This window comes from Saccharothrix sp. BKS2 (assembly GCF_047689505.1).
Lineage (GTDB): Bacteria > Actinomycetota > Actinomycetes > Mycobacteriales > Pseudonocardiaceae > Actinosynnema > Actinosynnema lopnurensis.
Window position 1 is genome coordinate 1 of record NZ_JAUQOL010000022.1, and the last position, 57671, is coordinate 57671.

At 74.1% G+C, this 57671-nt stretch carries 53 protein-coding genes (1 of these 53 running past the window's edge); 22 read left to right on the forward strand and 31 right to left on the reverse strand.

The window, feature by feature from the left end:
* Positions 1-174 precede the first annotated feature (174 nt).
* From Q5530_RS34095 to Q5530_RS34110, 4 genes are all read right to left on the reverse strand, one after another.
* Positions 175-456: a hypothetical protein gene (locus Q5530_RS34095; RefSeq protein ID WP_380640648.1), complete on the reverse strand. Its 282-nt coding sequence runs from the start codon at positions 454-456 to the stop codon at positions 175-177.
* Positions 457-638: 182 nt separating this feature from the next.
* Positions 639-2417: a hypothetical protein gene (locus tag Q5530_RS34100; RefSeq protein WP_415366927.1), complete on the reverse strand. Its 1779-nt coding sequence runs from the start codon at positions 2415-2417 to the stop codon at positions 639-641.
* Positions 2418-2690: 273 nt separating this feature from the next.
* The gene (locus Q5530_RS34105; protein WP_415366928.1) at positions 2691-3308 is read right to left on the reverse strand and encodes a helix-turn-helix transcriptional regulator; all 618 of its coding nucleotides are present in this window, start codon (positions 3306-3308) and stop codon (positions 2691-2693) included.
* Between the two features lie 210 nt (positions 3309-3518).
* The gene (locus Q5530_RS34110) at positions 3519-4724 is read right to left on the reverse strand and encodes a sensor histidine kinase (protein ID WP_415366929.1); all 1206 of its coding nucleotides are present in this window, start codon (positions 4722-4724) and stop codon (positions 3519-3521) included.
* 158 nt (positions 4725-4882) lie between these two features.
* Between Q5530_RS34110 and Q5530_RS34115 the strand changes: the two genes are divergently transcribed.
* A complete protein-coding gene (locus Q5530_RS34115; protein WP_415366930.1) occupies positions 4883-5530 on the forward strand; it encodes a response regulator in 648 nt (215 codons plus the stop codon).
* Positions 5531-5539: 9 nt separating this feature from the next.
* Here the strand turns inward: Q5530_RS34115 and Q5530_RS34120 are convergent, their stop codons facing one another.
* From Q5530_RS34120 to msrA, 6 genes are all read right to left on the reverse strand, one after another.
* The gene (locus Q5530_RS34120; protein ID WP_415366931.1) at positions 5540-6220 is read right to left on the reverse strand and encodes a LuxR C-terminal-related transcriptional regulator; all 681 of its coding nucleotides are present in this window, start codon (positions 6218-6220) and stop codon (positions 5540-5542) included.
* Positions 6217-8727 carry an ABC transporter permease gene (locus tag Q5530_RS34125; RefSeq protein ID WP_415366932.1) on the reverse strand — a complete coding sequence of 837 codons (2511 nt, stop codon included), beginning with the start codon at positions 8725-8727 and terminating at the stop codon, positions 6217-6219. Before Q5530_RS34125 ends, Q5530_RS34120 begins: the two co-directional genes overlap by 4 nt.
* A gap of 2 nt (positions 8728-8729) precedes the next feature.
* Positions 8730-9491 carry an ABC transporter ATP-binding protein gene (locus tag Q5530_RS34130; protein WP_415367035.1) on the reverse strand — a complete coding sequence of 254 codons (762 nt, stop codon included), beginning with the start codon at positions 9489-9491 and terminating at the stop codon, positions 8730-8732.
* A 110-nt stretch (positions 9492-9601) separates the two neighbouring features.
* Positions 9602-10333 (reverse strand): polyprenol monophosphomannose synthase, encoded by a 732-nt coding sequence (locus tag Q5530_RS34135; RefSeq protein ID WP_415366933.1) that lies wholly within the window; start codon positions 10331-10333, stop codon positions 9602-9604.
* Between the two features lie 158 nt (positions 10334-10491).
* On the reverse strand, positions 10492-11016 hold the full coding sequence (locus Q5530_RS34140; protein WP_415366934.1) for an MOSC domain-containing protein: 525 nt from the start codon (positions 11014-11016) through the stop codon (positions 10492-10494).
* Complete coding sequence (gene msrA / locus Q5530_RS34145) at positions 10995-11498, reverse strand: peptide-methionine (S)-S-oxide reductase MsrA (protein ID WP_415366935.1); 504 nt, start codon at positions 11496-11498, stop codon at positions 10995-10997. Before msrA ends, Q5530_RS34140 begins: the two co-directional genes overlap by 22 nt.
* A gap of 190 nt (positions 11499-11688) precedes the next feature.
* On the opposite strand from msrA, the gene Q5530_RS34150 reads away from it, so the two are divergent.
* The gene (locus tag Q5530_RS34150; protein ID WP_415366937.1) at positions 11689-13119 is read left to right on the forward strand and encodes a M1 family metallopeptidase; all 1431 of its coding nucleotides are present in this window, start codon (positions 11689-11691) and stop codon (positions 13117-13119) included.
* A 47-nt stretch (positions 13120-13166) separates the two neighbouring features.
* Here Q5530_RS34150 and Q5530_RS34155 read toward each other — a convergent pair whose 3' ends face one another.
* On the reverse strand, positions 13167-13727 hold the full coding sequence (locus tag Q5530_RS34155) for a TetR/AcrR family transcriptional regulator (protein ID WP_415366938.1): 561 nt from the start codon (positions 13725-13727) through the stop codon (positions 13167-13169).
* Positions 13728-13852: 125 nt separating this feature from the next.
* On the opposite strand from Q5530_RS34155, the gene Q5530_RS34160 reads away from it, so the two are divergent.
* Positions 13853-14587 carry an alpha/beta fold hydrolase gene (locus tag Q5530_RS34160; RefSeq protein WP_415366939.1) on the forward strand — a complete coding sequence of 245 codons (735 nt, stop codon included), beginning with the start codon at positions 13853-13855 and terminating at the stop codon, positions 14585-14587.
* Between the two features lie 72 nt (positions 14588-14659).
* On the opposite strand, the gene Q5530_RS34165 is transcribed toward Q5530_RS34160, so the two are convergent.
* The 3 genes from Q5530_RS34165 to Q5530_RS34175 form a co-directional block, all read right to left on the reverse strand.
* Positions 14660-15277 carry a chloramphenicol phosphotransferase CPT family protein gene (locus Q5530_RS34165; RefSeq protein WP_415366940.1) on the reverse strand — a complete coding sequence of 206 codons (618 nt, stop codon included), beginning with the start codon at positions 15275-15277 and terminating at the stop codon, positions 14660-14662.
* 55 nt (positions 15278-15332) lie between these two features.
* Positions 15333-16082 carry a class I SAM-dependent methyltransferase gene (locus tag Q5530_RS34170; RefSeq protein WP_415366941.1) on the reverse strand — a complete coding sequence of 250 codons (750 nt, stop codon included), beginning with the start codon at positions 16080-16082 and terminating at the stop codon, positions 15333-15335.
* 214 nt (positions 16083-16296) lie between these two features.
* Positions 16297-16704 carry a DUF6223 family protein gene (locus tag Q5530_RS34175; RefSeq protein ID WP_415366943.1) on the reverse strand — a complete coding sequence of 136 codons (408 nt, stop codon included), beginning with the start codon at positions 16702-16704 and terminating at the stop codon, positions 16297-16299.
* 214 nt (positions 16705-16918) lie between these two features.
* Between Q5530_RS34175 and Q5530_RS34180 the strand changes: the two genes are divergently transcribed.
* From Q5530_RS34180 to Q5530_RS34210, 7 genes are all read left to right on the forward strand, one after another.
* Positions 16919-18037: a sensor histidine kinase gene (locus Q5530_RS34180; protein WP_415366945.1), complete on the forward strand. Its 1119-nt coding sequence runs from the start codon at positions 16919-16921 to the stop codon at positions 18035-18037.
* Complete coding sequence (locus Q5530_RS34185) at positions 18034-18696, forward strand: response regulator (protein WP_415366946.1); 663 nt, start codon at positions 18034-18036, stop codon at positions 18694-18696. Before Q5530_RS34180 ends, Q5530_RS34185 begins: the two co-directional genes overlap by 4 nt.
* A 275-nt stretch (positions 18697-18971) precedes the next feature.
* Positions 18972-20195 carry a PP2C family protein-serine/threonine phosphatase gene (locus tag Q5530_RS34190; RefSeq protein ID WP_415366948.1) on the forward strand — a complete coding sequence of 408 codons (1224 nt, stop codon included), beginning with the start codon at positions 18972-18974 and terminating at the stop codon, positions 20193-20195.
* 107 nt (positions 20196-20302) lie between these two features.
* Positions 20303-20716 (forward strand): ATP-binding protein, encoded by a 414-nt coding sequence (locus Q5530_RS34195; protein WP_380640620.1) that lies wholly within the window; start codon positions 20303-20305, stop codon positions 20714-20716.
* Positions 20716-20907, forward strand: a complete 192-nt coding sequence (locus Q5530_RS34200; RefSeq protein WP_415366950.1) for a hypothetical protein — start codon at positions 20716-20718, stop codon at positions 20905-20907. Before Q5530_RS34195 ends, Q5530_RS34200 begins: the two co-directional genes overlap by 1 nt.
* 372 nt (positions 20908-21279) lie before the next feature.
* On the forward strand, positions 21280-21810 hold the full coding sequence (locus Q5530_RS34205) for an EF-hand domain-containing protein (protein WP_415366951.1): 531 nt from the start codon (positions 21280-21282) through the stop codon (positions 21808-21810).
* 33 nt (positions 21811-21843) lie between these two features.
* Positions 21844-22728, forward strand: coding sequence for an SAM-dependent methyltransferase (locus Q5530_RS34210; RefSeq protein ID WP_415366953.1), 885 nt, complete (start codon positions 21844-21846; stop codon positions 22726-22728).
* 19 nt (positions 22729-22747) lie between these two features.
* On the opposite strand, the gene Q5530_RS34215 is transcribed toward Q5530_RS34210, so the two are convergent.
* Complete coding sequence (locus Q5530_RS34215; RefSeq protein ID WP_380640614.1) at positions 22748-22963, reverse strand: hypothetical protein; 216 nt, start codon at positions 22961-22963, stop codon at positions 22748-22750.
* A 103-nt stretch (positions 22964-23066) separates the two neighbouring features.
* Between Q5530_RS34215 and Q5530_RS34220 the strand changes: the two genes are divergently transcribed.
* Entirely contained in the window at positions 23067-23246 is a 180-nt protein-coding gene (locus tag Q5530_RS34220; RefSeq protein WP_415366955.1) for a hypothetical protein, read from the forward strand.
* Positions 23247-23361: 115 nt separating this feature from the next.
* Here the strand turns inward: Q5530_RS34220 and Q5530_RS34225 are convergent, their stop codons facing one another.
* Positions 23362-24207: an NAD(P)H-binding protein gene (locus Q5530_RS34225; RefSeq protein WP_415366956.1), complete on the reverse strand. Its 846-nt coding sequence runs from the start codon at positions 24205-24207 to the stop codon at positions 23362-23364.
* 89 nt (positions 24208-24296) lie between these two features.
* Between Q5530_RS34225 and Q5530_RS34230 the strand changes: the two genes are divergently transcribed.
* Positions 24297-25235: an AraC family transcriptional regulator gene (locus Q5530_RS34230; protein WP_415366957.1), complete on the forward strand. Its 939-nt coding sequence runs from the start codon at positions 24297-24299 to the stop codon at positions 25233-25235.
* Positions 25236-25248: 13 nt separating this feature from the next.
* Here the strand turns inward: Q5530_RS34230 and Q5530_RS34235 are convergent, their stop codons facing one another.
* The 11 genes from Q5530_RS34235 to Q5530_RS34285 all read right to left on the reverse strand — a co-directional run bounded on the left by Q5530_RS34235 (position 25249) and on the right by Q5530_RS34285 (position 38444).
* Positions 25249-25812 (reverse strand): hypothetical protein, encoded by a 564-nt coding sequence (locus tag Q5530_RS34235; RefSeq protein WP_415366958.1) that lies wholly within the window; start codon positions 25810-25812, stop codon positions 25249-25251.
* A gap of 62 nt (positions 25813-25874) precedes the next feature.
* Positions 25875-28073: an ATP-binding protein gene (locus Q5530_RS34240; RefSeq protein WP_415366959.1), complete on the reverse strand. Its 2199-nt coding sequence runs from the start codon at positions 28071-28073 to the stop codon at positions 25875-25877.
* A gap of 58 nt (positions 28074-28131) precedes the next feature.
* Positions 28132-29616, reverse strand: a complete 1485-nt coding sequence (locus tag Q5530_RS34245) for a hypothetical protein (RefSeq protein ID WP_415366960.1) — start codon at positions 29614-29616, stop codon at positions 28132-28134.
* Between the two features lie 36 nt (positions 29617-29652).
* Positions 29653-31146 carry a PKD domain-containing protein gene (locus tag Q5530_RS34250; protein ID WP_415366962.1) on the reverse strand — a complete coding sequence of 498 codons (1494 nt, stop codon included), beginning with the start codon at positions 31144-31146 and terminating at the stop codon, positions 29653-29655.
* A gap of 247 nt (positions 31147-31393) precedes the next feature.
* Positions 31394-32386 carry an ABC transporter ATP-binding protein gene (locus Q5530_RS34255; protein ID WP_380640604.1) on the reverse strand — a complete coding sequence of 331 codons (993 nt, stop codon included), beginning with the start codon at positions 32384-32386 and terminating at the stop codon, positions 31394-31396.
* Complete coding sequence (locus tag Q5530_RS34260) at positions 32379-33353, reverse strand: ABC transporter ATP-binding protein (RefSeq protein ID WP_415366964.1); 975 nt, start codon at positions 33351-33353, stop codon at positions 32379-32381. The genes Q5530_RS34255 and Q5530_RS34260 overlap by 8 nt, the downstream gene beginning before the upstream one ends.
* 8 nt (positions 33354-33361) lie before the next feature.
* Positions 33362-34261, reverse strand: a complete 900-nt coding sequence (locus Q5530_RS34265; RefSeq protein ID WP_415366965.1) for an ABC transporter permease — start codon at positions 34259-34261, stop codon at positions 33362-33364.
* Positions 34254-35177 (reverse strand): ABC transporter permease, encoded by a 924-nt coding sequence (locus Q5530_RS34270; RefSeq protein WP_415366966.1) that lies wholly within the window; start codon positions 35175-35177, stop codon positions 34254-34256. Before Q5530_RS34270 ends, Q5530_RS34265 begins: the two co-directional genes overlap by 8 nt.
* Positions 35178-35241: 64 nt before the next feature.
* Entirely contained in the window at positions 35242-36867 is a 1626-nt protein-coding gene (locus Q5530_RS34275; RefSeq protein WP_415366968.1) for a peptide ABC transporter substrate-binding protein, read from the reverse strand.
* A 362-nt stretch (positions 36868-37229) separates the two neighbouring features.
* Positions 37230-37826 (reverse strand): NADPH-dependent F420 reductase, encoded by a 597-nt coding sequence (locus tag Q5530_RS34280; RefSeq protein ID WP_415366970.1) that lies wholly within the window; start codon positions 37824-37826, stop codon positions 37230-37232.
* A 27-nt stretch (positions 37827-37853) separates the two neighbouring features.
* A complete protein-coding gene (locus Q5530_RS34285; RefSeq protein ID WP_415366971.1) occupies positions 37854-38444 on the reverse strand; it encodes an inositol monophosphatase family protein in 591 nt (196 codons plus the stop codon).
* A gap of 361 nt (positions 38445-38805) precedes the next feature.
* On the opposite strand from Q5530_RS34285, the gene Q5530_RS34290 reads away from it, so the two are divergent.
* The 4 genes from Q5530_RS34290 (at position 38806) to Q5530_RS34305 (ending at position 42197) form a co-directional block, all read left to right on the forward strand.
* Positions 38806-39828: an LLM class flavin-dependent oxidoreductase gene (locus Q5530_RS34290; protein ID WP_415366972.1), complete on the forward strand. Its 1023-nt coding sequence runs from the start codon at positions 38806-38808 to the stop codon at positions 39826-39828.
* A gap of 91 nt (positions 39829-39919) precedes the next feature.
* Positions 39920-40312: a GntR family transcriptional regulator gene (locus Q5530_RS34295; protein ID WP_415366973.1), complete on the forward strand. Its 393-nt coding sequence runs from the start codon at positions 39920-39922 to the stop codon at positions 40310-40312.
* Positions 40313-40317: 5 nt separating this feature from the next.
* The gene (locus tag Q5530_RS34300) at positions 40318-41199 is read left to right on the forward strand and encodes an ABC transporter ATP-binding protein (RefSeq protein WP_415367036.1); all 882 of its coding nucleotides are present in this window, start codon (positions 40318-40320) and stop codon (positions 41197-41199) included.
* Positions 41196-42197 (forward strand): ABC transporter permease subunit, encoded by a 1002-nt coding sequence (locus Q5530_RS34305; RefSeq protein ID WP_415366974.1) that lies wholly within the window; start codon positions 41196-41198, stop codon positions 42195-42197. Before Q5530_RS34300 ends, Q5530_RS34305 begins: the two co-directional genes overlap by 4 nt.
* 69 nt (positions 42198-42266) lie before the next feature.
* On the opposite strand, the gene katG is transcribed toward Q5530_RS34305, so the two are convergent.
* Both katG and Q5530_RS34315 read right to left on the reverse strand, forming a co-directional pair.
* The gene (katG, locus tag Q5530_RS34310; RefSeq protein WP_415366975.1) at positions 42267-44543 is read right to left on the reverse strand and encodes a catalase/peroxidase HPI; all 2277 of its coding nucleotides are present in this window, start codon (positions 44541-44543) and stop codon (positions 42267-42269) included.
* Entirely contained in the window at positions 44544-44993 is a 450-nt protein-coding gene (locus Q5530_RS34315; protein WP_380640586.1) for a Fur family transcriptional regulator, read from the reverse strand.
* Between the two features lie 261 nt (positions 44994-45254).
* Between Q5530_RS34315 and Q5530_RS34320 the strand changes: the two genes are divergently transcribed.
* From Q5530_RS34320 to Q5530_RS34345, 6 genes are all read left to right on the forward strand, one after another.
* Positions 45255-46001 carry a response regulator transcription factor gene (locus tag Q5530_RS34320; RefSeq protein ID WP_415366976.1) on the forward strand — a complete coding sequence of 249 codons (747 nt, stop codon included), beginning with the start codon at positions 45255-45257 and terminating at the stop codon, positions 45999-46001.
* A gap of 4 nt (positions 46002-46005) precedes the next feature.
* Entirely contained in the window at positions 46006-47661 is a 1656-nt protein-coding gene (locus Q5530_RS34325) for a serine/threonine-protein kinase (RefSeq protein ID WP_415366977.1), read from the forward strand.
* 87 nt (positions 47662-47748) lie between these two features.
* On the forward strand, positions 47749-48711 hold the full coding sequence (locus Q5530_RS34330; RefSeq protein WP_415366978.1) for an aminoglycoside phosphotransferase family protein: 963 nt from the start codon (positions 47749-47751) through the stop codon (positions 48709-48711).
* A gap of 209 nt (positions 48712-48920) precedes the next feature.
* Positions 48921-49646 carry an alpha/beta hydrolase gene (locus Q5530_RS34335; protein WP_415366979.1) on the forward strand — a complete coding sequence of 242 codons (726 nt, stop codon included), beginning with the start codon at positions 48921-48923 and terminating at the stop codon, positions 49644-49646.
* 284 nt (positions 49647-49930) lie between these two features.
* A complete protein-coding gene (locus tag Q5530_RS34340) occupies positions 49931-51055 on the forward strand; it encodes a serine hydrolase domain-containing protein (protein ID WP_415366980.1) in 1125 nt (374 codons plus the stop codon).
* Positions 51056-51241: 186 nt separating this feature from the next.
* Positions 51242-52408, forward strand: a complete 1167-nt coding sequence (locus Q5530_RS34345) for a serine hydrolase domain-containing protein (protein ID WP_415366981.1) — start codon at positions 51242-51244, stop codon at positions 52406-52408.
* 266 nt (positions 52409-52674) lie between these two features.
* Here Q5530_RS34345 and Q5530_RS34350 read toward each other — a convergent pair whose 3' ends face one another.
* Together Q5530_RS34350 and Q5530_RS34355 are read right to left on the reverse strand one after the other, a co-directional pair.
* Positions 52675-56079, reverse strand: coding sequence for an AAA domain-containing protein (locus tag Q5530_RS34350; RefSeq protein WP_415366982.1), 3405 nt, complete (start codon positions 56077-56079; stop codon positions 52675-52677).
* 15 nt (positions 56080-56094) lie between these two features.
* Positions 56095-57671: the 3' portion of an AAA domain-containing protein gene (locus Q5530_RS34355; RefSeq protein WP_415366984.1), read on the reverse strand. The gene runs 106 nt beyond the window's last position; 1577 of the gene's 1683 nt are visible here — the last part of the coding sequence; its start codon lies off the right edge, out of view; its stop codon occupies positions 56095-56097.

Genomic DNA, 57671 nt, shown 5'->3' on the forward strand with positions numbered 1-57671 from the left:
CCGGGCAGGCCACCGAATTCGGGTTCCAGGGCACCGGCTCCGCCACCGACCTCACACCCACCTGCACCGCGAGCTGACCCGAATTCACCCAGTCGGATCGACGGCGACCCGGACACCGGGTCGCCGTCGTGCTGTCCGGAACCGTCCAGGCCCGTTCGCACGGGCCCGGCGGCTCTAGGCGTGGTCGCGCCGGTGGCCGCCCACGCCCTCGTCGTCCGCGCCGGACCAGAACGCCGGGTCGTACGGGGTGTCGGGCACGACCACCACCGCGTCCGGGTCCACCGCGGCGGGCCGCGCCGACCGGGCGAACTCGGCGAGGTCGATCTCCAGCCGCTCGACGCTGTTGACGACCCGGCGGGCGGCGGGGGTGCCGGCGTCGTCGGAGCGGAGCGTCCCGACCCGCGTGCGCAGGCGCACGACGAGCCGCCGCAGCTCAGCCATCTCGTTCTCGGGCATTCATCTCCCCCTCGTCGCGCGACCGGGTGGTTCAACTCGGTCAACGCTAGGAACCGGCCGGCCGCCGGACAACCCCTAAGGGCCCTATGACCAGGGGTGTTCCGAATAGGGGTGGTCGTGCGCGCGGCGCCCGACCGGGGTGGTCGGGCGCCGCTGGGGGTGGTTCTCCGGACCGGGTCCGGCTACGGGACCGGGTACTCGGCCACGTAGACCGGTGCGCCGATCCTGGTCGTGTCGGCCGGGTCGCCGATGCCGTTGACCACGTGGTCGACGGTGCCCGCGCCCAGGTTGACGGTCATGATGTGGTGCAGCTTGACGCCGGGGGTCCGGGGCACCTCGAAGCCGTTCTCGGTGTGGATCTCCGGGTTGTTCTGGTTGAACACGTACACACCGCCGCCGTGCAGGGTGTGCCGGCGCACGCGGTCGCCCACCTTGTAGCCCGCCCAGCCCTCGACGGAGCCCTTCATCCAGTCCGCCTGCGTCGGCGGGTCGTAGGGCAGCTCGTTCTGGTAGAGCACGGTGGTGCCGTCCTCGCCGTTCCAAACGGTGTTGTGCCGCTGGAAGTGCTCGACGAACAGGCCCGTCGCGGTCACCCGGTCGCCGTTGATCACAACGCCCGTGCGGCCGGTGTTGGTGCGCCAGCGCTCGGTGTCGGTGAAGCCCTCGACGCCGTGGTCGGCCCGCCACACCCAGGTGTGGTCGATGAGCACGTTGTCGCTGTTGACCTCCAGCGCGGTGTCGGTCTTGCCGACGTGCGGCCCGCCGACGCGGAAGTACACGTCCGACAGGGTCAGCGGGTTGTTCGGCGAGGACCAGTTGACGCCGTGCTCCTTGCCGACCCGCAGCAGGACCGGCGAGAGCTTCGTGCCGGCGTCGATGGTGACACCCGCGATGACGACGCCCGGCACGCCCGCGACGTCCAGCGGGACCGCGCCGTTCACGGCGGTGAGCGTGGCGTGCCCGATGCCGAGGACGACGGTGTCGGGGCGCCGGACCTCGATGCTGCGGGCGATGTCGTACACGCCCGGGGTCAGCAGCAGGTGCTTGCCGAGCAGCAGCGCGGTGTTGATCTCGCGCACCGAGTCGCCCGGCTCGGCCACGTAGAAGTCGCGCAGCGGGATGGTGCGGCCGGGCGTCGTGCCGTTCGCCCAGGACACGCCGCTGGTGTTCCGGCGGGCGGCCGGGACGCGGACGTTGTAGGCGCCCTTGGCGTCGACGAACAGGTACGGCTTCTCCCGGCTCAGCGGGGTGGTGTCGAGCGTGGTGTACGGCGGGTTCGGGAAGTCGGCGTCGTCGGGCGCGCCCACGACACCGGAGAAGACCTGGTTCCACACGCCGTTGGACCAGCCGGCGACCTCGCTGTTGCGGGTCAGCCACTGCTGCTGGGAGCCGTTGGTGACCACCGGGAGCCGGGAGTCGGCGATGAAGCCGCCGCTGGCGTACTGCGGGCCGGCGGTGCAGTAGTCCATCAGCGACAGCGGGCCGCCGGTGACGTTGAGCCGGCGCATCGACACCGCCTGGGACACCGCCCAGAAGTTCGTCGCGGACCGGCAGCCGTCCTGACCGGCCCCGTTGACGTTGATGGTCAGGTTGCCCAGGGTGCGCCAGAAGTTGACCAGGGCGAGGCAGTTGGCCGTGCCGCCCTCGGTCAGGCAGCGGTTGTAGACCTCGACCTTGCCGTTGATGACGACGTCGGTGGGCGACGCGCCCAGGCCGGCGACCTCGGTGTAGTAGCCGACCTTGATCTGGAGCGGCTGCTCGGCGGTGCCGTAGTGGCCCGGCTTGAACAGGTAGGCGTACCGCTCGGTGCCCATCTCGTTGTCGACCTGGGCGGCGTGCGCCCGGTCCAGCTCGGCCTGGATCTCGGCGACGGGCATGGCGGGGTCGAAGACCTTGACGTTCACGCCGAGGTCGGCGGCACCGCGCCGCGGCTGGTCCGCGCTCGCGGCCGGGGCGGTCACCGCGGTGGTGGCGGCCGTAGCCAGGACGAGTCCCAGTACGAATGACCTGCCAAAACGCGTGTGAGCGCTCTCACGTCTTGGGTGGCGCTGGATCGACATTGACCTGCCTCTGAGAAGTAGGGACGTTCGGGGGCAGCCCGCTGCGAGAGCGCTCTCTCAGTGGTTCTTCGAGGTCAGGCGGCGGGCGGCGTGGTTGGCTATTCTTACTCCGTCGAACGCTTCGACGCCATGCCCCGTCGTCCCGGTTTTTCGGGGATCCGGGCGGTTCCCGGTTCAGATGGCACCCGTGCGGATCGCGTGGGCCACCGCGTGCGGCCGGTTGCGCAGGCCCATCCTGGCGGTCACCTCGTACAGGGTGTTCTTGATCGTGCGCTCCGCGTAACCCAGCTCCGCCGCGATCTGCGCGGTGCTGCGCCCCTCGGCCAGCAGCCGCAGGACGCCGACCTCCCGGGGCAGCAGGCGGCCGGGGACCGGTTCGGCCGGCGGGTCGGCCTCGTAGCGCGCGCGGTGGAACCCGTCGAGCAGCTCCCGGGCGGTGACCGCCGGCCCGGTCGCCGCGCGCAGGACGGCGTGCGGCAGCCGACCGCCGGTGGCCGCCGACCGGGGCAGCGCCCCCACCACGCCGGCGCGGACCAGGCGGAGCGCGTCGGGCCGGGACAGGCGGTTCGCCACCAGCACCGCCGGCGGGCCGGTCGGGCGCCCCGCCCCGACGTCCGCCACCGCGCCCGTCGGGGCCAGGAGCAGCACGTCGGCCGCCGCCCGTCCGGACGCGGGCACCGCGGTGATCCCGGGCGCGGCGTCGAGGCAGGCGGTCAGCGCGGCCAGCGAGAGCGGGTCGCCCGCCCGGACGACCACGCGCACACCCGGGACGATCGGAGGTCCACCGCTCATGGGTTCACCCTAGGAACCGGCGGGGCGGGGGTCACTGCCGCGCGCTGGAGCCCGGTGGTGCAGCCTGCGGGATGGTCAGGCGCCGGTCCGGGACGGCGGGCCGCAACACGGTCGGTCACACACCCGTCGGCCCGCAACGCGGTCCGACCACCGGCACGGCGCAGGGGTCACCGCCGCACGCCGAACCCCGTGGCCCAGCCCGCAGGACGGTCAGGCACCGGCCGGGATCGCGGCCCGCAACGCGGTCGGACCACCGGCGGGGCTGTCCACCTCGGTGACGCCGTCGAACGCGGCGACGCGGTGCCGGATGCCCAGCAGGCCGGTGCCCAGCGCCTCGTCGGCGCCGCCGCGGCCGTCGTCCACGACCTCGACCCGGAGCAGGCCGCCGTCGAGGCCCAGCCGCACGGTGATCCGGGTCGCCCCGCTGTGCTTGACCGCGTTGGTCAGCGCTTCGGCCACCACGAAGTAGGCGGCCGCCTCCACCGCGGCGGGCAGGCGCGGCACGGGCCGCTCGTCGTAGGAGCACGGGATCGCGCAGTGCGCGACCAGGGACGCGACCGCGCCGGTCAGGCCGCGGTCGGCCAGCACCGGCGGGTGGATGCCGCGCACCACGTCGCGCAGTTCCGCGAGCGCGTCGGAGGCCGCGTTCTGCGCGGTGAGCAGCATCGGCAGGACCGCCCCGGGGTCGCGGCGCAGCGCGCGTTCCGCCATGCCCAGGTGCATCACCACCGCGACCAGGCGGTTCTGCGTGCCGTCGTGCAGGCTGCGCTCGATGCGGCGCAGCTCGTTGCCGTGCGCTTCGAGCGCGTCCGCCCGGGTGGCCGTCACCTCGGCCAGGCGCTCCACGAGGGTCGGCTCGGGCGGCGCCAGCCTCGCCACCCCCACCCGGGCGCACCAGCCCGCCAGCGGCGGCACGAGGAGCCAGCCCACCGCCCCGTACCCGAGGGCGGTGGCCAGCGCGACGACCGCGCCGCCCCACGAGGTCACCGGCGCGTCCAGGGTGGTCGTGACGCCGGGCACGAACGGCCCGACCGCGGCGATCACCGCGTTCTGCGCGGCGCCGGCGGGCGCGCCGACCGCGACCGCGCCCGCCAGCAGGCCCCCGGTGGCCTGGAACAGCAGCCAGGCCAGGTCCCGGCGCACGGCCGGGTCGGTCAGCACGGTGGCGAGGTCCCAGGTGGGCGACTCCGGCGGCGCGGGGACCGGTGTGCCGAGGAAGCGGCCGACGCGGCGGCGCTCGAACGCGGCCAGCTCCCGGGCCACCCGGGCGACGTGGGGCAGCAGCGGGAGCGTGACGACCAGCGCCACGCACAGGAGCAGTCCGATGAGGACGAACCACGACGCCGCGCCGAGGGCCAGGCCGACGGTGAGGAACCGCAGCCCCGGCAACCGGGAGCGCCACGCGAGACCAGTCATCCCTGCTGCTTTCCGGGAGGTGGCGGAGCGCCGTCGATGATGGCACAGGTGGAGGAGGCCGGGCCCCGGGCCGGGGAGAGCGGGCCGGCTGCCCCGGTGGACGGGTACGCGCGGGCACACCGGGCGAGGTGACGCCCGACGCGTGGTGGGATGTGCCCATGCGAATCGTGATCGCGGAGGACGACGCCCTCCTGCGGGCGGGCCTCGAACTGCTGCTGCGCGCCGAGTCGCTCGACGTGGTGGCGGCCACCCCCGACGCGGAGGCGTTCCTCGCGGCGGTCGACGAGCACCGGCCCGACGTGGCCATCGTGGACGTGCGGATGCCGCCGTCGCACACCGACGAGGGAATCCGGGCGGCGGTCGAGGCCCGGCGCAGGCAGCCCGGCCTGGCCGTGCTGGTGCTGTCTGCCTACGTCGAGCAGGCTTTCGCCACCGAGCTGCTCGCCCACGGCGCGGCCCGCCTCGGCTACCTGCTCAAGGAGCGGGTGGGCCGGGTCGAGGAGTTCCTGGACGCGCTGCACCGGGTCGCGGCCGGCGGCACCGCCGTGGACCCGGACGTCGTCGCCCAGCTCTTCGCCCGCAGCCGGCCCGACACCCGGCTGGAGCGGCTCACCCCGCGCGAGCGCGACGTGCTGGCCCTGATGGCCGAGGGGCTGGGCAACGCCGCCGTCGCCACCCGGCTCGTGGTCACCGAGGGCGCGGTGCACAAGCACATCCGCAGCATCTTCGCCAAGCTCGACCTGACACCGGCCGACGAGGTCGACCGGCGCGTGGCCGCGGTGCTGCACTACCTGGAGAAGTCCTGACCACGCGCATCAGAGGAGCCCGGCGCGCAGGGCGAAGGCGACCGCGTGGGAGCGGGTGGTCAGCCGGTGGCGGGCCAGGAACGCCTGGAGCGCGTACTTGACCGTCCGCTCCGAGCACCCCAGCACCCCGGCGACCTCCCCGGTGTCGAGCCCCTCCGCGACCAGCAGGAGGACCCGGCGCTCGCGGGCGGTCACCGCCGGCGGCCCGCCCGGTCCCGGGACCTGCCGGCGCAGGTGCCGCACCCGCGCCAGCAGCAGGCCCTGCAACCTGGGCGGCAGGTCGGCCGCGCCGTCGCCGGCGGCCAGCACGGCGGCCGCGATCCGGTCGCCGGTGGCCTCGCGCAGCGGGAGGACCGCCACCACGCCCAGCGCCACCGCCTCCTCCAGCCCGCTCTCGCGGAACTCGTCGGCGACCACCACGCAGCGGGGTTCGACGCCGCGCGCCGAGCCGGTGCCCGCGCCGCGCAGCAGCCGGACCGCCCGCTCGTCGAAGACCTCCTCGACCAGCAGCAGGACGTCGGCGTCCTCGACCCGGGGCGAGACCGCGAGACCGCGCCGCCCGCCCAGCAGCCCGACCGCGCCCGCGCGCAGCACGGGGTCGGCGGCCCGCACCGCCACGGTGACCGCCGGCCCGCCACCCGCGCGCCCGGTCCGGGCCGGCGGGCGGCGGCAGGTCGTCGCGGCCGTCACGCGCGGACCCCGATCACGTCCACGGGCCGCGCCCGCAGGGCCACCCGGGTGGGTACGGCGACGGCGGCGAGCCCCAGCACCGCCGTGACGCCGACGATCGCCAGGTACACCAGCGGCGGCACCGAGGGCAGCGGCGAGCCGGTGAGGCCGACGCTCACCCCGACCAGGGTGGGCACCGCGGCCGCCGTGCCGACCACCACCGCGATGCCGACCACGAGCAGCGCCTCGACGCGCGTCATCCGCGCCACCTGCCTCCGGCCGGTGCCGACCAGCCGCAGCAGCGCGAACTCCCGCGACCGCTCGGCCGTCGCCATGACCAGGGTGTTGACCACCGAGATGGCCAGGTAGCCCAGGACCACCAGCAGCGCGATCAGGCTGGTCCACGACTGCGCGTCGCGCCCGGCCTGCCCGGCGGCCTCCAGCGCGGCGCGGTCCTGGACCGCGAGGCCGGGGAAGCGCTCGGCCAGCGCCGCCAGGCCGGGTCCGGCCGAGCCGTCGGTCCGCACCAGCACCGAGTGGTCGAGCCGGGTGGTGGTGTGCGCGGCCAGGACGTCGCGGGGCAGGGTCACGTCGCCGAACCCCAGGCCCCGGTCGTACAGGGCCACGACGGTCGGCCGCACGGCCGCGCCGTCGCCCAGCCGCAGGTCGACCCGGTCGCCGACGCCGACGCCGATCGACGCGGCGGCCGGCGCGCTCAGCGCGACGGCCTCGCCGCGCAGGGCGGCCAGGTCGCCCTCGCGCGGCCGCAGGTCCAGCGTGTCGCCGAACCCGCCGGCGGGGAGCCCCTGCGCCGCGTAGGCCGTCACCTGCGGGTCACCGAGCACGGTCTGGTCGACGAAGACCTGGCTGCGCACCACCGGGGTCGCCTGCCGCACCCCGGCCACGGCCCGGACCGCGTCGGTGACCTGCGGCGCGAGCCCGACGGGGCCGGCCAGCACGAAGTCGGCCACCACCCCGTCGTCGGCCTGCGCGGCGGCCGCGGCGCTCACCGTGGTCTGGGTGAAGATCTGCACCGACGCGGTGGCCACGGCGAGCACCATCGGGGTGACCACGGCGGCCAGCCGCCGCGCGTTGGCCGCGACGCCCTCGACCGCCAGGTGCCCGCCGACCGGGGACAGCGCCCGCAGCGGGCGGGCCGGCAGCCGGGCCGCCCGGCCGACCAGCAGCGGGCCGAGCAGGGCCGCGCCGAGCACCAGCAGCAGCGCCGACGAGGCCGCGACCGCCGCGCCGAACTCCCCCGGCACGAACAGCGGTGTCGTCGCCGCGCCCAGCCCCAGCGCCACCGACGCCAGGCCGGCGACGACGCGGGCGCGGCCCAGCCCCTCCGGTTCCACCGACGCCTCGCGCAGCGCGTCCACGGGCGGGGCCGAGGCGGCGCGGCGGGCCGCGAACCACCCGGCGACCCGCGCCGTGCCGACCACGAGCAGGACCGCGGCCAGCGGCGGCAGCGGGCTCAGGGCCAGGGCGAAGTCCCCGGGCAGCAGGCCCGCGCCGGCGAACGCGTCGCGCATCAGGTGCGCCGCGGCGAAGCCGGGCCCCGCGCCGAGCACCGCGGCCGCGCCCGCCGCGATCAGGATCTCCGCGCCGACGAGGCGGTGGACCTGCCGGGGAGTCGCGGCCACCGCCCGCAGCAGCGCCAGCTCCCGCGCGCGCTGCCGGATCGACAGGCCGAGCGTGCCCGCCACCACGAGCACCGCGACCAGCAGCGTGGTGCCCGCGAACGCCAGCGTCAGCACCACCAGTTCCGAGCGCACCCGGCCCACGTCGGTGAACTCCAGGTCACCGCGGGCGGCGCCGGTGCGGACGTCGGCGGCCAAGCCGGTCAGCGCGGTCCGGACCCGGTCGGCCAGGTCGTCCGGGTCGACGCCGGGCGCGGCCAGCACGCCGACGACGTCCACCTGGTCGGGGCGCCCGGAGCGGGCGCGGGCCTGCTCGTCGGTGAGGAACAGGGCGGGCCGCCGCGCGGTGTCCACGCCGGTCGCGGCGGCGATGCCGGCCACCACGTGCGGCTCCGGCCCGCCGCCGAAGGCCAGCGGCAGCCGGTCCCCGACGCGCGCCCCGACCCGGTCGGCGAGCGCCGCGTCCAGCACGATCTCCCCCGGTCCGCGCGGCTCGGCGCCGTCCCGCAGCGCCAGCGGGGTCAGCGCCGCCGAGCTCCAGCCCAGCGCCACCGCGCCCGCTCCGCCCGGCACGACCACCGGGGCGGAGCTCTCCCCCACCGCGCGGGCCACCCCGGGGACCGCCGCGACCCGGGCCACCGCGTCGGCGGGCAGCGGGGCGCGCTCGCTCAGCGGCACGTCGAGGTCACCCGCCACGGGCAGCGCCTGCGGCCCCGCGACCACGACCGCCGCGCCCGCGTACCGCTGCGGGGCGACCCCGGCGCGCAGCCCGGACTCGAACAGCACGCCCAGCGCCGTGAGCAGCGCCGAGGCGCACAGGACCGCGATGAACACGCCCGCGAAGCCGCCGATCCGGTGGCGGATCGAGGCCAGTGCCAGCTGCCGCACCGTCACCACTCCCCCAACTGCGTCATGCGCTCGGCGATGGCCTCGGGGGACGGGTCGGCCAGGGAGCCCGCGAGCCCGCCGTCCCGGAGGAACACGACCTGGTCGGCGTACGAGGCGGCCAGCGGGTCGTGGGTCACCATCAGCACGGTCTGCCCGGTGCCGTCGACGATGTCGCGCAACAGCTCCAGCACCTGCCTGCCGGTGCGGCTGTCCAGCGCGCCGGTCGGCTCGTCGGCGAGGACCACGTCCGGCCGGGTGATGAGCGCGCGGGCGATGGCGACGCGCTGCTGCTGGCCGCCGGACAGCTGGGCGGGCCGGTGGCCGAGCCGGTCGGCCAGCCCGACGCGCTCCACCACGTGCCGCGGCCAGGCCGGGTCGGGCGCGCCCGCGCCGAGCAGCAGCGGCAGGCGGATGTTCTGCTCCACGGTCAGCGACGGGACCAGGTTGTACGCCTGGAACACGAAGCCGATCCGGTCGCGGCGCACCGCGGTCAGCCGCTTCTCGTCCAGTGTGGACAGTTCGGTGCCGCCCAGCAGGACCGAACCCGACGTCGGCCGGTCCAGGCCGGCGGCGCAGTGCAGGAAGGTGCTCTTGCCGGACCCGGAGGGGCCCATCACGGCGGTGAAGCCGCCGCGCGGCAGGTCGATCGTCACGCCGTCCAGCGCGGTCACCGCGCGGTCGCCCGACCCGTACACCTTCGTCACCGACGACATCCTGACGGCCGGTACCGCGGCGGTGGCGCGCTCCGGCGCCTTCGTCTCCATCACGGGTACGACGCTAGGCAGCGCGGCCGCCCGGGACGATCCACCGCACTGCCCGGTCCGCGGTACAGCCTGCTGTACCCCCGGGTGCGGCTAGCGGGCCGGGGCGGCGCTCAGGAGAGCTCCTTGCCGAACAGCAGCTTCCAGGGCATCAACGCGGATTCCAACTGGACCGCGAAGCTCATCTTGGAGCTGCCCACCACGCGCTCCTCGAACCTGATCGGGACCTCGACGATGCGCATCCCGTGCTTCACCGTGCGGTGGTTCATCTCGACCTGGAACGCGTACCCGTTGCTGCGCACCGAGGCGAAGTCGATCTTCCGCAGGGTGGCCGCGTGCCACGCCTTGAACCCGGCGGTGGCGTCCTTGACGCCCAGCCGCAGGATGGTGTTGACGTAGAGGTTCGCCCACGCGGACAACAGCTTGCGGTGCCACGGCCACTCGCCGGCGACCGAGCCGCCCGGGACGTAGCGGGAGCCGATCACGACTGCCGCGTCCGAGTCGGCCAGCGCCCGCACCACGGCGGGGAGCGCGCCGGCGGGGTGGGAGAGGTCGGCGTCCATCTGGACCACCACGTCGGCGCCGCCGTCCAGGGCCCTGCCGATGCCCGCGACGTAGGCCCGGCCCAGGCCGTCCTTCTCCGTGCGGTGCAGCACCTCGACCGGGATCGGCCCGTCGGCCGCGAGCCCGTCGGCGACCTCGCCCGTGCCGTCCGGGGAGTTGTCGTCGACGACCAGGACGCGCAGGTCGGGCAGCCCGAGGCCGGCGAGCGAGTCGACCAGCCTCGGCAGGTTCTCCCGCTCGTTGTAGGTCGGGACCACGACCGTGATCCTGGGCGAGCTCACTTCCACCGTAATTCCCCAACCGTGTCCACGTGTTCGGCGACCATGCGACCTGGCCCTTCGTCAGCGTTCGATCGTATCGGCAGCGCGGGAGCACGCGGCCGCCCACCTGCCGGCGCGCGGGGGCGGACGACCGCGGGCCCGGGAGCGGAAAGCGCCGCTCAGGTGGTCAGGACCGCAGGTCCCAGCCGGAGCAGCCCGTCGTCGAGGGGGACGCAGCGCAGCCCGCCGCGACCGCGCAGCGCCTTGAGCGCCCCCGGCGCGACCACGGCGTTCATCCACCCGCACGGGTGCGCCGGCCGGTGCGCCTCGAACCGCACCGGGCCGTCGCCGGAGTCCAGGCCGAACACCCCGCCCCGGGCGAGCCCGTCGACGTCGAACCCGCGCAGCACGACGTTGCGCCGCACGACCAGCGGGCTCGGCACGGCGGTCAGGCCGAGGTCGCGCGCCGCGCGTTCGAGCGATTCGACGGCGAACACCGTGACGGCGGCCGTGCGGTGGGCGGGCCGGTTGAAGTAGCGGTCGCCCACCAGGCCGAGGCCCGCCCGGACCTCGACGCGGTCGCGGGAGGCGGGCTCCGGGTCGGGGCGCGGCCCGTCGGCGGGCCGCCCCTCGTAGGCGTGCACGGGCGACACGTGCAGCGCCACCACCTCGACGTGCGCCCTCAGCGCTCGCCGAGCTGCCACTCGGGCCTCACGTAGTGGCAGGTGTAGCCGTTCGGGTAGCGCTCCAGGTAGTCCTGGTGCTCCGGCTCGGCCTCCCAGAAGTCCCCCGCCTGGGTGACCTCGGTGACGACCCGGCCCGGCCACCGGCCGGACGCGTCCACGTCGGCGATGGTGGCCTCCGCGACCCGCTTCTGGGCGTCGCTCTCGTAGAAGATCGCGGAGCGGTAGCTGGTGCCGATGTCGTTGCCCTGCCGGTCGCGCGTCGTCGGGTCGTGGACCTGGAAGAAGAACTCCAGGACCTGGCGGTAGCTCAACCGCTCCGGGTCGAAGACGATCTCGATGGCCTCGGCGTGGCCGCCGTGGTCGCGGTAGGTGGCGTTGGGCACGTCACCGCCGGTGTAGCCCACGCGGGTGGAGACGACACCCGGGTGGCGGCGGAACAGGTCTTGCATGCCCCAGAAGCACCCGCCCGCCAGGACGGCCTTCTCGGTCACAGTGGCCATGTGTCGCTCCGCTCCTGAAAAAATCCGATGGATCTCCACCACTCCGAACGCCCACGAGCCCCCCGGTCATCCCGGTCCGGCTGTGATCCGCGTCCGACCTGCCATCTTCCCCACCGGGGCAACAGAACGCACCCCTGCGGCGTAATCACCAAGAGGGGCACCGCGCCGCTCAGGTGAGGAGGACCACGAAGTGAGAGCAACGCTGACCGGAGCGGTCGTCGCGGCGCTGGTGCTCGCGGCGGTGACCCCGGCGCACGCGGCCGGGCCGGGTCCGGCCGGGTTCGGGGACCCGTACTACCCGCTGGCGGGCGGTGGGGGCTACGACGTGGGGCACTACGACCTGCGCCTGGCCTACGAGCCCGCGACGGACGTGCTGACCGGGACCACCACCATCCGGCTGACCACCACGACCGAGCTGTCGTCGGTCAACTTCGACTTCGCCCTGCCGGTGCGGTCGGCCAGGGTGGGCGGGCGGGACGTCGGGTTCGCGCAGCACGACCACGAACTGCTGGTCGGCGCGGGCGGCGACGTGCCGGCCGGGACGGAGCTGACGTTCGTGATCGGCTATTCGGCCTCGCCGTCGAACACCCACGCCGAGGTGCCGGTCACCCGGTGGAAGCGGACGCCGGACGGGGCGCTGGCGATCGCCGCGCCGACCATGTCGCCGTGGTGGTACCCGAGCAACGACCACCCCGGCGACAAGGCCACCTACGACGTGTCGATCACGGTGCCCGACGGCGTGGAGGCGATCTCCAACGGCGAGCTGCTGGGCACGTACCCGCAGGGCGACGGCCGGACCACGTGGGGCTGGTTCAGCGGCGAGCCGCAGACCACCTACGCGACGTTCCTCGCGATCGGGCAGTTCGACGTGCGGCGGTCCACCACCGGGGACGGCAGGCGGGTCCTGACCGCGTACTCGACCGCCCTGAGCGGGACGGCGGCGCGGGAGAGCGTGGAGCGGACGCCGGAGCTGGTGCGGTTCCTGGAGGGCCGGTTCGGCCCGTACCCGTTCGCCGACCTGGGCGGACTGGTCACGCCGCACACCTCGTCGCCCCTGGAGACGCGGACCCGGCCGGCGTACCCGGCGCGGGCGTTCCGGGACGGGCCGAACACCTACGTGGTCGTGCACGAACTGGCGCACCAGTGGTTCGGCAACTCGGTGTCGATGAGCCGGTGGAGCGACATCTGGCTGGGCGAGGGGTTCGCCACCTACGCGGAGTGGCTGTGGTCGGAGGCCAACGGCCAGGGCACCGCGCGCGAGCTCGCGGACTGGACCCACCGCCACTACCCGGCCGACCACGAGGTGTGGGACGTGGCGGTGGCGGACCCGACGCCGCGCTACCAGTACGGGGCCGCGGTGCACGAGCGCGGGGCGCTGGCGCTCCAGGCGCTGCGCACCGAGGTCGGCGACGAGGTGTTCTTCCGGACGCTGCGGACGTGGGCCGGGCGCGGGGCGGGCGGCCACGGCACGTCGGCCGGGTTCGCCGCGCTGGCCGAGGAGGTGGCGGGCCGCGACCTGGACGGCCTGTTCGACACCTGGGTGTTCGGCGCGGGCAAGCCGGTGCTCGCCACCGCGGTGGCGGCCGAGCCCGTGTCGTTCCGGCAGGTCCACCGCCGCTGACGGGTGGTAGGGCCGCCGGAGCGGTTCCGGCGGCCCTACCGGGGTGATCACGCGGGCAGGAAGTCCTCGACGGCCCGGCGCAGGGTCTCGCGGACCACGGTCGGGTCGTCGAGGTCCCCGCCCCCGAGGGCACCGTCCCGCAGCAGCACGAGCACGCGCGCGGCGTGGTCCGGGTCGGGGTGCCCGAGGTCGGCGGCCAGGTCGCGCAGGACCCCGAGGAACCAGGCGCGGTGGTCGTCGATCACCGCGCGCACCGGGTGGTCCGGGTCCGGGTACTCCGCGGCGGCGTTGAGGAACTGGCAGCCCCGGAAGTCCTCGGCGCGGGTCGCGTCGCCGACCACGCCCATGGTGGCGTGCAGGGCCTCGCGCGGCGGCTTGCCCTCCCGCGCCCCGGCGACGGCCTCGCGGATGGCCGCGCCGGTCGCCCCGAGGTAGGCGGCGACGAGGTCGTCCTTGCCGGGGAAGTGCCGGTAGAACGTCGCCCTGGTCACCGCGGCCTCGTTGACCAGGCGGTCCACCCCCACGGCGTGGATGCCCTCGGCGTAGAACAGGCGCGACGCCGTGCGCAGCAGCCGTTCCCTCGGGTGCGGCTCTCGGGTGGTTCCCACGCCCGCATCTTAGAGAAAGACCAGTCGTTCTGCTTCGTGGCGCCCATCACCTTGCCCTCAGAGGGAGAACGAATATTCTCTCTACCAGAAAGACCGATCGTTCTCTCCCGTTGAAGGTGGATCCCATGAGCAAGAACCCGACCGTCGTCCTCGTCCACGGCGCCTTCGCCGACTCCTCCAGCTGGAACGACGTGGTGGCCCGCCTCCACGAGCGGGGCCACCGGACCCTCGCGGTGGCGAACCCGCTGCGCGGCCTCGACGGCGACGCGGCCTACGTCGCCTCCGTGGTCGGGGCCGTGGACGGCCCGGTCGTCCTGGTCGGCCACTCCTACGGCGGCGTGCTGATCAGCCGGGCGGCGCGGGACCTGCCGAACGTGGAGGCCCTGGTCTACATCGCCGCGTTCCAGCCCGACACCGGCGAGAGCGCGCTCGGGCTGGCGACCCGCTTCCCCGGTGCGGAACTGGGCCCGGACACCACCACCGTGCTCGTGCACGACGGCGAGCCCGAGCTGCGGATCCGGCCCGAGGACTTCCGCCGGGTCTTCGCCGGCGACCTGCCCGCCGAGACCACCGCCACCCTGGCGGTCACCCAACGCCCGGTCGCCGAGCGGGCGCTGACCACCGGCCTGCCCGGCGAGCCCGCGTGGCGCGGCCTGCCGTCCTGGGCGCTGGTGGCCGCGCGGGACAACGCCATCCCGGCGCGGGCGCAGGAGTTCATGGCCGAGCGCGCCGGCTCGCGGACCGTCCGCGTGGACGCCTCCCACGCCGTCGCGGTCTCCCGCCCCGACGCCGTGGCCGACCTCGTCCTGGAAGCGGTCAAGGCCGTGGAGTCCGGCGAATCCGCCGGGTCCGGCGCCTGAACCGGGACCGGCGGTCCTCCCGCGGCCTCACCGGGCCGTGGGAGGGGCGGGTCGGTGTGCGGGGTCGGGCCGTCACACGGGTATGCCGGTGCGGGTCGACCGGTCCAGCGCCGCCAGCACGGTCCGGGCCGGTTCGGCGGGCGTCCCCGAGGTGGTGTCCACGGTCAGGTCGTAGGGCACGCCGTGGTCGTGCACCGCGCCGAAGTGCCCCCGCGCCGGCCCGACCGGGTTCGACCGCTCCCGTTCCCGGCGCTCCGCGACCGCGAGCGGGCACGTGACCGACACCAGCAGCACCTCCAGGCCCGACAGCGCCGCCGCCCACCCCGACAGCAGGTCCGGGGCCGGCAGCAGCTCGTCGACGACCAGGTCGTCACCCCCGCGCGCGAACGCGGCGGCCGCGAGTTGGGCGGACCGCAGCACCCGACGCCCGAACCCGCCGCAGTGGATGACCACCGACGGCCGCCCGTCGGCGTCCGAGCCGGTGCGGTCGTACCAGAAGCCGTCGCGGCTGAGCGGGCCGTCGCGCCCCCCGCCCCGGTTCGGCGGCACCAGGCCGAACAGCGTGTCGATGCCCCAGTGGACGAACGGGGTACCGCTCTCGTCCTGGATCGCGCGGGCCAGGGTCGTCTTGCCCGCGCTCGACGTGCCGTTGAGGAGGACGACCCGGCCGGGACGATCGGCGTTCGGCATCCGACGAGGGTGGCGAGCGCCCCCGGCCCGGGACGGGATCAGCCGTGCGCGGCGGTCAGGCGGCCTCCAGGACGAAGAACAGGAAGCACAGGAAGGCTTCCCGGTCCACGAACTCCTCGGGGAACAGCTCGCGGGCGCGCGGCCCGGGGGGCGGCTCGCTGATCACGGCCGTGCGGAAGCCGGCGGCGGTGAAGGCGTCGGTCATCGCGTGCAGCGGCCGGTGCCAGTTCGCGAGCACGGCCTTGCGACCGTTGAAGGTGTGCTCGTCGGACCACAGGGTGGTCGCGAAGTAGTCGGCCCCGGGGAACATCAGCTTGTAGACGCCGGGGTGGTTGACGGCGATGATCAGCCGGCCGCCGGGCTTGAGCACGCGCCGCAGCTCGGCCAGCGGTGCGGTCCAGTCCTCCAGGTAGTGCAGCACCAGCGCCGAGACGACGTCGTCGAACGCGCCGTCCGGGAACGGCAGGGGGTCGGCCAGGTCCGCGACCCGCAGGTCCGCGTCGGCGCCGAGCCGCCGCCGGGCCAGCCCCACCATCGTGGTGCTGGCGTCGAAGCCGCTGACGTCGGCGCCCCGGTCGCGCAGCGCCGCGAACAGGGGGCCGGAGCCGCACCCGGCGTCGAGCACCTTCCGGCCGGCCACGTCCCCGGCCAGGTCCAGCATGGCGGGCAGCGTGTAGTGGGCGTTGACGAGGCTGGTCTCGTTCTCGACCGCGTAAGCCTCGCCGAAGGCGTCGTAGTCGTTGGCCGCGACCTCGACCTCGACCTCGTCGACGGAGGCGGTGGAACTCTCGGGGACGACAGGCATGGCCTCCACAGTGGCACAGCGGACCCGCGCCGCGCCGGCGGATCGCGCACGGGCCCGGCGAGGGCTCGCCGCCGGGAACGCGCGACGGGAACGTGCCCCGGAGACGCACGCCGGAAGCGCACGCCGGGAACGCACCCCGCCGGACCGCATCCCGGGAACGCACCCCGGAAACGCACCCCGGAAACGCACCCCGGGAACGCACCCCGCCGGACCGCTAGCCGGCCCGGCTCGCGCCCGCCGCGGCGGCGCGGCGGGCCCGCGCCAGGGCCAGTCCACCGAGGACCGCGCCGACCAGCCCCACCACCGCGGCCACGACACCGCCGCCCAACCCGTTGCCGGTGCCGAGCCCGCCCTCCGCGGTGACCACGACCACCCCGCCGAGGACCGCACCGGCCACTCCCGACACGACGGCCGCCACGGCTCCGCCCCGCCCGGCGCGGGACACCGCCCGCCACCCGAGGACCACGCCGGCCAACCCCAGCAGCCCCGCCGGCAGGGCCGCGGTCCGCCCGGCGCCCATGGCGTAGGCGTCGGCGGCCGAGGGCAGGCCCGGAACCGGTTCGGCGAGCGCGGTCCCGCCGAACCGGGCGGTGGCGACGGCGACCAGGTCACACACGGACATGGGGTGCTCCTCCTGCGACTTCTCCTGCCGCCACCGGGAAGTGGTCGGACCGCTCGATCATGTCGACCCGACCCGTCCCCGGTCGTCGTGCGGGAGTGGGCAACCGGCGCTGCCGCGGATGCCGCAGGAGTTCCGGGTGTACCGCGAACGCGGTAGTCGAAAGGTCGTCCCCGTGCGGGATCCGGACGCCCCGGCCCCCGGCTAGGGTGCACGCATGAGCGGCGGGCGGATCGCTGTCGGGAACTGGGCGATCGCCGTCGGCGTGGCCGCGGCCCTGCTCGCCGCCGGGCTGTCCGGGGACCACCCCGCCGCCCGGCTCGACCCGCTGGGGCACGTGCTGCTGGCGGCCGGCGGCCTGGCGCTGGTCGCGCGCCGCCGCGCCCCGGTCGCCGTCCTGGCCGCCACCGGGTCGGCCGCGCTCGGCTACCAGGCCGTCGGGTTCGACGTGCCCGCGGTCGCGTACCTGTTCGCGGTGTACGCCGCGGTGCGGGCGGGGCACCGGGCCGTCGCGGTGGCGGGTTCGGTGGTCATGCTGGTCGCCCTGCCGCTGGCGATCCTGGCCTCCCCCCACGACTGGCCCGTGGGTGAGGTGCTCACGCAGTCCCGGGACGTCCTCCAGCTGGCCTGGCTGATCGCCGCCGGCGCGGCGGGCGAGGCGCTGCGGCAGGCCGAGCGCCGGGCGGACGAGGCCGAGCGCACCCGCGAGGAGACCGCGCGCCGCCGCGCCGACGAGGAGCGGCTGCACATCGCGCGGGAGCTGCACGACTCGCTCACCCACCAGATCTCGGTCATCAAGGTGCAGTCCGAGGTCGCCGTCCACCTGGCCCGCAAGCGGGGCGAGCAGGTGCCGGAGGCCCTGCTGGCGATCCGGGAGGCCGGTCGCGAGGCGGCCCGGGAGCTGCGGGCGACCCTGGAGGCGCTGCGCGACGACGACGCGCACCCGCCGCACGGGCTCGACCACGTCCCGGAACTGGTGCGGCGGGCCCGGAGCGCCGGCCTGGACGCGGAGCTGACGATCGACGGGGAGCGCGAGGACGTGCCGGCCGCGGTGGGGCGGACCGCCTACCGGGTCGTCCAGGAGTCGCTGACCAACATCGCCCGCCACGCCGCGGCCACCACCGCGTCGGTCCGGATCGACTACCGCCCCGACGCCCTGGTGATCCGGGTCGACGACGACGGCGGGGCCACGCCGGACGCCGCGCCGGTGCCCGGTGTCGGGCTGCTCGGGATGCGCGAGCGGGTCACCGCCCTCGGGGGCCGGCTGCGGGCGGCGCCGCGCAGCGGGGGCGGCTTCACCGTGCGGGCCGAGCTCCCCGTGGACCGGGCGCGGTGATCCGCGTCCTGCTGGTCGACGACCAGCCGCTCATCCGCAGCGGGTTCCGCGCGCTGCTCGACGTCGAGGACGACATCGAGGTGGTGGCCGAGGCCGGGGACGGCGCCGCGGGCGTGGCGCTGGCCCGGGAGCACCTGCCCGACATCGCGCTCGTCGACATCTCGATGCCGCTCGTCGACGGCATCGAGGCGACCCGGCGGATCGCCTCGGACCCGGCCCTGGCCGCGGTGCACGTGGTCATCCTCACCAACTACGGCTTCGACGAGCACGTCTTCCACGCGCTGCGCGCCGGGGCGGCCGGTTTCCTGGTCAAGGACATCCAGCCGGAGGATTTCCTGCACGCCGTGCGCGTGGCCGCCCGGGGCGAGGCCCTGCTCGCGCCGTCGATCACCCGCAGGCTGATCGACCGGTTCGTCAGCCGGCCGCTCGACCCCGGCGCGGGCACGGGGCTCGCGGAGCTGACCAACCGCGAGCGCGAGGCCGTCGTCCTGGTCGCGCGGGGCCTGTCCAACGACGAGGTGGCCGAGCAGATGGTGATCAGCCCGCTGACCGCGAAGACGCACGTCAACCGCGCGATGACCAAGCTCCGGGCCCGCGATCGCGCCCAGCTCGTGGTCCTCGCGTACGAGTCCGGCCTGGTGACCCCGCACGGCTCCTGACCCCGGGGTTCGGGAGGCGCGGTGCGGGCCGGCGACCCGTACTCCGGCGCCGGCCCGCACCGCGCGTCCAGACCGGTGCGGGTGCTGTGTTTTCAACACCGAGCGGTCTGGTGAGGACCCCCAGCAACGCGGTCCTACCGCACCTCGCGCAAGTGCGGCACTCCCCGGTTACCCACCAACGGGTGACCCACACGACTTCGACGTCCGTCGAAACCCGATCGGCCCGGCGGGGGCACCTCCGACCCCCTCCCCCGGGGTTCACCTACGCTTTTGCGGTGCTCGAAGAAGAGGGGTCCTGGCAGGCGGTGTTCGCGCGCATCGTCAACCAGTCGCACCTCGCCACCGCCGACGACCTGATGGGTATCGTGGACGGGGCGGCCGCGCTGGTCGGGGTGGCGGTGGAGCTCTACCTGGTCGACCTCGGCGAGCGGGAGCTGCACCCGGTGCGCCGGGGCGCCGGGCCGTCGCTGTCGGTGGAGGCCACCTTGGCGGGCCGGGTGTTCGCCCGGCTGGACATCGCCGTCTCGGTGGTCGAGGGGGAGGCCCCGCACCTGTGGGTGCCGGTGCTCGACGGCACCGAACGGCTCGGCGTGGCCCGGATGACCCTGCCCCCGGACGCCGACCCGCACGACCGGGTGCTGCGCGGGTACTGCTGGGCGCTGGCCGGGCAGCTCGCGCACCTCGTGCTGAGCAAGCAGCTCTACAGCGACCTGTTCCACCGCGTGCGCCGCACCAGGCCGCTGTCGGTGGCCGCCGAGCTGCTGTGGCAGCTGCTGCCGCCGAAGGTGTTCGCCAGCGACCGGGTGGTCATCGCCGCGGCGATGGAGCCCTACGACCGGGTCGGCGGCGACGGCTTCGACTACGCCGTGGACGACGGCCACGCCTACGTGGCGATCTTCGACGCGATGGGCCACGACCTGCACGCGGGCCTGACCACCTCCATCGCCCTGGCCGCTACCCGCAACGCCCGCCGGGCGGGCGCCGACCTGATCGCCGCCGCCGAGCTGGCCGACGACACCATCGCCGCCCACCGCCCGGCCGACACCTTCACCTACGCCACCGCGTTCCTGACGCAGCTGGACCTGGACACCGGCGAGCTGCACTACCTCAACGCCGGGCACCCGCCGCCCGTGGTGCTGCGGGAGGGCCGCGTGGTCCGGCTGCTCGACGGCGGCGGACGCACCGCCCTGGGCCTGGGCTCCATCGACACCGTCAAGCCCGAGGTGCAGCACGAGCAGCTGCAACCCGGCGACCGCGTGCTGTTCTACAGCGACGGCGTGGTCGAGGCCCGCAGCCCCGGCGGCGAGTTCTTCGGCCTGGACCGGCTGGTCGACCTCACCGAGCGCCACGAAGCCGCCGGCCTGCCCGCGCCCGAGACGCTGCGCCGCGTCGTGCGCGCCGTGCTCGACCACCAGCGCGACCACCTCCAGGACGACGCCACCCTCCTGATGGTGGAGTGGACGACTACCGACCAGGCCACCCTGCTGCCCACCCTGTGAACACCACCGTCCCACGGTTGGTCGTTCCCAACACGATCAGTGTGCTCGTCGGGTAAACGGGTACCTCATCGGGTGAGGAGTCGTCACCGGAGGAGAACGTGACAATCGTGGACATCGACGATCGCCCCGGACCGTTGCGGTCCCCGACCCTGGAGCTGGGCGACGACGTCACCCCGCTGGTGTCGGTGCGCCGGTGGGCGGGAGGCGAGCTGGCCGACCTGGTCGACGACGACCTGGACGACTGCGTCCTGGTGGTGACCGAGCTGGTCGCCAACGCCTACGACCACGGTCACGCGCCCCGCCGCGTCCGCCTGCGGCGCTCGTCCGAGCCCTGCGTGGTCCGCATCGAGGTCGACGACGTGTCCTCCGAGCGCCCCACCCTCGGCCGCTCCCGGCTCGGTCCCCACCGCGGGCGGGGCCTGGTCCTCGTCGCCAACCTGTCCGAGGACTGGGGGGTGGACCACCACCCGCACGGCAAGACGGTCTGGGCCGAGATCCCCTGCGCCCTCGCCGCGCGGTGATGTCGCGGTTGCGCACCGGCACCGGCACCGACGCCGTCCTGGTCGAGAACTGCCGCGGCGTCACGACCGCTGCCCGGGGCGGTCGGGTGTCCGGCGGCGGCGGGATCCGCCCGGCCGCGCGCACCGACTTCCCGGACGACAACCGGACCCTCCTCCAGAACCTCGCCGTCACCGACCAGACCACCCGGTAGAGCCCCTGCGCGGGCGACTCCGAGTTCCGCGACATCACCGCGGTCGACACCACCCGGGCGGTCCGCTGACCGGTCCGGTCACCGCGCGGACCTCCGCAGGCGGGCGAGCCGGACACGCCCATGGCGCAACGAAATCACCCGTTCGGGGGGACACCTCCCTGTTGGTGCGGGGGTCACCCACTCACCGGGTGTCTCCAACACGTCCGGGTGAGGCACATCGGGGACCGGACAGGAGCACGGGAGGAGTCCACCGGCAACACTGCGCTGCGCGCTCCCCGAACGCGGTCGTCGTCCGGGTGGGTGAGCCCCCGAACCGTGGCACAGTGACCCACCGGCCACCGACCCACCCGCACGATGAAGGGACCGTCCCCCATGCAGACCGAAGCCCAGGCCCGGATCGGACTCGTGTTCTCCCTGTTCGACGTCAACGGGAACGGCCGGGTCGAGGCCGACGACTTCGAGGCGATGGCCGGGCGCGTCGACGCGGTGGCCACCGCGTCCGACGACGCGGCGCGCGCGCGGATGACCGCCGCCTTCCGCGGCTACTGGGAGACGCTGGCCACCGAGCTGGACACCGACCGCGACGGCTCGGTCACCCCCGAGGAGTTCGCCGCGTGCGTGCTGTCGCCGGAGCGGTTCGAGGGCACCGTCGCGGAGTTCGCCGAATCACTCGCCGCGCTGGGCGACCCGGACGGTGACGGCCGCATCGAGCGCCCGCTGTTCATCGACCTGATGACCGCGATCGGCTTCGAGACGGCGAACACCAACGCGCTGTTCGACGCGTTCGGCCCCTCCGAGGCCGACGAGGTCGAGGTGCCCACGTGGGTCGAGGCCATCAAGGACTACTACCGGCCGGACAAGGCGGGCATCGCCGGTGACCTCCTGGTCGGCGGGACGGGCTGAGACGGGCGCGTGACGACGGGAGGGGACGTCCCCGTGTCCACCGGGCAGGACGGGATCGACGTCGGGGTCGGCCGGACCGCGTTGCTGGTCGCCGCGGCGAGGGCGATCGAGGCGCGCCGCGCCGACCGGCTCGCCGAGGACGTGTACGCCGAGCACTTCGTGCGGGCGGCGCCGGCCTCGGCCGGGTGGCCGGTGCGCCCCGAGGAGGTGCCCGACGGCGACGCCGACCCGCTGTGGGGGCGACTGGCCCGCTACTTCGGGTTGCGCACGAGGGTGTTCGACGACTTCCTGCTGCGGTCGGCGCACGCGGGCGCGCGGCAGGTCGTGCTCCTGGGCGCGGGGCTGGACACGCGGGCGCTGCGCCTGGACTGGCCGGCGGGCGTCAGCGTGTTCGAGCTCGACCGGGGACCGGTGCTGGCGTTCAAGCAGCGGGTCCTCGACGGGCTGGGGGCGCGCCCGCGGGCCGCGCGCGTGCCGGTGGCCGTCGACCTGGGGCACGACTGGGGGTCGGTGCTGACCGCGGGCGGCTTCGTGCCGGGTGAACCCACGGCCTGGCTGGTGGAGGGCCTGATCATGTACCTGACGCCCGCCGCCGAGCAGCGGCTGGTGGCCACCGCCGACCGGCTGTCGGCGGCGGGCAGCGCGCTGGCCTACGAGACCAAGTCGCGCCCGACCTCGCCGGCCGTCGTCGCCCACCCGCTCTACACCGGGGCGGCGACCAGGATCGGCGTGGACCTGGTCGCGCTGTTCGACCCGGGCCCCCGGCCCGACTCGGCGGCCGACCTCGCCGGCCGCGGCTGGTCCACGACCACCCGCACGCCGTTCGAGTTCACCGCCCGGCACGGCCGCGGCCCCGAACCGGAGGCGGACGACCCGCTCGGCGACAACCGCTGGGTGTTCGCGGAGAAGCCGGCGTAGGTCCCGCGATCCCCGGGACCTACCGGGCGCTCCGGCGGTGCGTCGCCAGGCCCACGACTGCGACGACGACGAGCGCCAGGCCCGCCACGAGACCGATGGCCGGGAAGACGGCGACCTCGCCGGCTCGGGCCATCCGCCAGCCGTTGAGGGCCGTGAAGAGCACCCCGACCAGCAGGTAGAGCGCCGAGAGGCGGGTGCTGGAGGGGATGAAGCGTTGACGGGTGGCGGACGTCACGGTACCTCCATCGGCAGGGTTGTGATCACAGGTCCCATACCCTGCCGCGCGGCACCGCCAAACCACGTGGGTGGGCGTGCGGTCGGGAGCGGAGGTGAGGTCGGTGGCGGAGTCGGACGAGGGCCCCGCGGAGGTGGCCCGGGGTGAGCGCGTCGAGGGTGGTGACCCGGTGTGCTGGTTGTCGCGGGTGTGCCCGGAGTGCGGGTTGTTGGCCGACGGCGAGCCTCCCGAGGTGTGCCCGCGGTGCGGCGCGGCCCTCGACGACGGCGGTGGCGCGCCATGACGGCCACGTCTGAGGATCGCGGCCGGGCGCGGCGCGGGCGAGCGGTCAGGCACGAGCAACCCCGGTCGTGCCCCCGGCAACGGGAAACCGGCGGCCGCCGATCCCCCGCTGACGCTCAGGCCGGCCAACCACCCGCGGCGGCGGTGGACGCGGCGAACTCGGCGAAGGTCCGCGGCGGGCGGCCGAGGGCCCGCCACACGCCGTCGGAGACGTACTCGTCCGCGCCCTTCCCCAGCGGCTCCACGACATCGGCCAAGACCTCGGCGTCCGCGCGCGGCACCCCCTGCCCGCCGAGTTCCGCGATGTAGTCCTCAGCGGACAGCGGCACGTAGCGGATGTCGCGCCCGGTGGCCCCGGAGATCGTCGCGACCGCCTCGGCCAGCGTCACCGCCCGGGGTCCGGACAGCTCGTAGACCTGGCCCGCGTGCCGGTCCTCGGTCAGCGCGGCGACCACCACGGCGGCGATGTCCTCGGCGTCGACGAAGCTCGCGGCCCCCTCGCCGGCGGGCAGCCGCAGCTCCCCGGCGCGCACGGCGTCGGCGAAGAAGCCCTCGCTGAAGTTCTGCGCGAACCAGCCGGGCCGGCTGATCGTCCACTCCAGACCGCTCCCCCGCACGGCGGCCTCGCTGTCGAGGAGGCCCTCCAGGACCCCGCCGCCGTCCCGGACGTAGTCCGGGTCGTCGATACCGCGCCCCGAGGCCAGCACGACCCGCCGCACCCCGTGCCGCACCGCCAGTTCGACGAACGGGCGGACGAGCTTCGTGCCGTCCAGCTGCACGACGTACGCGGACCGCACGCCCTCCAGGGCGGCGTCCCAGGTGCCGCGGTCGTGCCAGTCGAAGGGGTGCTCGCCGGTGCGGGCCGCCGCGCGGACGGGCAGCCCCGCGGCCCGCAGTCGGGCGACGACCCGGCGGCCGGACTTGCCGGTCGCCCCGGTGACCAGGACGGGGTGTTCAGCCATGACCCCAGTCAACCGGCCTCACCTGAGACGATCCATGGCTGAGCAGCTCACTTCGATGTCAGGGCGTCCACGCCGGCTACGCTGGGGACGTGGACGTCGTGTCGGAGCTGTTGGCGGACGTGCGGGCGCGCGGCGCGGTCTTCCGCCGCACGACCATGCGACCGCCCTGGGCCCTGCGGATGGCCGGCGGCGCCCCGCTGACGCTGGCCACGATGCTGCGCGGCCGGGCCTGGATCGTCCCCGACCGGCACGAGCCGGTGGCCGTCGGGACCGGCGACGTCGCCCTGGTCCGCGGCGACGTGCCCTACGCGGTGGCCGACGACCCCTCGACCACCCCGTCCCTGGTGGTGACCAGTGCCGACTACTGCCCGAGCGCCCGGGGCGTCGAGCACGCGCCGGGGCCCGCCCGGACCTGCGGCACCCCGGACGAAGGGGCCGCCGTGCTGCTCAGCGGGGCGTTCGAGCGCCGGGGGGAGCTCAGCGAACGGCTGCTGCGCGCGCTGCCCCCCGTGCTGGTGGTGCCGGCGGGTCCCTCCCCCTCGGTGGAGTCGGTGGCCGAGGAGGTCGCCGGGGAGCGGCCGGGGCAGCAGGTCGTGCTGGACCGGCTGCTGGACCTGATGCTGGTCTCCGCGCTGCGCAGCTGGTTCGACACCCCGGGCGCCGACGTCCCGGCCTGGTGCCGCGCGCCGGCCGACCCGGTGGCGGGCGCCGCGCTCCGGCTGCTGCACGACGCGCCCGCGCACCCGTGGACGGTGGCGGCCCTGGCGGGCGGGGTCGGGGTGTCGCGGGCCGCGCTCGCCCGGCGGTTCACCGCCGCGGTCGGCGAACCGCCGATGACCTACCTCACGGGCCGGCGGATCGCGCTGGCCGCGGACCTGCTGCGGCGGACCGACGACACGGTGGCCACGATCGCGAGGAAAGTGGGCTACGCCAACGCTTTCGCGCTCAGCGTGGCGTTCAAGCGGCTGCGCGGCATGCGGCCCGGCGACCACCGGGCCTCACGGCCGGCGCAGTGGCGAGCGGGCTGACCCGCGGGCCGGGTCAGTCGTCCTCGCCGCCCTCGTCGCTCCCCCACGGGCCGACGACCGCGAGCGCCGCCTCGCCCTCCTCGAACGCCGAGAACAGGTCCGCCCCCGCCGCCGGACCCTCGCGCACCAGCAGCACCACCGGTTGCCCACCCTCCTCGGTGGCGGGGTCGAAGCCGGTGGCGATCTCCCGGCGCAGCAGCGGCACACCGCCGTCCACCAGCGGGGCCGCGCGCAGGTGCGCGGCGGCGGCGACGAGTTCCTCCCCGTACTTCGGCACCACCTCGTCGAACGCCCCGGGCGAGGTCAGCAGGAGCACGCCCAGCCGGTCGCCGGCGCGCTCGTAGCGCATCCCCAGGTCGAACGGGAGCAGGTAGAACACGCACTCCTCGGCCTCGTGGCCCCGGTCCATCAGGGCGTTGACCACCCACTGGCCCGGGTCGTCCGCGGTCGGGTCGATCCCGATCACGACCAGTTCGGCCTCGCCGCCCTCGCCGGTCCCGGCCCCGTCTCCGTCCTCGTCCTCGTCCTCGTCGAAGGCCGGCACGACGGCGACCCACATCTGCTCCGCATCACCCATGGCGAGGATCCAAGCACCAGCGGCGAACGGCGCACCGGTCGGCTCGACCGCCCCCGCCGCGCTCACGGTCCGAGCAGCGCGCGGATCCCGGCCGCGGTCACCGGGTCGTTCAGGTCCTCGCAGACGGCGAGGGCCTCCCGCCAGCAGTTGAGGGCCGCCGCGGTCTCGCCGGTGGCGCGCAGGGCGCGACCGAGACCGGTCAGGGTGCGGACCGCGCTCCAGCGGTCGCCGACCTCCTCGTGCAGGGCCGCGGCCCGCCGGAACTCGGCCACGGCCGCCTCGGACGACCCCCGCCCGAGGTGGACGTGACCGATGCCGCCCCGGGCGAAGCCCTCGGCCTGCCGGTGCCCGATGTCGCCGAACAGGTCGAGCGCCTCGCGCAGGACCTGTTCCGCCTCGTCCCACCGACCCAGGTCCAGGTAGGTCTCACCGAGGCTGTGCAGCGTCCACGCCTGCCCCCACCGGCTGTCGCCGCGCCGCCACAGCGCCAGCGCCTCGTCCAGGTGCGCCAACGCCTCGTCGGGACGTCCCTGGAGGCGGTGGGCGTAGCCCAGGTTGCTCAGCGCCTCCCGGATTCCCCACCCGTCCCCGACCTCGCGGAAGAGGTCCAGCGCCTGCCGCCCGTACTCGGGTGCCTCGCCCGTCCGGTGCATGCTGAAGTGGGCCTCCCGGAGCGAGTGCAGCGTCCACGCCTCGCCGCGGCGGTCGCCGATCGCCCTGGCCGACGCCAGGCCGGTGGTCAAGGCGGTGATCCAGTCCCGCCAGTGCTTGCGGAGGAAGAAGAACCCCCACAGCGCGACCGGCAGCCGCCAGGCGAGCGAGTGCTCGCCGCGGTCGGCCGCGAGCCGGATCGCGGCCATCAGGTTGACGTGCTCGCGATCGCACCACGCCCCGGCGCCCCGGTGGTCGGTGAAGGGCGCGGGCGGGACGTCGGCCCCCCGGTGGTCGAGCGGCACGCAGTACGACCGGCGGGTCAGCAGGTGGTCGGCGGCGTCGGCCACCCGCAGGTACCACTCCAGCAGGCGGCGCACCGCCGCCGCGCCGTCGGCCGCCGTCTCCTCGGCCCCGGCCCGCTCGACCGCGTACAGCCGCAGCAGGTCGTGGAACCCGTAGCGACCCCGGTCGACCTCGACGAGCAGGTTGGCGTCCACCAGCGCCTCCAGCGCCGACCGGGCCTCCGACTCCGGCACGCCCGCCAGCTCGGCGGCGGCCGGGACGCCGAACTCGGGACCGGGGTGCCGGCCGAGTCCGCGGAACACGCGCGCCACGCCGGCGGGCAGTTTCCGGTAGGACCAGGAGAACACCGCGCGCACGGCGCCGGCCCCGTCGTCGGCGGTGGTAGAGGTGGTGGCGGCAGGGGTGGAGGTGGCAGGGGTGGAGGTGGCGGCCCCGTCGTCGGCGAAGCCGGCGGAGCCGGAGCCGGTGGCGAGCAGGTCGAGCCGGTGCTGTTCGGCGGCGAACTCGCCGACCAGGTCGGAGACGGTCCAGTGCGCGCTCCGCGCGACCCGTTCCCCCGCGATCCCCAGCGCCAGCGGCAGGTGCCCGCACAGCCGCGCCAGCTCACCGGCGGCCTCCGGCTCCGCGGCCAGCCGCTCGGCCCCCGCCGCGGCCCCCAGCAGCGCCACCGACTCGGCCGGGGGCAGCACGTCCAGCACGACCCGCCGGGCGCCCGCGCCCGCGACCAGCCCGGCCAGGCGGTTGCGGCTCGTCACGACGACCGCGCACGTGGCGGAGCCGGGCAGCAGGGGGCGGACCTGGCCGACGTCGACCGCGTTGTCCAGCACCACCAGCACCCGCCGGTCCGCCAGCAGCGAGCGGTACAGCGCGGCCGTCTCGTCCAGCGGCCCGGGAATCCGCTCGGGTGCGACGCCGAGGGCCCGGACGAACGAGTCGAGCGCCTGGTGCGCGGGCACCGGCGCGGTCGGGTCGAACCCGCGCAGGTCCACGTACAGCTGGCCGTCGGGGAAGCGCGGGCTCCCGCGGTGGGCCCAGTGGACGGCCAGGGTGGTCTTGCCCACCCCCGGCGGGCCGGTGACCACGGCGACCGCGACCGCCCGGCCCGCCGCGAGGAACCCGTCGAGCCGCCGCAGGTCGTCCGCGCGGCCGGTGAAGTCGGGGACGTCGAGCGGGAGCTGGCGGGGGACCGGCAGGACCGGTTCCCCCGACCGGTGGAGGTGCAGCCCGCCGTGGATGCCACCGGCCTGCACCACCGCGCCGGCGTTGCCCGAGAAGGAGTTCCGCGTGTCGTCGGCCCGCTGCACGCCCCCCATCCTGGGGCAGCGGGGGTGGCGGGGGAACGCCGCTCCCCCGCCACCCCCGTCAGATCACGCGGTTGGCCGCGGCGCGCACGGTGGTCGTCGCGGCCTCCAGGACGTTGTCCACGGGGTTGTCGTCGCCCTCCCACGAGCCGTTCACCCGCGCCCGCACCTGGAACGCCACCCGGCCCGCGGCGACGTCGGCCGCGGTGTAGGTGTAGATGAACGGCAGCTCCACCGCCGCGCCGCCCGCGACCCACTGCCTGATCACGCCGACCCGGTTGTGGTAGCCGCTCTCCGACATCCTCGACAGCTCGACCTCGACGTCCTCGGGCGAGCCGGTGTTGTTCCGGACCGCCACCCCGATCGCCCTGGTCTGCCCCGCGCGCGCCGAGGTCGGCACGGTGAGGCCGGACAGCGCCACGTCGTGCGTCTCGACCCTGATCGTCCGCACCCCGGTGCCCGAGCGGCCGTCGGCGGTCCAGCCGGTCACCTCCACGCGGTACTCGCCGTCCGCCGCGTAGCGGTGCACGAGGTCCTCACCGGTGATCGGCGCGGACGTGCCGTCGCCGAACCGCACCTCGCCGCCGACCAGCGGGCGGCCGAGGCGGTCGCCCGAGGCGGTGGTGAACGAGACGTCGTCGAACGTCGTCGGCCTCTCCGGCCAGGGCCAGGCGGTCGGCGCGATGGCCGGCGCGTTGACCAGGTCCAGCTCGAACGCCCGCGCGCGCTCGGCGCGGTCGGCCACCCTGAGGTGGTAGGTCACGCCGGCCTCGGCGGTGAACACCGCGGCCGTGGCCATCCCCGACACCACGCAGTCGACCTCGGTCAGCGCGCCGGGCCCGCCCCGCAGCACGGTGATGCCCGGCGTGCCCCAGGCGTCGTCCACGGCCACCGACCGGGTCCGCTCGGAGGTGTAGCGGTACCAGACCGAGCGGTCGGCGTCGCGCTCGCAGCTCGGCTCGACCTCGTCCGGCTCGGCCGACGCGCGCGCCAGGTCGCCGGTGAGCTTCGCGGGCAGCCCGACCGCGCTCGCCGCGGCGAGGTCGTCGTTGGGCGGGGGCGGGACCGAGGTGAGGTCGAAGCCGACCTGGCCGCCGCCGTAGAACTCGATCAGCACGAGGTGGTAGGTCACGCCCGCGGCCACGTGGAACGTCTCGACCGGCGCGCTGTCGAGCGTGCACCCGCCCGGCACCTGCGCGAGCGCGCCCCGCTCACCGGTGTAGACGGCGATGAGCGGCGTGTACCCGGTGCTGGACGTGGTGGCCTTGACGATGCCGTCCGCGGGCGCCGTGTAGCGGAACCAGACGCTGCGCGAACCCCAGTGGTAGCAGTCGGTCGGGTCGTCGACCGCCTTGGTGGACAGGGTGGTGTCCTGCGTGGTGGTGAACGGCAGGGCGGTGATGGCGGTGGCGGTGTCGAAATCGTCGTTGGTCGGCGGCTCGGCGTGCGCGACACCGGGCGCCAGGGCCACGGTCGCGGCGACGACGAGGCCGATGATCGGCGTGCGCGGGCGCGTGGAGGCCCGCCGCCGGGTGGACAGTGTCATCCGTGGTCTCCCCCGGGAGTGGTGGTGTGCGGGCGGTCAGGCGACGGCCAGGCCGGCGGGGCCGGTCACGGTGGTGGCGATGGAGATGACCTCGTTGTCCACCGGACGGGCGTCGCGCGCCGGGTACGGCAGCCGCACCTCGGCCCGGAAGCCGACCTTGCCCAGGACGGCGTCGTCGGGGGTGAACGTGTAGGCGAAGGGGAACCGGACCTTGCGGGTCGGCCGCGCCGGCACCACCAGGGTCTGGGAGCCGACCTCGCTCCAGGACCTCCCGTCGTGCCGGTGCAGCACCACGGTCACCACCTCGTCGTAACGGGTGTTGGCCACGTGCACCTCGATGGTCTTCGTCTCGCCCTGGCCGGCCGTCCGCGGCACGTCGAACCGGCTGATGGCCACGTCGTGCGTCGCGACCACGACGTCGGAGGTGACGGTGGCGGTGCGGCCGTCGGGCGACGCGGCGCGCAGGGTGACGCGGTAGGTGCCGTCGGCGGGGTAGCGGTGGGACACGCTCCCGGTGGTGCTCGGCGCGGTCGTGCCGTCGCCGAAGTCCCACTCCCCGCTCAACGGCCGGTCGATCGAGCTCCAGGAGCCGGGGCTGAAGTGGACGGTGTCGTAGACCGACGGGTCGGACGTCGACCGGTCGACGTAGGGCCGCAGCGCGGGCGCCTCGTCCAGGTGGAGCGCGACCGGTTGGTGGCTGTGCACCGGGCCGGTGACCCGCAGGTGGTAGGTGGTGCCCGCGGTCGCCCGGAAGGCGGTGGGTTCCCCGTAGGAGAACGCCTTGCAGGCCACCTGGGTCAGCTCGTGCGGGGCCGCGCCGGTGTAGACCGTGACGGCCGTGTCGGTGTGCTCCACCCGCGCCGTGACCGACGTCGTCACGACGGGGGTGTAGGAGTACCAGACCGACGGCACGGTCTCGGCGTCGACGCAGCTCGACTCGGGTTCGTCGGCCTCGAAGGTGGCGGTCGACAGGTCCGGCCGGGCCACGTGCGGCAGGGCCGTGACGGGCTCGGCGGCGGCGAACGCGTCGTTCGGCGCGGGCGCGACCGCGGCCAGGTTGAACCGCAGCGCCCCGCCGGTGACGTCGTAGCCCGCGACGAAGAAGTGGTAGGTGGTGCCCGCGGTGGCGCGGAACGTCACGGTGGCGTCGGTGCCGATGTCGCAGGCGTCGTCCACGCCGCGCAGGTCCCGCCGGTCCCCGGTGTTGGCCGAGAGGACGGTGGGGTGGTCGCTGCCCGCGGTGTCGGCCCGCAGGAAGCCGTCCGCGGTGGCGGTGTGGGTGAACCAGACACCGCCCTCGACGTTGTAGAACTGGCACCACGAGGGGTCGTCGTTCACCCCGGTGGCCTCGCTCGTGTCCTGCTGGGCGCTGAACGGCAGCGCCGTGACGGGTGTCGAGCGGTCGAAATCGTCGTTGGACGGTGGCTCGGCGTGCGCGACGCCGGGAAGCAGCGCCGTCAGCACCGCGGTGGCGGAACCGATCGCGGCGACACGGGCGCGCGCGGACGCGCGCCGTCGCGAGGACAGCATCGTGTGGAACCCCCCTGAAAAAAATCCGCCCACCTGCCGGTGGACGGCCCCTTGTCCCGTACATCGGCGGCCGGGGGCGCGGTGTGACCGGCGACGGGCGAAGTTGGGCCGTCCGGCTCACCGGGGTGCGGCCGGGTGAGCCGGACGGCCGCGCCGACGCCGGTCCCGGGACGGGGGTCATCCGGGGGACCGGCGCCCACGGCCACGCCGGTCCCCCGGCGTCGTGTCCGGTGTCCGACGACCCGGCTCAGGGGACGACGTGGCGCTCCTCCGCGAAGTGGCACGCGCTGGGGTGGCCGCCGCGGTCCACCAGGAGCGGCTCCTCGGTCGCGCACACGTCCCGCGCCTTCCAGCACCGGGTGCGGAACCGGCAGCCCGACGGCGGGTCGATCGGCGACGGCACGTCACCGGTCAGCCGGATCACGTCCCGCTGCCCGCGCAGCTCCGGGTCGGGCACCGGCACGGCCGACAGCAGGGCCTGCGTGTACGGGTGCGTGGGGTGCTCGTAGATCTCCCGCTCGGTGCCGATCTCCACGATCTTCCCGAGGTACATCACGGCCACCCGGTCGGACAGGTGCCGCACCACGGACAGGTCGTGCGCGATGAACACGTACGACAGCCCGAACTCGCCCTGCAACCCCGCCAGCAGGTTCATCACCTGCGCCTGGATGGACACGTCCAGCGCGGACACCGGCTCGTCGCACACGATCACCTTCGGCCGCAGCGCCAGCGCCCGCGCGATCCCGATCCGCTGCCGCTGCCCGCCGGAGAACTGGTGCGGGTAGCGGTTGAGGTGCTCGGGGTTCAGGCCGACCACGTCGAGCAGCTCCCGCACCCGCCCCGCCCGCGACCCCTTCGGCGCGACCTCCGGGTGGATGTCGAACGGCTCGCCGACGATGTCGCCGACGGTCATCCTCGGGTTGAGCGAGGTGTACGGGTCCTGGAGCACGATCTGCATGTCCCGCCGCCACGCCTTCAGCGCCGCGCCCCGGAGCGGGAACATCGGCTCGCCCTCGAACAGGGCCGTGCCGGACGTGGGCGGTTCCAGGCGCATCAGCACCTGGGCCAGCGTCGACTTCCCGCAGCCCGACTCGCCGACCACCCCCAGCGTCTCCCCCGCCGCCAGCGAGAACGACACGCCGTCCACGGCGCGCACCTGGCCGATCGTGCGCCGGAACAGCACCCCGCGCGTCACCGGGAAGTGCTTGACCAGGTCCCGGACCTCCAGCAGCTCAGCCACGGACGACCTCCTCCGCGAAGTGGCACGCACTGCCCCGCCCCGGCCCCAGCGGCACGAACGCGGGCACGTCCACCGCGCACACGGCCTCGGCGCGCGGGCATCGCGGGTGGAACGGGCACCCCGGCGGGATGCGCAGCAGGCTCGGCGGCAGCCCCTTGATGGTCTCCAGCGCCGAGTGCTTCGACGAGTCCAGGCGGGGCAGCGACCGCATCAGCGCGGCCGTGTAGGGGTGGCCGGGCGAGCGGAACAGCGACACCGCGTCGGCCTCCTCCACGATGCGCCCCGCGTACATGACCGCGATCCGGTCCGCGACCTCCGCGACCACGCCCAGGTCGTGCGTGATCAGCACCAGCCCCATGGACCGCTCGCGCTGGATCTCCCGCAGCAGGTCCATGATCTGCGCCTGCACGGTCACGTCGAGCGCGGTCGTCGGCTCGTCGGCGATGAGCACCTCGGGGTTGAGCGCGAGCGCCATCGCGATCATCGCCCGCTGCCTCATGCCGCCGGAGAACTGGTGCGGGTACTCGCGGACCCGCTGCCCGGCCGACGGGATGCGCACCAGGTCCAGCAGCTCGATCGCCCGCGTCCGCGCGTCCTTGCGGCTCAGGCCGAGCCGCAGCCGCAGCTGCTCCTCGATCTGGAACCCGACGGTGAACACCGGGTTCAGCGCGGACAGCGCGTCCTGGAAGACCATCGCCACGCCGGACGCCCGCACCGCGCGCCGCCGTTCCGGCGAGGCGGTCAGCAGCTCCTCGCCGTGGAACCGCACCGAGCCCCGGGTGACGAACGCGGGCGGCGTGTCCAGGATGCCCATGACGGCCTGGGCGGTGACGCTCTTGCCCGACCCCGACTCCCCGAGCACGGCCAGCGTCTCGCCCGCCGCCACCCGGTAGCTCACGCCGTTGAGCACCCGCGCCACGCCGTCGCGCGTGCGGAACTCGACGTGCAGGTCCTCCACTTCCAGCACAGCCCACCTCACCGCAACTTGGGGTCGAGGGCTTCGCGCACGGCGTCGCCCAGCATCACGAACGCCAGCACGGTGGCGGTCAGGAACCCGGCCGGGAACAGCAGCGCGTGCGGCGCGACGCGCAGGTAGTCCTTGGCGCTGTTGATCATCACGCCCCACGACACGACCGGTTGGCGCAGCCCGATGCCCAGGTAGGACAGGGTCGCCTCGGCGCCGATGAACGCGCCGAGCGCGATCGTCGAGTACACCAGCACGGGCGCCACGCAGTTGGGCAGCATGTGCTTGGTGATGATCCGCGACGGCGACGCGCCGAGCGCCCGCGCCGCCTTCACGTAGTCCTGCTGCTTGGCGGCGATGGCGGTGGACCGCATGATCCGCATCGCCACCGGCCAGGACAGCACCGACAGCGACAGCACGACCTGCGCGACGATCCGCACCGTGCCCGCGTCGCCGCCCGCGTTCAGCGTGGTCAGGATGACGATCGCGCCCAGCACGAACGGCACGCCCACGAACACGTCCGCGATGCGCGACACCACCGCGTCGAGCCACCCGCCGTAGAACCCGGCGAACATGCCGATCGTCGCGCCCACCAGCACCACGCCCACCGTGGACAGCAGGCCGACCACGATGGACGCCCGCGCGCCGTGCACGACCCGCGTGTAGATGTCGTAGCCCTGGTTGTCGTAGCCGAACCACGCCTCGGCCGACGGCGCGCCGCGCGAGCGGGACAGCTGCGCCAGGTTCGGGTCGCCGGACGCGAACAGGCCGGGGAACAGCGCCATCAGCACGACCAGGAAGATGATCGACACGGCCGCCCAGAACAGCACGCGGCGGCGCAGGGCGTGCCAGGCGTCGCCGAACAGGCCGCGGGGACGTTCGTCGACCAGCGAAGCGATCTGCTCAGTCATAGCGAATCCTCGGGTCCAGGACGGCGTAGAGGAGGTCCACCAGCAGCGTCATCAGCAGGTACACGAGCACCAGGACGGTGACCACGCCGGTGACCATCGCGCCGTCCTTGGTCAGGATCGAGCGGAACACCAGGCCGCCGACGCCGGGCACGTTGAAGATGCCCTCGGTGACGATCGCGCCGCCCAGGAACGCGCCCAGGTCCGTGCCGAGGAACGTGATCACCGGGATCAGCGAGTTCCGCAGCAGGTGCACGCCCACCACCCGGCGCGGCGGCAGGCCCTTGGCCAGCGCCGTGCGCACGTAGTCGGCCCGCCGGTTCTCGGAGATGCTCGCCCGCGACAGCCGCGCCACGTAGGCCATGGACAGCGACGCGAGCACGAAGCCGGGCACGATCAGGTTGCCGATCGTCGGGCTGGTCACGGTCGGCGAGATCCAGCCCAGCTGGAGGCCGAACACCAGCTGCACCACGTAGCCGGTGACGAACACCGGGATGGAGATGAGGAACAGCGTCGAGACCAGCACCAGGCTGTCCAGGAACCCGCGGTTGCGCAGGCCGGACACCACGCCGGCGGTGATGCCGATGACCGCCTCGACGACCAGCGCCACCAGGGCGAGCTTGAGCGTGACGGGGAACGTCGCCGCGATCCGGTCCGCGACCTGGAGCCCCGACGAGGTCAGCCCGAAGTCGCCCCGCACCAGGTTGCCCAGGTACTTGGCGTACTGCACGAGCAGCGGGTCGTCGAGGTTGAACCGCTCCCGCATCGCCGACACGTACGACTCGGGGCAGTCCCGGTCGCCGCACTTGCCCTCGAACGGGTCGCCGGGGACCGCCCACACCATCACATAGATCAGGAACGTGGTCCCGAGGAACACCGGGACCATCTGCAACAGCCTGCGCAGCACGTAGCGCCCCAACGGAGCCTCCCACCGCCGGGGGCCGGCCCGGGGCGCGCCCGGACCGGCCCGATCACACCGAGGGCTACGCCACTTCCACAGTTTCGAGGTCGAGGGCGCGGAACGGGTCGAGGTTCGCGACCTTGAGCCGGTCGGACCTGCCGCCGACGGTGAACTGGGTCCACAGCGGGATGGTCGGCATGTCCGGGGCCATGATCCGCTCGGCCTCCAGGTACAGCTCGATGGCCTTCTCCTCGCTGGGGGCCCGGTCGGCCTCGGCCAGCTTCGCGTCGAACGCCGGGTTCGAGTAGAGCCCGTCGTTGGAGGACGAACCGGTGCGGTACAGCGGCGTGAGCCAGTTCTCGATCGACGGGTAGTCGGCGATCCAGCCCGCCCGGTACATGCCGGTCATCTCGTGCGCGTTGACCTTCTGGCGGAACTCGCCGAAGCTCGTCGACGGCACGAACCGCGCCTCCACGCCGAGCGTGTTCTTGATGCTGTTCGCCACCGCCTCGGCCCACTCCTGGTGGCCGCCGTCCGTGTTGGACAGCAGCACGATGTCCCCGGTGTAGCCGGACTTCGCGAACGCCTCCTTGGCCTTCTCCGGGTTGTACGTGCAGTAGTCGCCGCACTGGCCGGTGGTGTAGCCCTCCATCAGCGGGTGCACCCAGCCGTCGGCCGGCTTGCGGGTGCCCTCGAAGATGCGCTGGGTGATCTCCTCGCGGTTGATGGCCATGGAGATCGCGCGGCGCAGGTCCGCGTTGTCGTAGGGCTCCTGGTAGAACGGGAACGCGATGGTCTGCATGTTCAGCGTCTCGCGCTGCACGACCCGGTCGCCGAGGTCCGTCTCGTACTTCTTGCCCGCCAGGGCGTTCGGCGGCAGCTCCTCGATGAAGTCGAGGTTGTTCGCGATGAGGTCCGCGTAGGCCGACTCGCGGCTCTGGTAGACCTTCAGCGTCAGGTCCTTGAACTTCGGCTTGTCGTCGCCCTTGTAGTCGTCGTAGCGGGTCAGCTTGATCTCCGTGCCGACCGTGCGCGAGACGTACTTGAACGGGCCGTTGCCGATGGGGTTGGCCTCGAACGCCGCCCGGTCCTTGAAGAACGCCTCCGGCAGCGGGGCGAACACCTCGTAGCCGATGGTCACCGGGAACACGGAGAACGGCTCGGACAGGGTGATGGTGAACTGGTGGTCGTGGTCGACCACCAGGCCCGACATCTCCTCGGCGGTCGGCGTCGGCGCCTCCTGCGGGCCGTCCGCGCCGTCGGGGTCCTTCGGGTGGACCTCGTCGTAGCCCTCGATCTGGGAGAAGAAGCTGGCGCCCTGGGTGGCGTTGGGACCGTAGGCGGTCCAGTTCCAGGCGTCCACGAAGCTCTTGGCGGTGACCGGCGTGCCGTCGTGGAACGTCCAGCCGCTCTTGATCTTCACGGTGAAGACCTTGGAGTCGGTCGTGTCGATCGACTCGGCCATCGCGTTGGCGGGCTGCGCGTCCTCCGCCCGGTACTCGACGAGGCCGGTGAACAGCGGGTCGAGGACCCGGCTGCCGCCCACCTCGGTGGTGTTGCCGGGCACGAGCGGGTTCTCCGGCTCGGTGTTGAAGATGGTGATGGCGGCGTCGGTGTTCGAACCCGACGGGGCGTTCTCGGCGGTACCGCAGCCGGCCGCCACCACGGCGACCGCGAGTGCGGCGGGAACTAAGCGTGCACGTGACATGGGTCCTCCCACCTGTTCGGGTGTGCCCGAGCGGAGTTTGACCGCTTCCGCAGCGTTGGGAGGACGCTATTGGGACGGTGGCGGGGCCACATGGGTGAGGTGGTCACAACCTCGTCACGACTGATCCCAGTTGACAGTTGCCCGGCGAGGCACCGAAGTCGATCAACGACCACCCCGAAGGCAGTTGTCCGGGTCGGCCGACCCCCGGCGGACCAGCGGGAACGCACCCGTCCACCGTTCGGGCCGCCGATCCCGGACAACGTCCGGCAACGCCGCAGAGCACCCGGACAACGACCCCTCGCCCCCACCACCCACGCCGTCGACCGCCACTCCCGGCAGCTCGAAGCGGACCGGGGGCCCCGTCAGCGGGTGATCGAGACGGCGAACGGCGTGAACCCGCCGACCCGGATCACGTGCGGCACGAACAGCACCGCGGCCTCGGTGGCCCGCGCCGTCTCGATGCCGCCGAGGTCCGTGATCCACCCCGGCTGCCACCCGAGGTCCCCGAGGAGTTCACGGACGACCTGCTTGGCCTCCGGGTCTTCCCCGGAGAGGAAAACAGTGGGCGCCTGGGCCGGCGAGGCGGGCGCGGTCATCACCGGGAACAGCATCGTGTCGAGGCTCTTGACGACACCCGTGCCGGGCAGCGCCTCATGGAGCCGTTCCGCCAGGCTCGAACCGGGGTGGAGCAGACCGGCGGGCAGTCCGTCCGGCCCGTCGACAGTGGCGTTGGAGACGTCGAGGAGGACCTTTCCGCGCAGTTCCTCGCGCAGCGCGGCGAGCCGTTCCAGCGAGCCGGCTCCCGGGGTGGCGTTGACGACGACCCGCGCGCCGCGAACGGCGTCCACGGCGGCGCCCGGCGAGCGGCCCGCCGCGGTCACCTCGTGCCCTGCCCCGGTCAGCGCGCGGGCGAGGGTGCCGCCGACGCGGCCGTTCCCGAGCACGGCGATGGTGGTCATGGTGTTCCGAGGTCCTTCCGGTGGTGGTCAGCGGGTCAGCGCGGCGACGGCCTGGCCGTGCACGCCGGGCGCGGCGGCCAGGGAGCTCTCGCCGCCCGGCGTCCAGGGGCGGCCCCCGGCGTCGGAGACGCGGCCACCGGCCTCGGTGACGAGCAGCGCCCCGGGCAGCAGGTCCGCGCGGGCGCCGGCGAACTGCCAGAAGGCGTCGACCCGGCCGGCGGCCACGGTGAGCAGGTGGAGGGTCGCGGGCACGGAGGCGCGCACCACGAGCGCGGTGCTCAACATCGCGGTGATCGAGACGCCGACGCGCCGCACGACCGCCTCGTCCTCGTCCGGCCTGGCCTGGCTCGTGGCGACGAGGCCGAGCCCGAGGTCCTCGGTGTCGGACACGCGCAGCGGCCGGCCGTCGAGGTGGGCCCCGCCGCCCGCCGACGCGGTGTACGTCTCGCCGGTCAGCGGCAGGTGGACGGCGGTGAGCACCGGCCGGTTCCCGCGCACGAGGGTGGCGGTGACCGCCCACCCCGGCAGGCCGCGCAGGTGGTTGACGTTGCCCTCGGCCGGGTCCACCACCCACCACTCGCCCGGGGGCAGGTCCCCGCCTCCGAGCTCGTCCTCCACCCAGCGGGCGTCCGGGCGCAGGTTCCCGAGTCGGGGCCGCAGGACGTCCAGGACCGCGTCGTCGTTGGCGGCGAGCGCGCCAACCCGTCACGCGTCCGGTAGCGGACCACCTCGCCGAAGCGCTCGCCCAGCACCGAACCGGCCGCGCGCACGGCGGCCGCGGACCTGGCCCTGCTCCCCCTGCCCCTCGACCTGCCGCCGGCCCCGGTCCACCTGTCGTGGCACCAGCGCCACGACACCGACCGCGCGCACGCGTGGCTGCGCGACCTCGCGCGGACCGCCCTGACCACGTGATCCGCCGATCCCCACCCCGCCGGGGTGGTTGAGGAATCAACCACCCCGGCGGGGCGTTCCTCCGGACGTGAAGAAAATCGGCTTCCTGTCCTTCGGGCACTGGTCCGACAGCCCGCACTCGCGGACCAGGACGGCATCGGACGCGGTGGCGCAGGCCGTCGACCTGGCCGTGGCCGCGGAGGAGCTCGGCGCGGACGGCGCCTACTTCCGGGTGCACCACTTCGCCCGGCAGCTGGCCTCGCCGTTCCCGCTGCTGGCCGCGATCGGCGCCAGGACCGAGCGCATCGAGATCGGCACCGGCGTGGTCGACATGCGATACGAGAACCCGATGTACATGGCCGAGGACGCCGGCACCGCCGACCTCATCGCGGGCGGCAGGCTCCAGCTCGGCCTCTCCCGGGGCTCGCCCGAGCAGGTCGTCGACGGGTGGCGCTACTTCGGCTACCGGCCCGGCGAGGGCGACACCGACGCCGACATGGCCCGCAAGCACACCGAGGTGCTGCTGGCGGTGCTGGAGGGCAAGGGCTTCGCCCAGCCCAACCCCCGCCCGATGTTCCCCAACCCGCCGGGGCTGCTGCGCGTCGAGCCGCACTCGCCGGGTCTGCGGGACCGGATCTGGTGGGGCGCCGGTTCCAACGCCACCGCCGCCTGGGCGGCCCGTCAGGGCATGCACCTGATGAGCTCGACGCTCAAGAACGACGAGGGCGGGGCGCCCTTCCACGTGCAGCAGGCCGAGCAGGTCCGGGCGTTCCGCAAGGCGTGGGCGGAGGCCGGGTGGCAGCACCGGCCCCGCGTCTCGGTCTCGCGCAGCATCTTCGCCCTCACCTCCGACCTCGACCGGGCCTACTTCGGCGGCGACGGCGACAGCGCCGACCACATCGGCCACATCGACGCCGACACCAGGGCGATCTTCGGCCGCACCTACGCCGCCGAGCCCGACGTCCTGGTCGGGCAGCTGGCCGAGGACGAGGCGATCGCCGAGGCCGACACGCTCCTGCTGACCGTGCCCAACCAGCTCGGCGTCGACTACAACGCCCACGTGCTCGACAACATCCTCACCCACGTCGCCCCCGCCCTCGGCTGGCGCTGAGCCGGGTCCGCGCGTCCGAGCACCCTCCTCCATTGCCCGGCCTCCGACCAGCTGCCTATAGTGCTAGTCAGCTAGTCAAATGGAGGAAGTCGTGATCGAGTTCCACCTGGACAGCGGGTCCGGCCTGTCGCCGTACCAGCAGGTCGTCCAGCAGGTCCGCCACGCGCTGAGGCTCGGCCTGCTGCGCGAGGGCGACCAGCTGCCGAAGGTCAAGGACGTCGTCGCGCGGTTGGCGATCAACCCGAACACGGTGCTCAAGGCGTACCGCGAGCTGGAGCACGCGGGCCTGGTCGCCGCGCGTCCGGGCGTCGGCACCTTCGTCTGCGCGACCCTGCCCGGCGTGGCGCCCGGCGTGCTCGGCCCGCTCACCAGGGACCTGCGGCGCTGGATCGCCAAGGCCCGCCTGTCCGGGCTGGACGACGAGGGCATCGAGGCGCTGATCACGACCACCCTCCGCACCTCGACGGTGGAGGACACGGCGTGACCGCGATGCTGCGAGCCCGGGGACTGGGCAAGAGGTACCGACAGCGCTGGGCGCTGACGGACTGCACGCTGGAGATCCCCGCGGGCCGCGTCGTCGGCCTGGTCGGGCCCAACGGCGCGGGCAAGTCCACCCTGCTCAACCTCGCCGCCGGCATGAGCGCCCCCACCGCGGGCGAGGTCGAGGTGTGCGGCGGGCGGCCGGGCAGCGGCCCCGCCCAGCTGGCCAAGGTCGGCTTCGTCGCCCAGGACGCCCCCACCTACGCGAGCCTGACCGTCGCCGAGCACCTGCGCCTGGGCGCCCGGCTCAACCCCGGCTGGGACGCCGACCTCGCCCGCGACCGGGTCGAGCGCCTCGGCCTCGACCCGGCGCAGCGGGCGGGGCGGCTCTCCGGCGGCCAGCGGGCCCAGCTCGCCCTGACCCTCGGCATCGCCAAGCGCCCCGAGGTGCTGCTGCTGGACGAACCGGTCGCCGCGCTCGACCCGCTGGCCCGGCGCGGGTTCCTCCAGGACCTGATGGAGACCGTCGCGGAGCACGGCGTCGGCGTCGTGCTCTCGTCGCACCTGATCACCGACGTCGAACGGGTCTGCGACCACCTCGTCACCCTGGTCGGCTCCCGCGTGGTGCTCGCCGGGGAGATCGACGACCTGCTGGCCACCCACCGCAGGCTCACCGGGCCGCGCCGCGACCCCGCGACGCTGCCCGCGGACCAGCACGTCGTCGCCGCGAGCCACACCGACCGGCAGAGCACGCTGCTCGTGCGCACGGGGTCGCCGATCCTCGACCCGGCCTGGGCGGTGAGCGAGGTCGGCCTCGAAGACCTGGTCATCGCCTACCTGGAACCGCCCGCGCCGGCGACGTCCCGCCCCGCCCTGGAGGTCCTCCGGTGACCTGGCTGACGCTGCGCCAGTTCCGCCTGTCCGCCCTCGCCGTGTCCGCCCTGCTGGCCGCCGTCGCCGCCGTGCTGCTGGGCGTCGGCAGGCCGGTCGTCACCGCGGTGGGCCCCGGGCTGACCTCCGACGACAGCACCTACTACTACCTGGGCATCGCCGCCCTCCACGTGTTCCCCGCCGTCATCGGGGCGTTCTGGGGCGCGCCGCTGATCAGCCGCGAGGTGGAGCACGGCACCCACCGGCTGGTGTGGAACCAGGGCGTGACCCGCACCCGCTGGCTGGTCGCCAAGACGGGGCTGCTCGCCCTGGCCGCGGTGGTCGCCACCGGGCTGTTCAGCCTGCTCGTGTGGTGGTGGTCGAGCCCCGTCGACGCCATCGCCACCGAGAACGGCCCGGCCGCCCTGCGGATCGAACCCCTGGTCTTCGGCGCCCGGGGCGTCGTCCCCGTCGCCCACGCCGTCTTCGCCTTCGCCCTGGGCGTGGCCGTCAGCGCCCTGCTGCGCCGCACGGTCCCGGCCATGGCGGTCACGCTCGTGCTCTTCACCGTCTTCCAGGTCTCCGCCCTCGACCTGGTCCGCCCCCACCTGCTCCCGCCGGAGCAGCAGGTCAGCGCCCCCTCCGCGGAGGGCACCACCCTGTACTTCCTCGGCGCCGGCTCGGAGCTGGAGCTCCACGCGCCGGTCCCCGAGCACTCCTGGGTGCTGGAGCAGCGGACCGTGGACCGGGAGGGCAACGCCGTCGCCGCCCCCGCCTGGCTCTTCGGGTGCCTGTTCCCGAACGGCCTGGGCAGCAGCGCGGGCACGGCGGTGGCGAACGACCCCGTGGACCGGGAGGCGTGCTTCGACCGCCTGGCCGCCGAGGGGTACCGGCAGCACGTCACCCACCAGCCGAACAGCCGGTTCTGGTCCCTCCAGTGGGCCGAGACCGCCCTCTACCTGGCGCTGGCGGCCCTGCTGGCGTGGTTCGCCCTGCACCGGACCCGCCGCATCGACTGAGGCCCGCCGGAACGGGACGAGCCCGGCCGATCCACCGGGGGATCGGCCGGGCTCGTCGGTGGAGCCGGATCAGGCGAGGTCGAACCGGTCGAGTTCCATGACCTTGGTCCAGGCCGCGACGAAGTCCGCCACGAACTTCTCACCGGCGTCCTGGCTCGCGTAGACCTCCGAGAGGGCCCGCAGCTGGGAGTTCGAGCCGAAGACGAGGTCGACCGAGGTGGCGGTCCACCTCAGCTCGTCGGTGGCCGAGTCGCGGATCTCGTAGACGTGCTCCCCGGACCCCGCCGCCCGCCACCGGGTGCCCGGCGAGAGCAGGTTGACGAAGAAGTCGTTGGTGAGCAGGCCGGGCCGGTCGGTGAGGACGCCGTGCCGGGTGTCCCCGTGGTTGGCGCCGAGGGAGCGCAGGCCGCCGACGAGGACGGTCATCTCGGGCGCGGTCAGGTCGAGCATGTAGGCGCGGTCGACGAGCAGCACCTCCGGCTGGAGCTTCTCGCCGGGGCGCACGTAGTTGCGGAACCCGTCGGCGCGCGGTTCGAGGAACCCGAACGACTCGACGTCGGTCTGCTCCTGCGTGGCGTCGGTGCGGCCCGGTCGGAACGGCACGGTCACCGGGAAGCCGGCGTCGTGCGCCGCCTTCTCGACGGCCGCCGAGCCGGCCAGCACGATCAGGTCCGCGAGCGAGATCTTCGCGCCGCCCGCGTCGTTGAAGTCGCGCCGGACGCCCTCCAGCACCTCCAGCACCTTCCCGAGCTGCTCGGGCTGGTTGACCTCCCAGCCGCGCTGCGGCTCCAGGCGGATGCGGGCGCCGTTGGCGCCGCCGCGCTTGTCGGTGGCGCGGAAGCTCGCGGCCGAGGCCCAGGCGGTGGTGACCAGCTGGGCGGTGGTGAGGCCGGACTCCAGGACCTTCGCCTTGAGGGCGGCGATGTCGGCGTCGCCCACGAGCTCGTGGTCGACGGCCGGCACCGGGTCCTGCCACAGCTGGACCTCGGGCACCCACGGCCCGAGGAAGCGGCTGACCGGGCCCATGTCGCGGTGCAGCAGCTTGTACCACGCCTTGGCGAAGGCCAGCGCGAACTCGTCGGGGTGCTCCAGGAAGCGGCGGGAGATCTTCTCGTACGCCGGGTCGACGCGCAGCGACAGGTCGGTCGTGAGCATCGTCGGCTTGTGCTTCTTCGCCGGGTCGTGGGCGTCCGGGATGATCTCCTCGGCGTCCTTGGCGACCCACTGCTTGGCGCCGCCGGGGCTCGTGGTGAGTTCCCACTCGTAGCCGAAGAGGATCTCGAAGAACCGGTTGCTCCACTGCGTCGGCACGTCGGTCCACGTCACCTCCAGACCGCTGGTGATCGTGTCCGCGCCCTTGCCGCTGCCGTGGGTGCTCAGCCAGCCCAGGCCCTGCGCCTCCAGCGGGGCGCCCTCGGGCTCCGCGCCCACGTGGCCGTCGGCCACGCCGGCGCCGTGGGTCTTGCCGAAGGTGTGGCCGCCGGCGATGAGGGCGACGGTCTCCTCGTCGTTCATCGCCATCCGGCCGAAGGTCTCCCGGATGAAGTGCGCCGCCGCCAGCGGGTCCGCGTTGCCGCGCGGCCCCTCGGGGTTGACGTAGATCAGGCCCATCTCGGTCGCCCCGACCTCGGGCGCCATCTCGGCCTCGCTGACGTAGCGCTCGTCGCCCAGCCAGGCGTCCTCGGGGCCCCAGAAGATCTCCTCGGGCTCCCAGACGTCCTCGCGGCCGAAGCCGAAGCCGAAGGTCTTGAAGCCCATGGACTCCAGGGCGACGTTGCCGGCGAGCACGAGCAGGTCGGCCCACGAGAGCTGCCGGCCGTACTTCTGCTTGACCGGCCACAGCAGCCGGCGCGCCTTGTCCAGGTTGGCGTTGTCGGGCCAGCTGTTGAGCGGGGCGAAGCGCTGACCGCCGTCACCGGCCCCGCCGCGCCCGTCGTGGGTGCGGTAGGTGCCGGCGGCGTGCCAGCTCATGCGGATCATGAGGCCGCCGTAGTGGCCGAAGTCGGCGGGCCACCAGTCCTGCGAGGTGGTCAGCACCTCGGTGATGTCGCGCTTGAGGGCCTCGACGTCGAGCTTGGCGAACTCGTCGGCGTAGCTGAAGGCCGCACCCAGCGGGTTGCTCTTCGACGAGTGGGCGTGCAGCACCGACAGGTCGAGCTGGTTCGGCCACCAGTCCCGGTTGGTGCGCGGGCGGCCGCCCGTCTTCGGGGTCGGCGAGTCGATCGCCGGGTTCTCGCTCTCGCTGCCGTGCGAGGTCGCGGAGTCGTGCGCGACCGGGCAGCCTGCCGCGGCCTTCTGGTCCACGCCCTGCGCACTGGAGGTGGGCGTTGGCCTGGGGTCGCTCATCTACGTCCTTCCGGCTGGCTGATCTTCGGCGGTGTGGTCGGCCGAGCAGTCGGGGCAGGTGCCCCAAAAGACGACCTCTGCCTCGTCGACCGCGTAACCGCGGTCGTCCGAGGCGGTGAGACAGGGGCTGTGACCGACGGCGCAGTCGACGTCCGCGATCGTGCCGCAGGAGCGGCACACGACGTGGTGGTGGTTGTCCCCCACCCGGGACTCGTAGCGGGCGGTCACGCCGGCGGGCTGGATGCGGCGCACCAGCCCGGTGTCGGTCAACGCCCGCAGCACGTCGTAAACCGCCTGGTGGGACACGGTGGGGTGCTCGACCCGCACGAGCGAGATCACCGTCTCGGTGTCGACGTGCGGGTGGTCGTGCAGCGCCTTGAGCACCGCCAACCGCGGACGGGTCACGCGCAACGAGACCGACCGCAACTGCGCCTCGAAGTCGGGTGTCACGCCCCGACCTTACGTGTCTTGACTGGATCAAATCCAAATCAGTTACGTCACATCCCGTATCGCCCACGGTGCGTAGCCGGTCCGTCACAAAGCTTGCGTGTTCGAGGAATCACGCACAGTGACAAGATCGGCACCGAGGTTTCGTCAAGCCGAGACGTCCTGTGTGGACGACGTGCCGCGCGCCGCCGCCGGCCCCGCGGCACCGGGCGGCCCCGCGATCCGCATACGTCGGCGATATGCCGTGCCCCCTAGCCTGCGGAGATGCGGGTGCTGATCGTGGAGGACGAGCCCTACCTGGCCGAAGCCGTCCGCGACGGGCTGCGGCTGGAGGCGATCGCCGCCGACATCGCCGGTGACGGCGACACCGCCCTGGCGCTGCTCGGCGTCAACGCCTACGACATCGCCGTCCTCGACCGCGACGTCCCCGGCCCCTCCGGCGACGAGGTCGCCCGGCACATCATCGCCTCCGGCAGCGGCACCCCGATCCTGATGCTCACCGCCGCCGACCGCATCGACGACAAGGCGTCCGGGTTCGAACTCGGCGCCGACGACTACCTCACCAAGCCCTTCGACCTCCGCGAGCTCGTCCTGCGCCTGCGCGCGCTCGACCGCAGGCGCGCCCACCCCCGTCCCCCGGTCCGCGAGCTCGCGGGCCTGCGGGTGGACCCCTTCCGCCGCGAGGTCTTCCGCGACGGCCGCTACGTCCCGCTCACCCGCAAGCAGTTCGCCGTGCTCGAGGTCCTCGTCACCGCCGAGGGCGGCGTCGTCAGCGCCGAGCAACTGCTGGAACGGGCCTGGGACGACAACGCCGACCCCTTCACCAACGCCGTCCGCATCACCGTCTCCGCCCTGCGCAAACGACTCGGCCAACCCTGGCTCATCGCCACCGTGCCCGGCGTCGGCTACCGCATCGACACCGGCGAGGGCCCCGCCCCCGGCGGTGCCCGCGACCAGGGCCGCCGAGGTGCCGCCGGTTCTCCGACCCCCGGTGCCCGGTTGCTAGCGTGACGCGGTGTCTGAGCGAGAGCACACCGGGCGGATCCTCGACGGCCGGTTCGAGCTGCTGGAGAGGCTGGGCAGCGGCGGCATGGGGACGGTCTGGCGCGCCCTCGACCTGGGGCTGCACCGCGAGGTGGCCATCAAGGAGGTCCGCCCGGCCGACGCCGACCAGGTCGAGAGCAACCCCGCGATGGCCGCCCAGCTGAGGGAGCGCGTGCTGCGCGAGTCCCGCGCGCTCGCCCGGTTGCAGCACCCGAACGTCGTGTCGATCTACCAGATCATCGAGTCGCCCGACTCGCCGTACCCGTGGATCGTCATGGAGCTGGTCCGCGGCACGTCGCTGGACGCGCGGTTGGACGACGGCGTGCTTTCCCCGACCGAGGCGGCGCGGGTCGGGCGGGACGTGCTCGCGGCGCTGCGCTCGGCCCACTCCGCGGGCGTGATGCACCGCGACGTCAAGCCGGGCAACGTGCTGCTGCGCACGGACGGCAGCGCCGTGCTCACCGACTTCGGCATCGCCGCCCTCCAGGGCTCGACCCAGCTCACCGCGACCGGCGACGTCATCGGGTCCCCGGAGTACATCGCCCCGGAGCGGCTGCGCGGCGACGAGACGCACCCCGCGTCGGACTTCTGGTCGCTGGCGATGCTGCTGTACGTGGCCGTCGAGGGCAACCACCCGATGCGCCGCGCGAGCACGATGGCGACCCTCGCCGCGGTGATGACCGAGCCGGTCCCGCCGCCGCGGCGCGCGGGCGCCCTCGCACCCGCGCTCAACGCGGCCCTGCGCAACGACCCGGCCGAGCGGCCGTCCGGCGAGGTGCTGGACCAGATGTTCGCCGCGGCCGAGCGCAACCCGCTCCCGACGCCGGGACCCCCCACCCCGGCGGGGTTCCCCGTCCCGGGACCGCCGAGCGGCCCCCAGCCGCACCTGCGGCACCCCCACTGGCAGTCCGGCCCCACGCCGGCACCGGTCGGCGGACCGCACCTCCACGGCTACCCGCAGTCCTACCCGACCCCGCGGCCGACGACGCGCGGGCGGACCGGCGCCGTGGTGTCCTCGCTGGTCGGGGTGGCGCTGGTCGTCGTGGTCACGCTGCTGGTGGTCCACCTGACCCGCGGGAAGGACTCGACGAACGCCGACACCGGCTCGTCGGGCACGCCGATGACCACCGGGCAGGGCGTCGACCTGCCCACCGGCCCGACGACCGCGGTGGCCGACCCGGCGGGGGAGAGCCTGCTCACGCCCGCCGGCGCGCGCAAGGCGGCCGGCGCGCTCGGCGAGGTGATGGGCGGCACCAAGGTGTCCGAGCTGACGCTGTGGCCGGACCGCGCGACGACGACCGCCCCGACCGCGGCGGTCGCGCACGGCTTCGACAACTTCGAGTACCGGGGCGGCAAGGCGACCAGGCAGGGCCCGGACGGGGTCGACGCCGACCGCGCCGTGCTCGACCTGAACGAGATCAACTGGGACGCGCTGCCCGCCCTGTTCGAGCAGGCGGACAAGGACCTGGGCGTCCCGAAGCCGACCATGCGGTACGTGATCGTGGACACCGACATCATCGACGGGACCGCGTCGCTGAGGGTGTACCTGATCGACGACTACGGCGCCGCGTTCCTGGAGGCGAACCTCAAGGGCGAGGTGCGGAAGGCGTACGCGCGCGAGAAGTGACCGGGGTCGCGCCGAACCGCGCGCCCCGGCCGTCCTCGCGGCACCACGCCGCCCCGACCCGTCGGACGAGGTCCTAGGGTGGTGCCCATGATCACCGAGGAAGAACGCGCCGCCCGCTCGCAACGCGCCCGCGACGCCGCCGTCGCCGCCGCGACGGAGCTGGGGCTGGACGCGTCCGGGGCGACGGTCCTGTACGACGTCTTCTCGGTGGTGGTGGACCTCGCACCGTCGCCGGTCGTCGCGCGCGTGCCGGTGGTGACCCCGCGCGGCACCACCTCGGCGGGCTTCCAGCGCACGGAGCTGGACGTGTCGAGGTGGATGGCGTCGCGCGGCGAGCCGACCGTCGTGCCGAGCGGGCTCGTCCCGGCGGAGCCCGTGGAGCGCGACGGTTTCGCGATGACCTTCTGGGAGAAGGTCGAGGGCGTGGTCCCCACCGACTACGACGCGGTGAAGCGGATGCCCGCCGTCGCCCGCCTGCACTCGATCCTGGCCGAGTACCCGGGCGAGACCGGCTTCTTCCCGGGGATGCAGGGGTACGTCGACCTCGCCTTCGACGACCTCGAAGGTCGCGAGGACCTGCTGCCCGCCGCCGACCTGGCCCGCGCCCGCGCCGAGTGGGCCGCCCTCTCCCCCCTCGTCACGTCGCCCCCGGCCTTCGCGCGGGCGTTCCCCGGCGTTCCCGTCCAGGTGGTCCACGGCGACGCCCCCTTCTACAACCTGATCGAGACCGCCGACGCCGTGCTGTACTCCGACTACGAGCACGTCGGCGTCGCCCCGGTCGAGTGGGACCTCGCGCACACCGGGGAGGAGGCGATCTCCGCCTACGACGCCGCCGCGGCAGACCTGGGCCTGCGCACGGTCGACACCGACGTGCTGCGCGTCATGGAGCGGTTGCGCGACCTCCAGGCGGTCGCCTGCCTGGCGATGGTCCCGCAGCTCCCCCTGCTGGTCGACGGCTTGGCGTCGACGCTGGAGACCTGGCGGGCCACCGAACCCCTGACCGGGCGCACGGGCGACGACCCGCGGACCGCCACTCCGGCGGAGCGGTGACGCGCCAGTACCTCCGGGCTTTCCGGTGCCCGCGCGAAACCCGGTGGCGGACCACAGCGACCGCTGCTACTTTCCCGGGGGCCGTGCGGAGGATCGAGGAGGTGGTACCCGTGAACGCAGTACCGACATGGGTGCTCCCCTCCGGGGTCGCGGTCGGGCGGTAGGTCGTCCGAGGAGCGCCGTTCACGAGCACTCCGAAAGGCACCACCGTGCGATTCACCTCCGAACAACGCCTCGACGACGGCGTCCTGGAACGCGGGTTCGCCCTCGGCGACATCCCCGGCATCCTGTGGACGCCCGCGGCCGCACCGGCCCCGCTGATCCTGCTCGGCCACCCCGGCGGCCTGCGCGGGATGTACCCCCGCCTGGCGGCCCGCGCCCGGCACGCCGCGGCGGAGGGCTTCGCCGCGGCCACCATCGAACTGCCCGGCGCGGGTGACCGCCCCCGCTCCGCCGATGCCGAGCAGGCGCGCGCCGACCTGCGCCGGGCGCTGGAGGCCGGCGGGCGGGTCGACGACGGGATCGTCGACCGGCTCGTCCTCCCGCTGGTCGAGCAGGCGGTCCCGGAGTGGCGGGCCGCCCTGGACGCCCTGCTGCCGCTGCCCGGGATCGGCGGCCCGGTCGGGTACGCGGGCGGGGTGATGGGCATCGGCATCCGGCTGGCGGTGGTCGAGCCGCGCATCGCGGCCGCCCTCCTGTTCGCCGGCAGCTTCGTGCCCCGCGCCCTGGTCGAGGAGGCCCGGCGGATCACCGTCCCGCTCCTGGTCCTGCTCCAGTGGGACGACGAGGGCAACGACCGGCAGCAGGCGCTGGACCTGTTCGACGCCTTCGGCTCCACCGAGAAGACGTTGCACGCCAACACGGGCGGGCACACCGGCGTCCCGCACTTCGAGGGCGACGACGGCAACCGGTTCTTCACCCGGCACCTGAGATGAGCCCGAGCCGGGCTTGACCGCGCCGCTCGGTCCTCCGCGGTCAGGCCCCGTCCGGCACCGGGTCCGCTCCCGCGTCCGAGCAGGAGCGGGCCCGGTGCCGGGGTGCCACCACCACCGCGGCTGTCCAGCAGGCTGGATTGTCCACGCCGGCGGAGGTCAGCAGCCTGGTTCCGATCGGTCGTCGCAGTACCGACGACCGCGGAACCCAGGAGTTGTCTGCCTTGTCCACCTCCCCCTCCCAGCAGGATCGACCTGCCTCCTCCCGCTGCCGCCGCGTGGTCGCCATGACGACGGCGGTCGTCGCGGCGGGCGGTCTCGCGTTCGCCGGCCCGATCCCGGCGGCCCATACCGAACCCCGCGACGCCATCCAGCAGGGCCTGGACGAGCTCGTCGGTGTCGACCGGCACCCCGGGGCGCTGGCCGCCGTCCGGGACCGGCGCGGCCGGACCCGCCACTACACCGCCGGGGTCGGTGACCTGCGGACCGGCGCCCCGGTGCCGACGAACGGCAGGGTGCGGATCGGCAGCGCGAGCAAGATGTTCACCTCCGTCGTCGTGCTGCAACTCGTCGGGGAGGGCAGGGTGGAGCTCGACGCGTCGATCGAGACGTACCTGCCGGGCCTGGTGCGGGGCAAGGGCATCGACGCCGGCCGGATCACGGTCCGCCGACTGCTCCAGCACGACAGCGGCCTGCCCGACTACACCGACTCGATGTTCAAGACCATGGGCGACTTCCTCCCCCACCAGCACGTCTACCTCGAGCCCCGGGAACTGCTCGACCTGGCGAACGCCAGGGAGGACGGGCGTGCCCCGGGCGGCGGTTGGTCCTACAGCAACACGAACTACGTCCTGGCCGGCCTGATCGCCCAGCGGGTCACCGGTCGCCCGTTCAACGAGCTGGTGACCGCCCGGGTCATCCAGCGGATCGGGCTGCGCGACACGTACGCGCCCGGGGTCGGCGAGGAGGAGATCCGCGGCCGGCACCCCAGGGGTTACCAGCGCGACCCGGCGACCGACGAGCTGCTCGACTTCACGCGGATGGACCCGAGCTGGGGCTGGGCCGCCGGCCAGCTGGTCTCCACGCCGGGCGACCTCAACACCTTCCTGCGCGCGCTGCTGGACGGGAAGCTGCTCGAACCGGCCCAGCTCGCGCAGCTGCGCACCACCATCCCGACGGACCCGGAGTCGGGCCGGGGATACGGGCTCGGCGTGTTCAGCATGCCGTTGAGCTGCGGAAAGGTCGCCTGGGGCCACGGCGGCGACATCCCGGGTTACTCGACCACGAGCGCGACCACCGACGACGGCCGCGCGGCGACCGTCGTGGTCACCTCGCTCACCGGGTCGGTGAAGGACGAGTCCGTCGCCGCGGACCGGGGCGCGCTCGTCGACGCCGCGCTGTGCGCGAACTGACACCCGGCCGGCGGAGGTGGTGCCTGCTGTACCGGAGGTGTGCAGCACGGGGGATCGTGAGGCGGCGGGAAGCCGGAAACACTGTGCGGGTCAGTGCGAACAGTCCATTGTGGGGAGTGTCCCTTGTTGAACGGTCTCAGTGGTTCGACCGGAACCCGGCCGGGTCCCGCGCGCCGGCGTCGTGGCGTGGCCGCCGCGGCGATGGCGGCGGTGGCGGTGGCCGGTCTCGCGGTGACGGAGGTGGCGTCGGCGGGCGCGTCAGCTGACAGGTCGAGGCCGGCTCACGACAAGGCGCTCCAGGCGGGCCTGGAGGCGCTGGTCGCCGACGGGGCGCTGCCCGGGGCGCTGATGTCGGTGCGCGGCCGGGACGGGCGGGTGACGAACTACACCGCCGGAGTGGGTGACATCCGAACGAAGTCGAAGGTGCCGACGGACGGTTACGTCCGGATCGCCAGTATCACGAAGATGTTCACTGCCGTGGCGACCCTGCAACTGGCCGACGAGGGCAAGCTCGCGCTGGACGACACGGTGGAGAAGTTCCTGCCGGGCGTGGTGCGGGGCACCGGCGACGGTGCGGCCATCGACGGCCGGACGATCACGATCAGGCAACTGCTGAACCACACCAGTGGGATGCCCACCGGAGTCCCCTTCATGTCCAACGGGATCCTGCCGGTCAAGGACCGGTACTTCGAGACCCGGGAGATGCTGGACGCGGCGCTGACCCAAGCACCGACGTTCGCTCCGGGACAGGACAGGGTGTGGGCGTACAGCAACACCGGCTACATGCTGCTGGGCCTGGTGGCGCAGAAAGCGGCGGGACGGCCCTTCGCCGAGGTGGTCACCGACAAGATCATCAACCGGATCGGGCTGAAGGAGACGTACTACCCGGGTCCGGGCGACCGCGACATCCGTGCCCCGCACCCCCGGGGTTACCTGTTTTCCAAGGACGACAAGGGCAATCCGATCGCCGGTGATCTGATCGACATCACCCGGTTCGACCCGTCGATCGCCGGTGCCGCGGGACAGATGATCGCCACCCCGAGTGACATCAACAAGTTCCTGGTCGCCCTCCAGGACGGTCGACTGCTCAAGCCCGGTCGGCTGGCGGAGACGCGCCGGACGGTGGCGGCACCCGGCTTCCCCGACGGGTGGCGCTACGGCCTGGGCACCATCGAGATGAAGCTGAGCTGCGGCATCACCGCGTACGGCCACGGCGGCGACGCCGACGGCTTCCAGACCCGCGCCGCCATCACCCCCGACGGCCGGGCGGTCACCGTCGCCTTCACGAACGACGAGGCCCACCAGTACGAGGTCCTCGCCTTCTTCGACAAGGCCCTGTGCGCCACGAAGTAAGCCCCTGGGCCGGTGCGGTGGTGTGCCCACCGCACCGGCCCGTGGGACTTCGCCGACCGACTCACGGGTCCACCTCCACGGTCAGGCGCACGCCGCGAACGTGCGACGCGTTCTTGTCCGCCTCGCCGCCGTGGGCACCGCTGCCCCAGCCCGCCTCCGCGGTCCGAGCTCCGACCTCGGTGCCCGGACCACGACTCCGCGAGACCGAACAGGCTGTTCCTCCCGTCCCCCGACCAGCGTCGTCCCACCGCGCGGCGATCAACAGCTCACGACCGGAGAGCCTGAACAGCGGCGAAGCGGTTCTTGACGTTGTCGGTGAGCCGCTTCAACCCGAGCAGCTCCAGCACGGCGCGCCGCAACGCCTCCTGACCGGTGTTCCCACCCCGTTCGGCGACGTGGTCGAGCAGGGCCGCCAACTCGCTCGGAGGCACCTCCTCGAACGACCGCGGTCCCAGGTGGCGCATCCGCACCTCCGGCTGGCCGGGCAGCCGGTAGGTGCGCGGCTTGACACCGCTCTCACCGAGCGGGTTGTCCTCGATGAGCCGTCCCTCGCGCACCGCCTGCGAGATCGCCTTGTTCAACTCGCCCGCCACCAGCTTCGTGACCCTGCTGGAGCCCGAAGTCCGGACGTAGGCGGTGTGCAGCCGGCCGCCCAGAACAGGTCCCTCGGCCTCGACGAGGCGCACCAAGCCGTCGAGCAGGTCCTGCCGCGACGCCTCGGCCACCTGAACCACGGTTCCGCTGAACCGGTCGTACGCGGCGAGGACGGAACTCCCGACAGGTGGTAGGGGCTCCACGACCACAGGCGGGGACGGTTCTGCGACCTCTGCGACCACCGCGGGCTCCGGCGCCACGACGGGCTCGGCCACCACCGGTTCGGCCGCCACCAACTCAGCCGCCACCGGCTCGGCCACCACCGGCTCAGGCACCACCGGCTCGACGACCACCACCGGCCGGCTCCGCTCGACCACCGGCAGGTCGCCGCCCTCCGCCGTCCACCCGGAGGGGTGAACGTCCAACTCGTGCAGCGCTTCCCACAACCGGGCCAGCACCGCGGGTCGGTCGGCGTAGAACTCCGACTCGCGGATGCGGAAGAACCGCCAGCCACAACGCTCCAGGTCGCGCTGCCGGGCCAGGTCGCGCTCGTACGCGTCGGGCCCGTGCCACGCGTCACCGTCGCACTCGACCGCCAGCCTGGCCTTGGACCCCACGACCACCAGGTCGATCCGGTAACCCTCCGCCGGGAACTGCGGGACGACGCTGTAACCGCGGTCGACGAGGCGGTTGAACACCCGCTGCTCGAACAGCGAGTCGAAGGGCGCCACCTTCCGGTCCTCGGGCACGGCCGTGTGCCTGGCGTCGTCCACACCGTCCACGCGCCCGGACAACGCGTAGCAGTAGTCGAGCAACTGGAACCGCATGTCCTCGGGGTTGCCGAGGTCGGACAGGCGCAGGGAGTGGAACACCCACATCTGGTCCTTGGCGCGGGACGCGGCGACGTTGAAGCGCTGGACGTAGAGGTCCTGGGTCAGCGCGCCGATGCGCTTGCCCGGCTCCGCGGCCTTGACCATGGACAGGAACATCACGTTGCGCTCGGAGCCCTGGAAGTCGGCCGAGTCGCCGCACCGCAGGTCGCGAGCCTTCCACTCCTCCGGGGGAATGCGCTCCAGCAGGCGCTTCTCGATCCTCTTCGCCTGGGCGCGGCCGAGCAGCGACACGACACCGAACGTGAGGCCGTCGTACCGCGGGTCGGCGATGCACTTCTCGACCTGCTCGACGATGGCGTCCGCCTCGACCGGGTTGACCTTGTCGGTCACGCCGCGCTCGTAGCCGTCGTCGAGGAAGACCGGCTTGATCGGCTCCAGGCGGTCGGCGCCGTACTGGCGCACGGGCACCAGCCGGATGCCGTCGGGCTCGTAGGCGATCCGGTTCGAGAAACCGATGATCTCCGGCACGCAGCGCCGGTGCTCGACGAGGGTGGTCATGCCCTCGAAGCGCATCTTCGCCTCGTCGAACAGGCTGCGCTTGGGGTCCTGCCACGACGCGCGGTAGGGGTCGTCCCACAGGTACTGCTCGGCGAGGTCGCGCAGCTGCTGCTGGTCGGTGCCGACGGCGGTGGGCGAGACCTGCTTGTCGTCGCCGATGACCACGATCTTGGGCGCGAGGTACTGGAGGAACGTCGCCTCCAACCCCGCCTGCGACGCCTCGTCGACGATCACGACGTCGAACATGTCCGGCTGGACGCGGAACTGCTCGGCGATCCGGTAGACGGGCATGATCCACACCGGCACCGCGGGGCGACAGCGGTCCATGGCCGCCTTGATGTCGGCCCTGCGCTGGTTCGCGTAGACGCCGGTGCCCTTGCCGAGCAGCTTGACCAGCTGGGCGTACTGGAGCAGGTCGGCGCGGGCCTTGCCGGACAGCCGCTCCGGCGACACGGCGTGCCCCCACGCCCGCTCGGCGGCCAGCCGCTCGACCCTGCCGCGCAGCTGCTCCTCGACGTGCAGCACCTCGGCTTGGAGTGCGTTGACGTCCTCGTCGCCGCGCCCGAGCACCCACACCCGTGCCACGGCCCACGCCCACGCGGCGTCCCAGTCGCCCAGCTTCTCCACCCACGCGGGGTCGCGCGGGTCCGCCGACACGGCCTCGTGCACTCGCGGGAGCAGGCCGACCAGCGTCGCCGCCACCTCGTCGCGACGACGCGCCAGCCCGGCGACCTCGGTCAGGCGCGCCAGCCTGTGGTGCGCGACCGCGTACGACTCGTGGTCGCGCTCCTCGACGGCCTGCGCCAGGTGCTTCACGCACGGCGCGGCGTCCGCCCACTGCGCCACCTCGGCGATGGTCCCCACGACCTCCAGCAGCGGCACGGTGGCCGCGGTGCGGGCGTCGGAGGCGGCAGCGGCGTCGACGAGCCGGGCGTACGTCTGCACGGCGTCGAGGTCGGTCCAGTTCGGACGGGGCAGGCCGAGCCCGGACAGGCCGCGCTCCTCCGCTTCGAGGGATTGACCCAGCGCCAGCACCCGACGCAGCTGCTCCAGCTCGGTCACGTGCCACTGGAGCCGCTCGCTCAACGTGTCCTCGGCGGGGATGTGCACGGAGTCGGGCCACGCCCGGTCCAGCGCGTCCAGCGCCCTGCCGGCCTCGGCCCACATCAGGAACACGTCGAGCTGGTCGGCCGTGGTGGGCGGAACGCCGTTCACCCGCACCGCCTGGAACAGCGGTTGGGCCTGCTTGACCGCCTTGGGCGCGAAAGCCCCCGTCTTGGGCGAGCCGTCCGGGTTGGTCTTGAGCTTGCCGCCGTCGCCGACGTGCGCGCGGAGCGCCCCGGCCAGGGCGACGAGCACGCCCGTGTCGGCGGGACCGACCCGCACCTCGGTGAGCGGGCCGAGGCGGTCGACCAGGGGACCAACGCGCCCGATGAGCTGGGCGACCTGGTTCCCGCGCGACCGCCAGTGGTTCGCCCGGCCGGCGAGGACGTCGGACAGCGCGTCGTTCATCCACTGCTCGCGCCGCCGCGACAGGTCCTCGGCCTCCCGCGCGAACCCGTTGAGCCGCTGACGCAGAACGGTACGGGTGGACTGATCCACCCGGCGGACGGCGTCGAAAGCGGTGTGCCGGGTGAGGCTGCCGTGCCCCTCCTCGGCGGCGATGGCCTGGCGCTCCGCGGTCACCAGGGCGAAGAACGCCTAGGGGGTGGGCACGTCCGCGAGGGGCAGCAGCTTGAGCCGCGCTTCGGGCTCATCGGTGTTCAACGCGTCGTCCACGAGGCTCCGGTGCCACTCGGCGAGGTCACCCGCCGGCACCGGGGACGGGGCGACACCGGTCACGGTGACCAGGTCCGCCACCCAGCCGAACCGCTCCCGCTCCGCTTCCACGCGCCGGGCGAGGGCGGCGAGCGTGCCCCGGTAGTCACCGACCTCGTGCTCGGCCACCTCTTCGCCGCGCGCGTCGAGCAGGCGCCGGTACAACCCGGCCCGGCGCCGGCGGAGTTCCTCGATCGCCGTGACGTGGTCCTCGACGGCTCGGCGCGCGGCCTCGGCGTCGTACTCGCCGGCCACGTGGCTGATCCGCTCCACGGCGACCTTGAGGTCGGCCAGGTCCGAGCGCGAGGAGCCGACGACCGAGACGGCCAGCGGCGCGATGGCCTCGGGCAGCTTCGCCCGCACCTCCTTCAGGGCGCGGTCCGTGTGCGCGGTGACGAGCACCCGCTTGCCCTGCGCGAGCAGGTGCGACAGCAGGGCTGCGACCGTGTGGGTCTTCCCCGTCCCGGGCGGCCCCTGAACGAGGGTCTGGGCCTTCGCGTCGACCTGCGTGAGCACGCGCAGCTGGCGGTCGTTGACCGGGAGCGGCAGGAAGAGGTCCGAGTCGATTTCGACCAGGGCGCCGGTCTCCGGCGAGCGCTCCGCGGTCGGCCGGTGGTCCGGGTCGACGAGCGGGAGCAGCCCGTCCGGGACGACACCGGACCCACCGAGCTGAGCGGCGACCGAGTCCAGGATGTCGACGATCCCCTGCCGTGAACGCCTGCGCAGGAGGACGGCCGGGGCGAACGCGGCCACCGCGTGGGCGCCGGGCTTCTGCACGTCGTCCTCGTCGAGGTAGGCGGCGTCGCCGGCGAGGGCGTGCGCCAGCCGGCGGAGCACACCGCCCACGACCTCGCGGTGCAGGACGGTCGCGATGACCTCGCGGGCTTCGTTCCTGATCTGCACGACGTGCTGCGGGTTGGCCACGCGACCGGGGTCGAGCATGTCCAGCTCGACGTTCAGCCCGTCCGCCACCTCGGCCTGGTGGAGGGCCAGCCGCCCGGTGGCGTCGTCGAAGTGGATGACAGCGGGCACGGTGGCGAGGTGCCGCCGCACGACGTGGTGACCCGGAGGGGACCACGACAGGCAGCCGACGCCGACGACGAGTTCGAGTTCCTCGGCGTGCCCGGCCGCGGTGACGTAGGCGGAGAACAGCTCGTTGTAGACGTCCCGCGCCGGTCGATCGCCCCGCTCGCGCTCGGCCCACCCCGACCAGCGCGCCTCCCACTCGGCGTGGACGCCACGGATCTCGGGCGCGTCGTCGAGCGCGGTGCGCTGCTCCCCTTCGCCGATCGACTCGCGCAACCGCGGCGGGGTGTCGGGGTCGTCCCACTCCCCGACCAGCCAGGACCGCAATCCCCCTTCCGGCTCAGGCGGCTCCTGGTGCGAGATCCTCTCGACCGTGAGCAGGGGGGTGCCGGGCTCGGGGGCTTCCTCGCGGTGCGCGGACCGGATGGCGGGGT

What these genes read in the sequence shown, in the direction of transcription:
- Q5530_RS34095 (WP_380640648.1), bottom strand. Translation starts at nt 456, where the DNA reads ATGCCCGAGAACGAGATGGCTGAGCTGCGGCGGCTCGTCGTGCGCCTG.
- Q5530_RS34105 (WP_415366928.1), bottom strand. Translation starts at nt 3,308, where the DNA reads ATGAGCGGTGGACCTCCGATCGTCCCGGGTGTGCGCGTGGTCGTCCGG.
- Q5530_RS34110 (WP_415366929.1), bottom strand. Translation starts at nt 4,724, where the DNA reads ATGACTGGTCTCGCGTGGCGCTCCCGGTTGCCGGGGCTGCGGTTCCTC.
- Q5530_RS34115 (WP_415366930.1), top strand. Translation starts at nt 4,883, where the DNA reads ATGCGAATCGTGATCGCGGAGGACGACGCCCTCCTGCGGGCGGGCCTC.
- Q5530_RS34130 (WP_415367035.1), bottom strand. Translation starts at nt 9,491, where the DNA reads ATGGAGACGAAGGCGCCGGAGCGCGCCACCGCCGCGGTACCGGCCGTC.
- msrA (WP_415366935.1), bottom strand. Translation starts at nt 11,498, where the DNA reads ATGGCCACTGTGACCGAGAAGGCCGTCCTGGCGGGCGGGTGCTTCTGG.
- Q5530_RS34160 (WP_415366939.1), top strand. Translation starts at nt 13,853, where the DNA reads ATGAGCAAGAACCCGACCGTCGTCCTCGTCCACGGCGCCTTCGCCGAC.
- Q5530_RS34165 (WP_415366940.1), bottom strand. Translation starts at nt 15,277, where the DNA reads ATGCCGAACGCCGATCGTCCCGGCCGGGTCGTCCTCCTCAACGGCACG.
- Q5530_RS34170 (WP_415366941.1), bottom strand. Translation starts at nt 16,082, where the DNA reads ATGCCTGTCGTCCCCGAGAGTTCCACCGCCTCCGTCGACGAGGTCGAG.
- Q5530_RS34175 (WP_415366943.1), bottom strand. Translation starts at nt 16,704, where the DNA reads ATGTCCGTGTGTGACCTGGTCGCCGTCGCCACCGCCCGGTTCGGCGGG.
- Q5530_RS34180 (WP_415366945.1), top strand. Translation starts at nt 16,919, where the DNA reads ATGAGCGGCGGGCGGATCGCTGTCGGGAACTGGGCGATCGCCGTCGGC.
- Q5530_RS34200 (WP_415366950.1), top strand. Translation starts at nt 20,716, where the DNA reads ATGTCGCGGTTGCGCACCGGCACCGGCACCGACGCCGTCCTGGTCGAG.
- Q5530_RS34205 (WP_415366951.1), top strand. Translation starts at nt 21,280, where the DNA reads ATGCAGACCGAAGCCCAGGCCCGGATCGGACTCGTGTTCTCCCTGTTC.
- Q5530_RS34225 (WP_415366956.1), bottom strand. Translation starts at nt 24,207, where the DNA reads ATGGCTGAACACCCCGTCCTGGTCACCGGGGCGACCGGCAAGTCCGGC.
- Q5530_RS34235 (WP_415366958.1), bottom strand. Translation starts at nt 25,812, where the DNA reads ATGGGTGATGCGGAGCAGATGTGGGTCGCCGTCGTGCCGGCCTTCGAC.
- Q5530_RS34245 (WP_415366960.1), bottom strand. Translation starts at nt 29,616, where the DNA reads ATGACACTGTCCACCCGGCGGCGGGCCTCCACGCGCCCGCGCACGCCG.
- Q5530_RS34250 (WP_415366962.1), bottom strand. Translation starts at nt 31,146, where the DNA reads ATGCTGTCCTCGCGACGGCGCGCGTCCGCGCGCGCCCGTGTCGCCGCG.
- Q5530_RS34265 (WP_415366965.1), bottom strand. Translation starts at nt 34,261, where the DNA reads ATGACTGAGCAGATCGCTTCGCTGGTCGACGAACGTCCCCGCGGCCTG.
- Q5530_RS34275 (WP_415366968.1), bottom strand. Translation starts at nt 36,867, where the DNA reads ATGTCACGTGCACGCTTAGTTCCCGCCGCACTCGCGGTCGCCGTGGTG.
- Q5530_RS34280 (WP_415366970.1), bottom strand. Translation starts at nt 37,826, where the DNA reads ATGACCACCATCGCCGTGCTCGGGAACGGCCGCGTCGGCGGCACCCTC.
- Q5530_RS34300 (WP_415367036.1), top strand. Translation starts at nt 40,318, where the DNA reads ATGCTGCGAGCCCGGGGACTGGGCAAGAGGTACCGACAGCGCTGGGCG.
- katG (WP_415366975.1), bottom strand. Translation starts at nt 44,543, where the DNA reads ATGAGCGACCCCAGGCCAACGCCCACCTCCAGTGCGCAGGGCGTGGAC.
- Q5530_RS34320 (WP_415366976.1), top strand. Translation starts at nt 45,255, where the DNA reads ATGCGGGTGCTGATCGTGGAGGACGAGCCCTACCTGGCCGAAGCCGTC.
- Q5530_RS34330 (WP_415366978.1), top strand. Translation starts at nt 47,749, where the DNA reads ATGATCACCGAGGAAGAACGCGCCGCCCGCTCGCAACGCGCCCGCGAC.
- Q5530_RS34340 (WP_415366980.1), top strand. Translation starts at nt 49,931, where the DNA reads ATGACGACGGCGGTCGTCGCGGCGGGCGGTCTCGCGTTCGCCGGCCCG.